The sequence below is a fragment of the Desulfovibrio sp. ZJ369 genome (genome assembly GCF_011039085.1).
GTDB lineage: Bacteria > Desulfobacterota > Desulfovibrionia > Desulfovibrionales > Desulfovibrionaceae > Desulfovibrio.
In genome coordinates this window covers 1-40,420 of sequence record NZ_JAAKEI010000023.1, presented here as the reverse complement: position 1 = coordinate 40,420, position 40,420 = coordinate 1, and the positions used below count along the sequence as shown (strand labels likewise).

Here is a 40,420-nt window from a genome sequence, read left to right as displayed (position 1 = left end):
TTGAAATTATTCAATTTCAAAAGCGGCGCCGCCATCATTTCGCGTCCAGAACGCGGTCTGGACGCTCATTCGGCGCGGGCGTCCGCTCCCGCGGCCGCCAGAGCAATTTCAAAGTGAAATTGCTCTAAAGTTCGCCTGCGCCTGTCTCTGCTGTCGTCATCCGCAAGGCGGCACAGCCGCCAACGGCTGACGCGCGCGGTGGGCACGCTTCTTACAGGGCAGGCTTGCGGCTGCGCACAATGGGCTCGCCCAAATGCATTTCCTGCATGATTTGCGGCACTTCAGCGGCCCTGGCCGTATCACCGCGCAACAGCACGAATACCAGATACAACTTTCCGTCGCGCTGCATACGGGTGCGGAATCCTCTGCCCTCCAGACGCTGACGCAGGGCGTCGACACTGTCCTCATCCTTGAAAGCCGCCACTTGAAAGACATAATCAAACATGGCGGCCGGATTTGCGGCCTGGGGCTGGGGCATTTCTCCGGCAGCGCCGGGGGCGGGAACAGCGGGTTGTACGGTTGCCGGGGGGATTGCGGGCCGGAAAGCAGGAGCTGCCGCCGCGGCCTGGTCAGCCCCGCCGCCCTGAGCAGCTTGCGCCCCGCCCGCTTCCCGCGCGGCAGCCTCGCCTGCTCTGCCACGCAAGGCGAGAGCAAAGCGCAGCTCCTCAGGAGCAAGTATCTGCGGGTCTTTTTCAGGAGTCTCCCGCGCCGCGGCCGCATCACCATCCCGCGAATCTCCGGCCGCTGCGTGGGCGGCGGGTTGCACGGCAGCGGAGCTCTGGCGTGACGAATATGCGCGCCCGCTCATGACTCCTGCCACATAGGCCAGGACAACGGCCGCCAGGACCAAAAAACACAGCGTCAGAAGCGACGAGAAACGCAGGGGCGTGCTGCGTTCCGGGTTCTGGTCTCCCGCGTTGGGCTTTTTTGTGACAAAAGCCATGTCTCTACTCTGCCTCCGATTGCCGTTTCCTGCCGCCGGAAGGGCGGAACTCCTGATTGCCGTAAGCTTTGCGCTGCGAAACATAGCAACAGAGCGCAGAAGCGTAAAGCGCGCAAAAGCCGCGGCTGTTTTGGGGCATGCACGCTGCGCCGGCAAGGGGCGCGGCTTGACAAGCGCCCCCCGGACATTGCTAAAGTGCAAGCCTCAACACTGCAACCGGAGCTCGCCATGAACCTCTTGCAACGCCGTTTCAGGCTGTTTTTGCTCTGCCTGTTTCTCTGTGCTCTGAGTTTGGCGCAAACTCCGGCCGCCGCGGAAGATGCCGCCCTGGCAATCAGCAACCAATCCAGCGGCGATTTGCTCAATATTCGTTTCACATCCAAGAGACGTGTTTTTTTTGTGCGTCTGGACATGCAGCCCGGCGGCCAGGATGAAATCGAAAATCCCGGCGGCACAGCGGATCTGCGTCTGGACACGGGCCTGGCGTTCTGCTCCTTCAAGGCCGTGCCCATCGGGCAGACGCGCCGCCTCACCTTTTGCGGCGATCATGCCGCCTGTCTGATTCTGGACATGCGCAACAAGATCAGCCGCCATTTCAACGGTACGGTGCAAAGTCTGCTGCCGGGACCGGACAGCAGGCCGGTTTGCGCGCTGGATCAGTTTCGTCCGGGCATGAGCATGCGCGAAGTGTGCGGCCTGCTGCCCCCCGACCCGCCGCGCGACGACAACGACGCCGTGCTGGCAGGCCTGGGTTTCGCCGGCCTGACCTGGGCTGCGCGCCTTTCGCCGGGGCAGCCGCCCGCTGCGGGCAAACCATCCGCGCAAGGGCCGGATCTTCTGGATCATCTGGAACTGCGGCGGCCTCTCACTGCCGAAAACCTTGCCGTGCTGCTGCGCAGCCTGTACGCCCAGGGATACAGGCCCTGGCAGGCGGAACTGCCCGGTCTGGATATGAACTTTACCGAAATGACAGCTCTGGATCCGATGAAGCAAAAGGATATTTTGCAAAAGGCCCTTGACTACTTTCTTGCATCCGGCCGTGGCGAAGCCACGATCATGCTGGCGCCCGCCGCCATGCTGCCCGCGCTGGCCAATGCCGACGCGCCGCAAAAGGATGTGCAGTTGTTTACGTTGACGTTGCGGCCGGCTTCCCGCACGCTGATTGTGGACGTGGCCGCGTATGCGGCGGGCGAAGGCGGCCGTTGAAACGGCGGAGCCTTGCAAAGGCAGCCTGCACCCGCGTTACGACGCTTTCTTTGCCGCGCGCATTTCGCGCAGCCAGGCATACCAGCTCTCAAGGCCTGCCCCGCTGCGGCAGGAAAGCTCAAATATGGCCAGATCCTTGTTCAGTCTGGTGGCAAAGGCGCGGGCGCGATCCAGATCAAAGTCCACATGGGGCAGCAGATCAATCTTGTTCAGCACCAACGCTTTGGCCAGATTGAAGAGCAGGGGATATTTTTCAGGTTTGTCGTCGCCTTCGGCCACGCTCAGCAGAGCGACCTTGGCATCCTCGCCGCAGTCGAACTCCACCGGGCATACCAGGTTGCCCACATTTTCAATGAACAGAATATCCAGCCCGGCCAGATCCAGATTGTCCAGGGCCGAGAGAACCATATTGCTGTCCAGATGGCAGCCGCCATCGGTATTGATCTGCACGGCCTGCGCGCCGGTGGCCGCCACCCGGCGGGCGTCGTTGTCCGTCTGCAAATCGCCCTCAATGACCGCCATGCGAAACTCGCCGGCCAGATCGCGCAGGGTGCGCTCCAGAAGAGCCGTCTTGCCCGCGCCGGGAGAGCTGATCAGATTCAGGGCCAGGATGCTGCGTTCACTGAGCCGCCGGCGCACCTGCGCGGCCATTTTTTCATTGGCTTCCAGAACATTGCGGACAACGGGAATCTGCATGCGCTTTCTCCTCACTGTAACGAAAAACAGCCGTCGCAAAGGGGGCTGTTCAACAGGCTTGCGTTTTCTCTCCCGGCAGGCGAGAAGCGAAATACCGGCTGAAAACCGCTTCTCCCGGCAACCTCTGGAGAGATAAAATCTTTTCCCCGCCTTCAGCGGGCTTCCAGATGACTCAGGATCAATTCCTTGCCCTGCTCCACGACATGCCCGAATTGCTCCCCGCAGCCCGGACACGGCTGCAAAAGGGCCTCCTGGCCTTCACCGCCGAAAACCTCGCCGCAGAACGGGCAGCGCAGACGCAGGGGCAGGCGGATCAGTTCAAGGCGCGCGCTTTCATGGGGCGTGCCTTTGATCAGCGCCTCAAAGCACAGCTCCAGAGATTCCGGCACCACGCCGGCGAGCGCGCCGTATTCCACGCGCACCACTTCCAAACGGCTGCAGTTTTTGGCGGCTATTTCTTCCTCCGCCATACGCAGAAGGCTTTGAGCAATGGCCATTTCGTGCATTCCTCACAGTACCCGAAAGGCCCTGCCGCGTAAAGGGTACGGGGCAATCTTGCCATTCGGCGCAAATGATGTACATTTTACCCATGCGTCCACCCAAATATTTAGGCGTGTACTCTTTTGCCTCCGGCAAGGCGGACGGTTCGCGCAAAACGCTTTTCTTCGTCTGGGAGCTTGCGTCGCAGGAGTACGCCGTACAACAGTTGGACACGGCCTTTCAGCCCATGTCCACGCCGGAACGCGTCAGCGCGGCAGACTTTGCCGCCCGCTTCAGGTCCGAGCCCTCCATCCTGGCCATGCCCGTGACCATGCTGGATATTAGCCATCTGACGGATGGGCCTCAACCCCAGATTTCCACGCCCGGCCCGCACGACCCGGACCCGGAAGATGCCCGCGTGCGCGCCCTGGAAGCCGCGCGCAGAGCCAAACAAATCGAGAGCGGCCTGCGCGAGAGCTTTCGCAAGGCTCTCTTGCGCCTGAAACGCCCGCGCGAACGTCAGGCCGCGATTCTCGCCCTGGAGCAGCTTGCGGCTTCCAGAGACAATATTATGCCGACCCACAAGCATATGTTCCGCGATTTCGGGGTCAAACTGCGCAAGAGCTCCCAGCCCGAATTGGCTTTGCTTTTCGGCAAACGCGTGCTTGAACTGGCTCCGGAGGACGACCACGCGCACTTTAATCTGGCCCGCATCCTGTGCGCGTTGAAATTCTATGATGAAGCCGCCGCCCACATCCACATGGCCATGCGACTGGACGCCGATGAAACTCTTTACCCCCGGATGCTGGCCCAGATCAGTAAGGAAAAACAGCTTCGGCCCGACAAGAGCCTCCCCTTGCGGGCTCATTGAACCGCCGAAGCGCAGCCACGCCATTTCGGCAGGAGCCTCACGGCATGAATAAAGTTATTCTCAGTCTTATTCTGGCGGTCTGTGTGCTGGGTATGGCGCTGATCATGCTTAACGAGCGCCTGGGCCGCAAATCCGAACCGGCATCGGCCCCTGTGGTGGAATCCGGCGCGCCCGCCTCTCCTGAGGGCAACGCAGGCCTGCCCACGCTGCCGTCTGAGCAGGCTCACAACGCTCTTACCTCTCCTGCGACTCCGAGCCGGGAGCAAGGCCGCCAGGAACTCGCGCTGCCGCCTCTGCCCGTTGACCCGCAGGGCGGACAGGATGCGCCCATAGTGGAGCGTGACGTCCCCCAGGCTTTGCCGCAGGAAAACACCATGCCCGAACCTCAGGCCGACGCGGCTCGCCGTGCCGAACCGCCTGCTGTTCCGGCCGCGGAAAAGACGCCTGCCGAAACTCCCGCTGCGCAGCAGAAGAAAGCCGACATGCCGGCCCAGGCGGAAAAAGGCAAAACCGGAAAAAGCAGAGCTGAAAAGCCCAAAACGGAAAAGACGGCAAACAACAATGCCCCCGCCGCTGCAAAAGCGGCAGGCGGAGAACGCAGCATCAGCCGTTTTGTGATCTTTGCGCGCGATAAAGGGGCCACTGTGCGCCTTGTGGGTTCCGTGCCCATCCGTTACAAAACCATGGCGCTGACCAATCCGGAAAGGCTTGTGGTGGATCTGGAAGGGCAATGGCAAATCAAGGCCCCGGGCGTGCCTAAAAATGCCTTGGTGAACAATGTGCGCATCGGCAAGATGACGGACAAAACCAGGGTAGTCATTGATTTGTCCGAAAAACCCGCGCGCACCCGCTTTGTGCTCTCCAAGGACAGGAATACCCTGGACGTGCGCGTGGATCAGTAAGGTCCGCCTGCTCCGCGGTCCTGCCAGGGCGGAAGGCTCGGCTTTTTGCCCGGGTAAAGGATCTTGCGCGTGCTCAAGGCTGCCTTTGTTCCCTTGCGTGCAGTACGCGGCATTTTGCCTGCGCCTGAGGCGCTTTCCGGCCAACGCCGCAAACCGTGCGCAAGCTCCCGCCTTCAAGGGATCGCAAGGCCTGTTTTCTTAGCGCATAGTGCTTTTGAAACGCTCGCTCCGGCGCGCAACGGCGCAAGTCAATTTCGCCGCGCCTGTCTCTACTGTCGCCATCCGTAAGGCTCGCAGACTCGCCAGCGGCTGGCGCAAGCAAAGCTTGCTACCGGCTAGCGCCGGCGCGGACGCCAGCTAACTCTGTCGCCAGAGCGTTTAGCTAATTTCATTAGCAGAACGCTCTAACAGGCGTATTGTTGGTGATTGTGGCAAAACAGGCGAAATGATAATTTCAATATATTGAAATTATTATGAAATTTTTCTTGAAAGGCGGAGGGATAGTTTTCTTTCTGAGCGATTATCTTGACAAACGGCCCTTTCCGGGTATTAAAAAATCAAGCGGTTACCAACAATACGCCTGTTGGCAAGAAATTGTATGGCTCAAGCCGGAACCTGCCAAAGGGCAGGTCTATGAGGCTGTGTTTCTCTTTTTCTCGACAACAGATGCAATGAGTGTACTCTATCTAGCAATGAATAATGACAATAAAATATATATTACAAAATCGCGAATGCCTGATGAAGATTTTTTCTTCAGGCAATGTAGAGATATTTTTAAATCTGCATGGATTACCAATAATGGGAATTATGTCCGAAAACTTGAATATTCATTAAGCGCATATCTTGGTATTTCTCATCTCCTTGCCTGCAATAACGGAACGACTGCTCTCATGCTGGCTTTGCAATGCGCAGGACTGGCAGGAAAAAAAGTTGCAGTTACTCCATATACCTATGTGGCTACGCTGTCAGCCCTGCTTTGGATTGGCTGTGAGCCTGTTTTCATAGATATTGATCCTGACAGCCTTTGCCTTTCGCCTGATTTACTTCGTGATCGTCTTAAAAAAGAACCAGATATTGCTGGCGTGCTTCCTGTTCATATTTATGGTCTTGCCTGTGATGTTGAAGCTCTGGAATCCATCTGTAAAGAATATGGTCAAACCATCATTTATGATGCCGCACAGGCATTTGGTTCAAAATATAAGGGAAAAAGCCTTCTGGATTACGGTGGCTACAGCATATGCAGCTTCCATGCGACAAAGATTTTCCATACCGCAGAAGGTGGTTGCGTAGTTTCACACAATGCTGAAGCGCATAATGCGTTGTCGCTTGCCCGTGCCTTTGGCCACATCAACGACAATCACTATAGTCTGGGGATCAACGCCAAGATGAGCGAGCTTCATGCCGCCCTTGGCTTATCCCTTTTGGCCGGAACGGATGAAGAGATAGCGCGGCGCAAAGAACTGCACGCCATGTATGATCAGGCTTTGGACGGCTTGCCCTTGAAGTATCCGTCCATTTGTGAAGGCTTGGAATGGAATAACGTATATTATCCGATTCTGCTACCGGATGAAGAAAGTCGTGTTCGCGTGGAAACGGCCTTGTCCGTACAAAATATTATTCCCCGCCGTTACTTTTACCCGGCGCTGAACACATTGCCATACCTGAAAGAGGAATGGCGGATATCCTGCCCTGTGGCTGAGGATGCGGCGCGGCGGGTACTCTGCCTGCCTGGATACAGCGACCTTTCGAACGAATATATTTATCGTATAGCGGAAAGCATTAAATCTGAACTTCATAGATTGTAGATAATACATACTTGTGCTCTATAGTCTGGATAATAAGGGTAATTGTATGGTAAATATTTATTCCGGGTGTCATGTCCGTATATCGCCGACATAAAAAAGCCTGCCTACGCTGATTCATTTATTTCGTCTCTTGAGCACCGTAGAAAGCATGGTATGGTGGAACTTGCCACCTATCAGGCTGTGAATGACCATTTCAATGGTCGATATTTCATAAGACTGGCTGCCCTTGCCAATGGCGTCTTTGCAGACTTTTTCAAACTAGAGCAGATTACCTTTGACTTTTTATGAAAGTCAAAGGTGGCATTCAGGCGAAAAACGCGGTTTTCGCCTGAATGTACGCCGCGTTGCGGCGGCTGCCGCTTTCGCGTCAGCAGAGCATTTTCAAAGAGAAAATGCTCTAAGTGCGGAAAAAGGAGATGACACACTTCTCAATGAGGCCTGCCAGAAGTTCCCTGATTTTGCCAGGCATTTTTTACAATCATTGAAAATTGTCAGAAAAAATCAGGCTGGAACAAATCAATGAAGCAGCAAACAATGCCTACAATACCTGATGTATGTATCCTCGGATTGGGATATATAGGCTTGCCGACAGCCAGCCTGCTGGCCACAAAAGGGTTTTGTGTGGCCGGAATGGATGCCAATGACAAGCTGATCCAGAGTCTGCGGCATGGAAAATGTCTTATTTATGAACCGGCACTGGATGTTATGGTAAAATCGGCTTTGAAGTCCGGTCATCTCACAGTGGATACAAAGCCCAGAGAAGCAGAGATATTTATTATCTGCGTCCCTACGCCTTTCAAAGACAAGCATAAGCCTGATCTCAGTTATGTAGAATCCGCCGCTGCCTGTATTGCCCCTTTTTTGCGCAGCGGCAATCTTGTTATTCTGGAATCAACAGTCCCCGTCGGCACAACAGAAAGAATGGCGGGATTATTGGCTGACATGAGACCGGATTTACGGATCGGGCAAGATTCTCCCGGCAATTCTGAACCGGTGTATGTGGCCCATTGCCCGGAACGGGTTTTACCTGGCCGCATTCTGCACGAGCTGGTGGAAAATGACCGCATTGTCGGCGGCATTGATCAGGAATCGACCCGTAAGGGAGTGGATTTTTACAAACGCTTTGTCAGCGGTTCGGTACAGGGCACAGACTCGCGCACGGCAGAGATGATCAAGCTGACCGAGAACTCTTTTCGGGATGTCAATATTGCCTTTGCCAATGAACTGTCCATGCTGTGTCAGGAACTTGATCTGAACGTCTGGGAAGTCATTGAGCTTGCCAACCGGCATCCCCGCGTGAACATTTTACAGCCCGGCGCGGGTGTGGGTGGGCACTGCATAGCGGTCGATCCCTGGTTTCTGGTGGATTCCGCGCCGCAAACAGCCCGGTTGCTTCGTCTGGCGCGGGAAGTGAACGACTCCAAGCCGAAGGCGATTATTGCCCGGACGTTGGAAGCTGTTGCGGAACAGAGCAATCCCACAGTGGTCTGCCTTGGCCTGAGCTTCAAGCCGGATATAGACGATCTGCGGGAAAGCCCGGCTCTGGCCATTGCCGAAGCCCTGGCTGAAGCAAACGTGAATCTGCTCATCTGTGAACCTTACATCCAGACTCTCCCCCCATCCCTGGGGAACAGGCCCAATGTCCGGAAGGCGGATCTGGAGGACTGCCTGCAAGACGGGGACATCATTGTGGCTCTGGTCAAACACACGCCATTCCTCAACATTGCTGCGGACAGACTTGTACAAAAAACCGTTATTGACGCCTGCGGCCTTTGGCGAGGCAAACAGGCGGCAAGCATGACGCCAGAGCGGGCAGGAAGTGATCCATGGCAGATAAGGGCACTCCAGATACTCCCCTTCTGAAATTTCTGGAAACATCAATGACCAGGCGGGGATGGCTTGGCCGGATATATGGCGCGCAACATTACTGTTCGGTGCAGGCGCAGCGCTTTCCCATGTGTGGCGATCTCAATGACGAGGTCTGAGGTTACGCCGTGTCTCCGGTTCACAAGGCGGCGTTCCAGCAATGTACACGCAACGTTCCGCTTGAGGCGCGTGACAAATGAACTATTCCTTGCTCCGAGCGCCTGAAACCAGTTGTGGTCCACAAGAGCATTTTTTTGATTGAACATATTCATTTTCAATCACTTCGCTGCCATCATTTCGCGTCCAGGCTTCAGCCGTTGCGACGAAGGAAGCTACGGATGAAGACAGCAACGGGTTACTGTGGCAGCCAGCCAACGCAACCGCTGTCGCTATCCGTGCTCCAGCCGTTGCGACGAAGGAAGCTACGGATGGAGACAGCAATTAGTTACCACAAAAAACATTCAACGAAACCGCTGTCGCCATCCGTAAGGCTCGCAGACTCGCCAACGGCTGGCGCAAGCAAGCAAAGCTTGCTAACGGCTACCGCCGGCTCTGGCGTCCGCGGAGCGGCCGCCAGAGCGGTTGCCGTTTTCAACAGCAAACCGCTCTAGAATAGCGTTGGCAATTAGCGCGTCCTGAGCCTAAACTGGCACAGAAAAGAGGGGGCTCCCCCTTCCTGGTTCAACCCACCCAAATGGAGCTGACGCCCATAGCGGCAGCAGTATGCCGCCAGACCGTGGCCTGTCGCTCCTCTTACCGATCAGGAGGCGCTCTATGGCATACCGTCCACTCTTTGCCGCTGCAAATACTCCATCACCATCCGCTCATAAGCGAAAAAAACGGACAGGACATGCAGCAGGCACACAGCGGCTGGAGGATATTATCCTGTCGCTTTATGTCCCTTATATCCGCATGCGCAAGCGCAGCTGGCAAGTCGATGAGCGCATACTGCGGCAGCATATCCTGCCGATCTTTGCCCGGCATCCGCTGCAGGATATCTCGCGCAATGACGTCGAGGCCTGGCTGGGCTCCCTGGCTGCCAAGGGGCTTGCTCCGGCCACCTGCAACCGCATCCTGAGCGTTTTCAAGAGCGTCTGTTCGCTGGCGGTCATCCGGGGAGTGCTGCCTGTTTCGCCGTGCATGGGCATCGCTCCGTTCCCGATCCGGCAACTGCGGGAGAGATACCTGGCGCGGCATGAGGCACGACGGCTCTTGCAGACCCTGCATCACTCCCCGCGCCTGGAGGCCAAGGCCCTGCAGCTCCTGCTGCTGACCGGCGCACGCAAGAGCGAGATCCTCAAGGCCCGCTGGGAGCATATCCACCTGGAGCAACATCTGCTGACAGTGCCCCTTTCCAAGTCGAACCGCCCACGCCATATTATCCTTTCCGACGAGGCCGTAGCGATTATCCGCCATTTACCACGCCGTCCTGGCTGCCCCTGGCTCTTTCCCGGGCGCACAGCGGGCAGGCCGCTCGCTGACATTTACCTGTTCTGGAACCAGTTGCGCCGACAGCTGCATTTTGCCGATGTGCGTATCCATGACCTGCGCCATACCTTTGCCAGCATCCTGGTCAATGCGGGTCACTCGCTCTATGAGGTACAACGCCTGCTGGGCCACCGTGATCCGCGCACGACCATGCGCTATGCCCACATGGGGCACGATTCCCTGCTGGCAGCCGCGGGCACCATAGGCATACTCCTCGGAAGTACGCCTGCCGTATCACCTTCGCGCCCCAGAAAAAAGTGGCCCCTGGGCACGAACCGCATCCCCGCCAGCCGCGACCTGCTGGAGCCATCTGGACCACCATTTTGCCAGTCTCCCCCACTCCCGCCGCCATCTTTTCTGTCAAGGCGAAAAAAAATTACCGCACTGGAAAAATGTTCCAGGCGGTCACATACGCGGCACTTCACCAAGAAATTATAACACCGCGAAAAATCATGCTATCATCAACAGACGCACTGTCGATAATTGCTTGGAAACAATATACCCTGGATAGCTTTTGGATGCAAGCTATTGGCAGAGTTGACACGTTAGGAGCGATAAAAATTCATCAATTCTGCCATTGACCCTGAACCTGGCAAGCAAAGCCAACCTCATGTCCACCATTTTCTGAGAGCGACTGGCAACACAAGTACGACGATGGAATCCCGCCAGTCAATGCCTTTGCAAAAAGTTATTCCGCTCCACCTGGCAGGTATTGGCTCTTCCCTGGCACAGTGATCGGGAACCTGTCACTTCAACATAGAGCATTTTGCTTTTGAAATTATTCAATTTCAAAAGCGGCGCTGCCATCATTTCGCCTGAAAAGCGTGGTTTTCAGGCTCATTCGGCGCGGGCGTCCGCTCCCGCGGCCGCCAGAGCAATTTCAAAGTGAAATTGCTCTGGCATGCGTATTTATCCGTAAAAATACGTTTTGTTTTCAGTATATTGATTTTTTACTGACTTTCAGCAGGGTTTGGGTACTGCGATCACCACATATCCCCCCGATAAAAACTTTGCTTGTATGGTCAATAACTTTCCATCTTCAAATTTGGTGTTTTTTTACTAATAACATGGTGCATTTCATCAATTTCTTCAAATTTAACTTTTTTTTAACAATTCTTCATTTTCTTTTGCGTACTTATAATAACCATTTTAACCCATCGCAGTATTGTTTGAGTGCTCACACAAATAATTTTACCCGTCATTTGCAGAGAAATGCCAGACAGATAAAATAACAATGCTAATATCTTATCTCGTTCTGATCTTCCCCTTTGGGTCATTTTTGTGAACTGATACCAGCATTCCTTACACTTATCGTGTTGTTTGCCATGAAGAAACCAATTTTTGACACATGCGATTGAACCATACTTTATGCATGTTGGCTCCATATTGCCTCCTTGCCATGCACGGATAACACTTTTTTTATCGCTTCTCGCTCTAAAAGTCATACACTCCAACCGATTTTTTAGAGCGTTTTGCTAATGAAAGTAGCTAAACTCTCTGGCAGGTCGAAGCCATGCCCGCCGCGCGCGTCAGCCGGTGGCGGCTGTGCCGCCTTACGAATGACGACAGCAGAGATAAACGCCTGAGCGAGCGTTTCAAAAGCAATATGCTCCAGGAGCCACCAACAGTGCGTCTGTCGGTAAACCCATGGGGCAACGACTTTCATGAACTCGCCGCAACATCCTACTGCGATTGCCATCACAGGCATGGCCTTTCGTTTTCCTGGCGGCGTGGACGACGAGAACAGCATGTGGCGCATGCTCAGCAGGGGCAAGCGCGGCATCTCTCGTATCCCGGCGGATCGCTGGCCTGTGGAGGAATTGCAGCACCCCAAGCGCAGCGAACCTGGGCGAAGCGTCACGTTCGCCGCAGGGATCCTGTCCGAGGCAGATCAGTTCGATGCCGGTTTTTTTGGTATTTCGCCCCGCGAAGCTGCCTGGCTTGATCCCCAGCAGCGGCTTTTACTGGAAATGGCCTATGAAGCTATGGAGGATGCCGGGCTAAGGTCGTCCGCCCTGGCCGGGAGCCAGTGCGGCGTCTATATCGGCATCTCCGGGATGGAGTACGGCCAGCATGCTCTGGCGGACCTGGCCAGTATGACGGCGCATTCCATGACAGGGAATACCCTCAGCATCGCAGCCAACCGTCTTTCCTATGTTTTTGATCTGCGTGGTCCCTCCATGGCGGTGGATACCGCCTGCTCCTCCTCGCTGGTCGCCCTGCACCAGGCCTGTCAGGCCTTGCGTCATGGCGAGATCCCCATAGCGCTGGCCGGTGGCGTGAGCCTGCTCATGCACCCCTATTCTTTTATTGGTTTCAGCCATGCGTCCATGCTGTCGGCCAGCGGACAGTGCCGTCCTTTTGATGCGGCGGCCGATGGCTATGTGCGCGGTGAGGGGGGCGCTGTTCTTCTGCTCAAGCCTCTCGCACAGGCGCAAAAGGATGGGGACCATATCCATGCGGTCATTCTGGCCAGTGGGGTCAATGCGGATGGCGCCCGCAAATCGGGCCTGACCATCCCCAGTGCCGAGGCACAGGCGGAGTTGATGCGTGACGTCCTTGACCGCAGCGGACTCACTCCGGAACACATTGATTTCATTGAGGCACACGGCACAGGGACGCCCGTGGGGGACCCTGTTGAAGCGGCCTCCATCGGTACTGTCTACGGCACGGGACGGCAGCAGCCCATTCCCGTCAGCTCTGTCAAAGCGAACTTCGGGCATCTGGAACCGGCGTCCGGCATGGCGGGCCTGGTCAAGGCCATCCTTGCCCTGAAGCGGGCCGAGCTGCCTCCGATGCCGCTGGAGTTCACTCCCAACCCGCATATTGACTTCCAGAAACTGCATGTCGTCTGCGCGGCATCGGGCATGCCCCTGCAAGGCAGGGCAGTGCATGCCGCCGCTATCAACTCCTTCGGCTTTGGCGGGGTGAATGCCCACCTCATCGTGCAGAGCATGGAGCGCCCCGTCAGGGAGGACAGACAGGATGCCTCCGCGCTTCCTCCCTTATTCCTGAGTGCGCGCACGGATGAAGCCCTGCGGGATCTTGCGGCGCGCTATGCCGGATACTGGGAGAAGGCGGCCCCGGCCTTTTACGATATGGCCTATACGGCGGCCTTCCACCGGGAACGCTGGGAAAAACGCCTTGCCCTTTCCGTCAGCAGTCCTGAAGAGGTCGCCCCTGCCCTGCGCGCCTTCGCGGAAGGCGGGAATCCTCCGTCCATCGTCACGGAAGGGGTCCCGGACAGCGGGAATGGCATTGTCTTCGTCTATACAGGCAACGGCTCCCAGTGGGCTGGCATGGGGCGCAACCTCTATGCCGAATCCCCTGTGTTCCGTCAGATGCTGGACGAGTTGGACCGGCGTCTGCTGCCGCTGGCAGGTTTTTCGCCTGTCCGCATGCTCCTGCATGGCGAGGAAGGATGTCTGGACGACACGACAATCAGCCAGCCGCTCCTTTTTGCCATACAGTTGGGCATCACCAGTCTGCTGCAGGAACAGGGGATCAGACCCCAGGCCGTCGCAGGGCACAGCGTCGGGGAGATCGCGGCGGCCTGGGCTGCCGGAGCCCTTTCCCTTGAGCAGGCAGTACGGATCATTCATGCGCGCAGCTGTACCCAGGGGAAGACCCGGGGCATGGGGCGCATGGCCGCGGCCGCCGTCTCCGTGCAGGCTGCCGGGAAAATCATGGCGCAATATGGTCTGGAAAACGATCTGGAGATCGCGGGGATCAACGCCCCGGACGACATAACCCTTTCCGGAAGCCCTGAGGCCCTGTCCCGCTTCGGGGAACAGATGCGGCAGCACGGCATTTTCTTCCGCCATCTTGCGCTCGATTATGCCTTCCACAGCCGCCGGATGGAGTCTGTCCGGGACGAACTCGCCCTGAAACTCCAGGCACTCGCGCCGTCCAGGGATACGGATGTCCTTTTTGTCTCCACCGTGACGGGAAGGCCCCGGCCGGGCAGTACCCTCAACCGGGAGTACTGGTGGCAGAACGTCCGCCAGCCGGTCGATTTCGCCGCTGCTGTCCAGGAACTGGGCCGGCGCGGTTTCCGTATCTTTGTGGAGATCGGACCGCATCCCATCCTCCAGCACTATATCCGGGAAAACCTGACGGCCGTTGGCGTCAAGGGACGCATCCTTTCCAGCCTGTCCCGCGATGATGACCATCAGGCCCGTCTCGCGCATCTGGCCGCGCGTCTCCACCTCCTGAGCGAACAGACCGAACTGCAGGCCCTGTTTCCCCGCAAGGCAGATACGGTCAGCCTGCCCCGCTATCCCTGGCAGAAACAGCGCTGTTGGTATCCGCGCACCAGCGAATGTCGCCCTGCCCGGAAACGCCGGCATCCCCTGCTCGGCTGGCCGCTGGACGCGGCCTGCCCCACCTGGGAAAATATCCTCGATCCCGCCAGGGATGGATGGCTGGCAGATCACAAAGTAGGCGGGGCCATTGTCTTCCCTGGCGCCGGATATGTGGAGATCGCTCTTGCCGCGGCACGTTTCGGGCTGGGCAAGGAGCAGATCACGCTCGAATTTCTTGATATCACGACACCCCTTGTGTTTGAGAACGGCCATGCCCAGTGTGTCCGGTGCAGTCTGGATCCTGAAGACGGCTCTATCCGCATATGCAGCCGTCCCCGCCTCGGAACCGGCGACTGGACCCGGCATGCGCGTGCGCGTGCCATCGTCCTGCCTGAAAGTACGCCGGCCGACATAACGCCGCCGGGCGGCACGCCACAGGTCATGAGCCATGAGGCCCTGTATGCCCTGACCGCAAAGCTGGGGCTGGACTATGGCGTCACGTTCCGTGTCGTGGACGAACTGCGCATGACGGAAGGCTGTTTTGAAGCCGACCTCATCCCCTCACGGGAGCATGAGCAGAACTCTGTCCTGCCCCCGGCGGTACTGGATGCCTGCTTCCATTCACTGGCAGGGGTCCATGCGGTCCGGGATGCCGGGGCCGCCCTCGCCTTCCTCCCTATCGGCACAGGCAGCATCACTGTCTGCAGCGCCAGGCCCGTATGCCGGATCATCGGCCGTTCACGCCGGTGCGGCCGCCGTTCCCTGACAGCGGAATTCCTGTTGCTGGACGATGCGGCCCGACCGGTTGCGAGAGTCCGCAACTGCCGTTTCCGTGCCGCGCCGCTGGCCCGTGCGGGGCTGGAGCGCGTGGATGCCTGGACCATACGCCCCTGGCTGTCCCCCCTGGCCACGCGCATCCCCGCCCCCCTGCCGCCCCTGGAAGAACTGTGCGCTGTTGCCGCAAAGGCCCTTGCCGGCTGCGCTCCACAACGCGAGGTCTGGTTCAAACAGATCCTGCCGCTCATGGAAGCCATGACGCTCTCGGCGGCGGCCCACTGCCTGAAGGAACCGCCGGACAACGGACTGCAATCCGCCGCCTGTGAAGGCTGGCTGCGTGACCTCCTTGACCGGGAAGGCCTGCTCCCCAAAACTGATGCGGACGGAGCCGCTGTTCCCGCGCCCGGGGCCGGGCTCCCGACGTTCCCTGAGCTGTGGTCCGAAGCCTTCCGTCTTGCGCCGCAGTTCTTGCCAGCTCTCCTGCCCCTGGGACGTGTCTGCCGACGCCTGGGCGATGTGCTGCGAGGGGAACTGGACGGAAAATCTCTCCTCAAGCACATCCGGGAGGCTGTCGTCACCCGTGAAAGCCGGCATCTGGATCCCGCGGTCCAGGGCACGGATACGGCGATCACCGCCATTATCCGCCATCTGGCCACTCTCTGGCCGGCACACAGGCCCCTGCGCATCCTTGAAGTGGCCGCTGCCCCCGGCGCCCTGCCGGAGACCCTGGACATGCTGCTCCAGAAGGACGCCTTCAGCTATCTGCTGGCCCTGCCGGATGATGCCGCGCTGGCGCAGGCCAAAGGCCGTTATGGCCAGCATCCGGCCATCAGGCTCATTACGACGGACGGCCTGCAAGGGGAGCCCGCTCCCCGGAGTTTCGACATCGTCCTGTTCCGCCATACCCTGCACAGCTTCCCGGATTATGACGCCATGCTGCGCCATATCCGCACCCTGCTGGCTGACGGAGGCCTCCTGCTGGTCGCGGAGCGTTATCCCGACTGGAGCACGGATCTTGTGGAAGGTCTGGATCCTGCCTGGTGGCGCACGGATCCGCACAGCGGCCGGGTTCTCTCTTCGCTGTCAGGTCCACAAGCCTGGCAGGGCATCCTTGAAACTCACGGCTTCGACGCCTGCCGCATCTTCCGGGAGCCCGCGGCAGAGGACCTGGCTGAAGGAGCCTTCCTGCTTCTTGCCGCTGCCCCTGCCCACAGGGATGCGGCGGCGGACACAGAAGAACAACAGCCCGCTGTCTGGCTTCTTCTGACAGATGCCATCTCGGCTCCCCTGGCCGAAAACGTGAGCCGCTATCTTCTGGCACATGGCCAGCAGGCCGTCTGCTCCTGTGATGCGGCAGACATTGCCGCTGCCCCGGCCGATCATGTCGTCTTCATGCTCGGTCATGGCGACAGCACGGACAAGGTGACGGATACCCTCGACCGTCTGCGTCATTGCGCTCACCTCTGCATGCAGCAGGAAGCCTGCCCGCCCAGATTGTGGATCCTGACGCGGGGCGGCTCCCTGGCGGCCGTCCTGCCGGACGATCACACTGCCTGCCCCGCCCAGTGCGCCGTCACCGGCCTCGGCCGCGTCATCATGCAGGAGTACGGCGGCTTGCGCTGCACGCTCGTGGATATCCCCGCGACAGGGACTTGCCCCGATCTGGCCGCACGTCTTGGCAGGGAATTCCTCACCAGCACGGAGAGCGACGAGATCCTGCTGACGCAGCAGGCGCGCTATGTGCTCAGGGTGGACAGCATGCCCCAAAAGGCTGTCCGGGCCGTCACGGAACAACGTTGCCGTCTGGACTTTACCGTGCCGGGCAGACTGAACAACCTCCGCTGGCAGCCGGATACGGTCCGGACTCCTGAAGCGGGACAGGTTGAAGTCCGTGTCATGGCCGTGGGGCTCAACTTTCGTGATGTCATGCTCACCATGGGCCTGCTGACCGATGATGCCGTGGAAAACGGCTTTGCCGGTCCCTGCCTCGGACTTGAATTCTCCGGCATAATCACGCGTGTGGGCGAAGGCGTCCAGGATCTCCGCACCGGCGACCATGTGGCGGGCTTTGCCTCCAACTGCTTTGCAAGCCATGTCACTCCCCCCGCGCATGCCGTGACGCGCATCCCCGATGACTGGCCCTTTGAAACGGCTGCCGCGATCCCGACCGTCTTCTTCACCGCATGGTATGCTCTCAGGCATCTGGCCCGCCTCCAGCCCGGCGAGAGCGTCCTCATTCATGGCGCGGCCGGCGGCGTGGGGATCGCGGCCATCCAGATCGCGCGTTTTCTGGGGGCAACGGTCTTTGCCACGGCGGGAAGCGATGAAAAGCGCGATTTTCTGCGGCTCATGGGCGTTGCGCACATTTTTGACTCCCGCAGCCTTTCCTTCGCCGATGATGTTCTGTCCGCCACGGGCGGGCAGGGCGTGGATGCGGTGCTCAATTCACTGGCCGGTGAGGCCATGCGCAGGAGCATCAGCCTGCTCAAGCCCTTTGGGCGCTTTCTGGAGCTGGGAAAACGTGACTTTGTGGAAAATACCGGCATCGGTTTGCGCCCGTTCAGGGAAAACATCAGTTACTTTGCCATTGATGTTGACCAGCTGCTCACAGCCCGGCCGGAGATCGCGGCCCGGCTCTTCCAGGAAGTCATGCAGCTGCTGCGCTCGAAAGACCTCGTCCCGCCGCCCTGCCGCTCTTTCCCGGCAGATCAGACCATAGCTGCCTTCCGGGCCATGCAGCAGGCACAGCATATCGGCAAGATCGTCGTCGATATGAGCGCCCTGCCGCCGGTCCATGCCGGACAGACCGCCCCGGAAGCCCCGGACAGCGCGCGCACCTGGCTGGTAAGCGGCGGCCTTGGCGGCTTCGGTCTGGCAACGGCGCGGCATCTGGCCAGGCGCGGCATCAGGAATCTGGTGCTGGTGGGACGCCGCGGCATGTCGACGCCGGGTGTGGAAGAACTTCTGGAAGAATTCCGGACCCGGGACGTCAACGTGCGCGCCGAAGCCTGTGACGTGACGGATCCCGCTGCCGTGCGCAGTCTGATCGGGCAGGTGACGGCGACCATGCCGCCCCTGGGAGGCGTCATCCATGCGGCTGCCGTCTTTGATGACAGATGGCTGACGCAGATGGACAGGGCAAGCCTGGACAAGGTGATCTCTCCCAAATTGCGCGGCGCCTGGAACCTGCATGAAGCCACACGCCATCTGCCCCTGACGCATTTCGTGCTGTACTCCTCCATAAGCGTGGCCCTGGGGAACCCCGGCCAGGCCAACTATGTCGCCGCCAATGCCGGCCTTGAAGGGCTGACGCGGCTGCGCCTTGCCCTGGGCCTGCCCGCGCTCTGCATCGCCTGGGGCCCTGTCGGCGATGCAGGCTATCTTGCGCGCCACGACACTGTGAAAAAAAGTCTGACGCAGCATCTCGGAAAGGCTCCGCTCACGACATCCGAAGCCATGAACGCACTGGACAGGGTCTTCGACGAGAGCGGCCTGCACATTCTGGCGAACATTAGCTGGCAGACAGTCATGCGGATGTTCCCGGAAAGCAGTCCCCGCTTTGGCCTGGTGACCCACAGCGAAGATCCGGCCGCGCTTCAGGACACGCCGGATATCCGGCAGCTCCTGGCCGAAAAATCCCCTGCGGACGTCCTGGACATCATACGTCGTCTCAGCATCGACGAAGTGGCGCAGGTTCTGGGCCTTGCCACGGAGCAGGTCGCCACGGACCGCGGGATGCAGTCCATGGGCCTGGACTCCCTCATGGCGGTCGAACTTGCCGCCGGCCTTGAGCAGCGGACCGGCGTCCGCCTGTCTGCCATGATGCTTCAGGATTCCCCCACAGTGGATCAGATCGCGGAACGCATCGTCGCCCGCCTGACCGGAACTGTGGACGAAAATGTCAGTGAAGACGCCCTGCTTGCCGATCTGGCCCGCAGGCACGCCGTCGATCTCAATGAAAATGAAACGGCCACTATCCTGAATGGCGCAGTTGCCGAGGGGACCAAGGCATGAGTTCTTCTTTCACACTCATCGACAGCATCCTGCAACGGAAGGCTCACAAGGCCGGCGATGCCGGACAGGCGCGTCCGCATGGTGCAACGCCCCCTGTGGTTGATCCTGATCTGACCGGCTTTGCCAGCCATCCTGCGCTGGCGAAGTTGCGCATGCTGACCGCTGCGGCCGAACGCCTCGGCATAGGCAATCCTTTTTTCAAGGTACACGAAGGCAGCGGGGGGGCTGTGACCAGGATCGGGGGGAAAGAATACCTGAACTTCTCCCACTACAACTATCTGGGGCTCAACGGCCACCCGCAAGTGAACAGGGCCGCCCTGGAGGCCATCGCCCGCTACGGGACCTCTGTGGGCGCCAGCCGCCTGGTCGCCGGGGAGCGCCCCATCCAGAGGGAACTGGAAAAGCAGCTTGCCGCCGTCTATGACGCGGAGGATTGCATCGTCTTTGTCAGCGGCCATGCCACCAATGTCAGCACCATCAGCACCCTGTTCAGCTCTGGCGATCTCATCCTGCATGACAGCCTGATCCATAACAGCGCGCTGGAGGGCATCCGCTTGTCCGGCGCCACACGCCGGGCCTTCCCCCACAACGATCTGGAAGCTCTTGAGGCGCTTTTGGCGTCCTCCCGTCTTCAGTACAAACGTGTCCTCATCGTGGTCGAAGGTCTGTACAGCATGGACGGGGACATGCCCGATCTGCCCGCCCTGGTGGCGATCAAGCGCCGTCACGGCGCCCTGCTCATGGTGGACGAGGCGCATGCGCTGGGCGTCCTTGGCGCCACAGGCCGCGGCAGCGCGGAACATCACGGTATCGCCGGGGCCGATATCGATATCTGGATGGGGACCTTGAGCAAGACCCTTGCCGGCTGCGGCGGTTATATCGCCGGCTCCCGGGATCTGGTGGACATTCTGAAATCGGCCGCGCCCGGTTTCGTTTACAGCGTCGGCATTGCCCCGCCTCTGGCCGCCGCGGCCCTGACGGCCCTGCGCATCATGCGGGGGGAGCCTGAACGCGTCCGCCGGTTGCAGGATCGCAGCGCCTTTTTTCTGAGTCTGGCCCGCAAAGCCGGTCTTAACGCGGGCACTGCCCAGGGTTACGCCGTCATCCCCGTCATCCTGGGCAGCTCACGCAAGGCCATTGCGTTGTCCAATCAGCTTTTTGCGGAGGGCATCAATGTACAGCCCGTCATCCACCCCGCGGTAGAGGAAAAAGCGGCACGTTTGCGCTTTTTCGTGTCTGCCCTGCACAGTGAACGCGATATCGAACAGGTCTGCCGCTCGCTGGCGCGGATGGTCCACTAAAAGGAACCCACTGATGTCCCCGAAACATCCCATGATCCCCGGACTGATTTGCTGCCTGCTGGCTATCCTGCTCAGCGGCTGCGGGATCATGCCCAACTCCGGCGCCAGCCGCATGCAGGTGCAGCGGGCGGCATCGTCCAAAAATCTTGCCGGGGTCCTGGTAAAAGAGGTTGATGCTGCCCTGGCGCGCAAGCTGAGCGCCGAAAAGCGCTCCAAGGCCTTCGCGGATGTTTTCGGTGATGCCAGGCCCCGGGAATATCTGATCGGCGCGGGTGACAGCATCGTCATCAGCATCTGGGAAACGCCGCCCAGCATCCTGTTCGGCAGCAATGCCCTGGCAGCTTCCCCGGCAGGCACGCTGAGCGCCAGTGCCGAGGCCCTGCCGCCCCAGATGGTCATGGACGACGGCACAGTGAACATTCCTTTTGCCGGGCGCATCAAGGTCGCCGGCCGTTCCGTGCGGGCCGTGGAAAAAGAGATCACAGGCCGCCTGCAAGGCAAGGCCAACAACCCGCAGGTCATGGTGCGCGTGTCCGGCAGCCCCACGTCGCAGATGACCATCATCGGCGATGTGGCCAGGAGCGCCAACATGCCCCTGACTCCCAAGGGAGAGCGCCTGCTGGATGCGCTGGCCAGCGTGGGCGGAGTGACCCAGCCGGTGACCAGGGTCTCCCTGCAGCTGACGCGCGCGGGCGTCTCGGCCACCATGCCGCTGGATACCATCGTCCACGAGCCCAAACAGAACATCCCTCTGCAACCGGGTGACGTTCTCACGGCCCTGTATCAGCCCTGGACCATCTCTGTGCTGGGGGCCACAGGACGCAACCAGGAGCTCCCCTTTGAGGCCCGGGGCATCTCCCTGGCCCAGGCGCTGGCCCGGTCCGGCGGCCTGAACGACAATCGCGCCGATCCCGGCGGGGTTTTCGTTTTCCGCTTTGAAGACGCGTCCCTGGTGGATGCGCCTTCTGCCGCCAACGGCAAGATCCCTGTGGTCTATCAGGTCAATTTCAACGATCCCGGAGCGTTTTTCGTCACGCAAAATTTCCCCATGCAGGACAAGGATGTGCTGTATGTCGCCAACATGCCTTCTGCGGAGCTCGAAAAACTCCTGCGCATGGTGGGCATGGTGCTGACGCCTACCCTCAATCTGGGACGCTATCAGCTACAGGTTTCGGAATAGCATGAACGGCCCTTTCACCAATACCATCACAGTCTGGCAGGCGCTCTTCCTGCGTGAGGCCTTGGATCGCTTTTTCGGCAGCCGGGCGGCCTGGAGCTGGCTCATCATAGAACCGGCCATGCATATCGGCTTCATGAGTGCTGTCTGGGGAATGATGCGCAGAAACAGCATGGGAGGGATTGACGTTTCCATGTGGATCATCCTGGGGATGCTGTCCTTCTTCCTTTTCCGGCGCACAGGAGTGCAAACCCTGCACGCCCTGGACTGCAACAGGGCCTTTTTCGCCTTCCGTCAGGTGCGTCCCTTTGATGTGGCTCTGGTGCGGGCCGGAGTGGAAGCCTTTTCCATGTTCTTCATCTCCCTGTGCATCCTTGGGGCGGCGGCCCTGCTGGGGCTGGATGCCCTGCCGGACGATCCGCTCACGGCGCTGGCGGCTCTGGCCGGTCTGTGGCTGTTCGGCCTGGGCTACGGGCTGGTGACCTCGGTCAGCATGCGGCTTGTCCCGGATTCCGGGCATATTTTCCAGATAGTGATGATGCCCCTGTACCTGATCTCCGGTGTCATTGTGCCAATCATGTATATACCGCTTCCCTATCGCGAGTGGCTGCTCTGGAATCCGCTGCTGCATGGACTGGAACTTGTGCGCATGGGCTTTTTCAGCAACTACCATACGCTGGATGTCAGTTTCGGCTATCTGTACGCCTGGGTCCTGGGCAGTATTGCGCTGGGGCTGCCCCTGTATCGCGGGCTTGAGACCCGACTGGTGACGCAATGATCTCCATTGAAAACGTGCATAAACGCTATACGACGCGACGTGGCGCCGGTGACTGGGTTCTGCGCGGGGTGAATATGATCATCCCCACAGGGCGCAGCGTCGGGCTGGTGGGCGTCAATGGCGCGGGCAAGTCAACATTGCTGCGCATCATCGGCGGCGCCGACTACCCTACCCGGGGTCGGGTGCGCCGTTACTGCCGTGTCTCCTGGCCCATGGCCAACGGCGGCCTGGAAGGCACGCTCACCGGCCGCCAGAATGCCAGGTTCGTCTGTCGCATCCACGGCTTTCAAAAGGAATTGCCTGAACGCATCGCGCGCATTGAGGACTTTGCCGAACTGGGGAAGGCCTTTGACGATCCCATCCAGACCTATTCCTCCGGCATGCGGTCCCGCCTGCAGTTCGCGCTTTCCCTGGCTTTTGATTTCGACGTGTACATCTCTGACGAAGTCACGGCCGCCGGTGACGCGGCCTTTCGCAAAAAAGCCCAGCAGGCCTTTCAAAACCTGGCGCATAAGGCCAGCATCATCATGGTGGCCCACAATGACGCTACCCTGAGAGCCTTCTGTGAATCAGGCATCCTGCTCAAGGACGGCAAGGCGACCTGGTTCGACAAGCTGGATGATGCCCTTCTTGCCTATACAGAAAGTTATGAAGATGACAGATAATGCCAATATAACGTCGCTCCCCCAGGCAGTGGAACAGGAGGGGCAAAGTGCGCTGCGTGTGCATGTGATCTTCCGCTGGCTGGCGCGCTCTATCCTGCTCCTGAGCCTGCTGAGCACATGCTTCTGGCTGTTTTCGTCTGACCGCTATGTGTCGGAAGGCATCGTTATCGTCCAGAATACGGAGCAGATTTCCGCCCCCGGTTTTGACCTGACGACCATGCTGGGCGGTATCGGCAAGGCCAACAGCTCGGACCAGCTGCTGCTGCGCGAGCATCTGCTCTCTGTCGACATGCTCAACAAGCTGGACGCGGCCCTGGATCTGCGCTCCCACTACAGCGACTCGCGCCGGGATTTCGCCTCACGCCTCTGGTTCAGGGACGCCTCCATCGAATGGTTTCATCGGCACTACCTCTCGCGCGTTTCCGTGGGATACGATGACTATGCGGGAGTTCTGCGCATCAGCGCCCAGGCCTATGATGCCGGGACGGCCAAGGCCATTGCCGACATGCTGGTCAACGAGGGCGAGCGCTTCATGAATGAGATGAGCCACGCCCTGGCCAGGACGCAAGTGGCGTTTCTGGAAAAACAGGTAGCGCTGGCGCACGCCCAGGTGTTGCAGGCCAGCAGGGCCCTGCTGGATTTCCAGAACCAGAAGGGCCTTGTTTCTCCCAGGGCCACAGTGGAGAGCATCCACACCATCATCGGCAAGCTGGAAGGACAACGTACCGATCTTCAGACCCAGCTGGCTTCCCTGCCCCGCACTCTGGATCGCAACCATCCGACCCGGAGATCCCTGCAACAATCCCTTGCCGCCGTGGAGCGGCAGATCGCGCAAGAACAGGCCAAGCTGGCCTCCACGAGCGGCAGACCGCTCAACTCGCTCATGGAAGAGGAGCAGTTGCTACAGCTGGATCTGAACTTCAAGCAGGATCTTTACAAGACATCGCTCGTGGCGCTGGAAAAAGGCAGGATGGACGCCGCCCGCGCCCTGAAACAGGTCTCCGTGTTGCAGGTTCCAGTCCTGGCGGAATACGCCTGGCAGCCGCGGCGTATTTATGGCGTGGTCGCGACCCTGTGCATCACGCTGCTTGTGATCGGCATCGTGAATCTTTTGAAAGCCGTCATTCTGGATCATGTGGACTAAAGGAGGATAGTCATGGCCGTACAGGAAACAACGCAAAGCACTGACGCCAAAGACGCCCGCATCAAGGAACTGACGGAAGAAAACGAACTTTTGTTCGAGCAGCTGCATGTGGTCCAGGAAGAGCTGGAAAAATACTATCACAAACTCAAGGACTGCGAGCAGCGCAAAGGCAGCGGCGCGGACGCCGGCGGCTCTGTTGTGGTCATCCCGCCCCAGGCCGGCGAAGCCCTGGCGGAAAACCTGAAATTGCGCGCCCTGGTGGCGCAACAGCAGGCGGCTTTACAGGTGGAAAGCACAAACAGCCTTGCCGCCCGTCTGGGCAGGATGCTCATCACGGGGGTCAGCTCCGCAGGCTCGTTTATCGCCCTGCCGGTCAGGCTGCGCAGAATGTGGAAGGCCCTGGACCAGACCGTGCCCCCGGCCGCGCTGGGGGGCAGGAGCTTCCAGAAGGTGCTGGACGCCCATGCCGCCGGCGGTGCCGAAGCTGTGGAAAAACTGCTGGACTCCGTCTTTCTTTCCCCTGTGATGCGGGCCAATGCCTACACGGCACTGGCCCGGCAAATAATGCTGACCGATGCCCGCCAGGCCGCCGAGCTTGCGCGCCTGGCCTGGGAGACGGACCCGCAGCCCTACCGGCTCAAATGGCTGGCCTTCCGGCTGTATGATGCCGGCGATGCCCTCAACGCCGAAGCCCTGCTGGACATGCTGCCTGCCGGTAGCAGCCTGAGTGATTCGGAAGAGCGACAGGCTGCGCGCCTCCGGCAGGAAGCAGAACGGGAGCGCGCCCGGCAGGCCGGGGAAACGATGAAAGCCTCGCAGAATGAGGCCGGGCAACTGCGGGCGACCATGACAAAGCTCAAACAAGCCGCCGAGGAGAGCAAAAAGCAGCAGGAAGCCGCCACAGCGCAGCTGAACAAAGAGCGTAGCGAACGCAAACAGGAGCTGGCGCAACGGGATAAGCGGATAGCCGAGCTGCAAAAAGCGGCTGACCAGGCCCGGCAGGAGGCAGCCCGGACGCGTGAAGCGCAGGCCGCGCTGCAAGGCCGGATGGATGCGCAAAAAAAGGAATCCGACGCCCTTGCCCTGCGGACAGCCCTGATGCTGAAAAACATGCTGACGCAGTTTGAACCTGATACGGCAGTGCTGTCACGGGTGATGCGTATTGTCATGGGCACAGCGGCCGGCAAGTAGCGCGACCCGACTACCTGCGAGAAAAGGCAATGAAGATTCTGAGCGTATTCGGTACCCGGCCAGAGGCCATCAAGATGGCGCCCGTGGTTCGCGCGCTTGCCCGCGATCCCTCTTTTGACGCCAGGGTCTGCGTCACCGCCCAGCACAGGCAAATGCTGGATCAGGTACTGGATCTGTTCGCCATCCGGCCGGATTTTGACCTTGACCTGATGCGGGCAGATCAGAGCCTTGAGGGGCTGACGGAAAAGGTGCTGCACGGCATGGCGAGCGTCCTGGCACTCTGGCGGCCGGATATGGTGCTGGTGCACGGAGATACCACCACTACCCTGGGCACGGCTCTGGCCGCCTATTATGCGCGCCTGCCCGTAGGTCATGTGGAAGCCGGACTGCGCACAGGAAACAAATACGCCCCCTGGCCGGAGGAAATGAACCGTCGCCTCACAGGGGCACTGGCGGATGTGCATTTTGCCCCTACGCCACAGGCGCGCGAAAACCTGCTGCATGAAGGCATCAGGCCGGAACGCGTCCACGTTACGGGCAATACGGTGATCGATGCGCTTCTATCCATGGAGCGACGCCTTCAACAGAGTGATGCGCTGCGGACACAAATGGAAGAACGCTTCTTTTTCCTTGATAGAGACAAAGCACTGGTGCTGGTCACCGGACACCGGCGGGAAAATTTCGGCGACGGCATCGAGTCCATTTGCCAAGCAATAGCGGCCATCGCGCGCCGGGAGGATGTGCAACTTGTCTACCCCGTGCACTGCAATCCCCATGTGCAGGAGCCGGTACGGCGGCTACTGGCGCACCTGCCCCATGTCTTTTTGCTGGAGCCGCTGGATTACCCGGCCTTTGTCTATCTGCTCATGCGCTGCGCGCTGGTGCTGACCGACTCCGGCGGCATACAGGAAGAAGCCCCGACGCTGGGCAAACCTGTGCTGGTCATGCGCGACACCACGGAACGCCCCGAAGCCGTCGCGGCCGGCACAGCCCTGCTGGTGGGCCCGGACAGGGGGCATATTCTGCACGAGGTCAACCGGCTGCTGGACGACCATACGGCCTACGCCCGTATGGCCGCCGCGCAAAACCCCTATGGTGACGGCAAGGCCGCCCAGCGCATAACCAGCATTTTAAAAACGGTACACTGATCATGCAATGTTCAACGATTTCTCTTATCGGCCCTGGCTATATCGGCCTGCCTGCCGCAATTGTGGGCAGCCTGACGCGCACGGCTTCGGATATGGCTGTCGCCCTCGATCGGCTTTTTGTGGAAGGGGAAATACACATCACCAGCGTGCGCGCCGCCGAACTCTGCAAACTGGCGGAAAACAGCTTTCGGGATGTGAATATCGCCTATGTCAACGAACTTTCCATGATTTGCGACAAACTGGATATTGACGTGCAGGAGCTGATTCGCCTTGCCAACTATCACCCCCGCGTGAACATCCTGCAACCGGGCTGCGGCGTGGGCGGACACTGCATTCCTGTGGCCCCGTGGTTCATCGTGGACAGCGCGCCGGAGGAAGCGCGACGTATCAGAACAGCGCGCGAAGTTAATGACAGCAAGCCGCTGTGGGTGGTGGAAAGAATCAAACAGACTATTGATGAATATCTTAAAGAGCATCCGGAAAAATGTATTGAGGATGTGCTCGTGGGAATCGTTGGTGGACTCGGCTACAAATCAGGGACATATTATTTGCATAATAGTCCTATATAACAATTATAAAGGAGTTGAAAAAATTCATATAAAGTAAATATCACATCCAATACAAAGCATCAAATCACACAAAAAAATATTTATACCATAATCTAGAAATTGGGTGAATACGATGAATAATGAAATATATAAGCAAAAAGCAACTAACCAACAACAAACTACTTCAATGTCGGATACCAGTCGTGATTCCTCTCTCGTTCGACAGGCCTATAGTTATTTTAAAAATAGAAATTATAATCAATCGCTATCTATATATAATAATCTATCAAAAACATTAGGCGCTCAGTATTTTAATGCAAACATGGTTATTTGCAAAAAAAAATTAGGGGAATATTTAAATACAAAAAATTTGATAGATATTACTATAATTATTCCAGCTTATAACGCTGACAAATATATCAAAAGAGCTATTGATAGCGTCATTAATCAAACTATATCTAATATTGAAATTATCATATTTGATGATTGCTCGACAGATAATACTGTAAATATCATCAGAGAATACCAACTTAACAATACCGATATTAAACTCTTACAAAGTAAGAAAAAAGTTGGACAAGGCATAGGCAGAAATGAAGCATTACAATATGCAAGTGGAAAGTTTATTACTTTTTTGGATGCAGACGACTATTATATAGATAATTTTTATCTTGAATCATTATTAAAAGTTGCAATTAAAGAAAAAGCAGATATTGTAGTAACACCATACGCAAGGGTCAAAAATGGGGTATTTCGCTATGATTCATTAGAAGAAAACATCTTAAATGGGAGTCAAGCTGCGCAAAAATTTTTATCACGTCAGTTTGGCACTCATGGACCTGGAGGTAAGCTCTTTCACAGGAATATTTCCATAGATAATAAATTTGTGAAATATGGTTATAGTCAAGACGTTTTGTACATGTTTACAACTCTGCTAAGTGCCCAGCGAGTATATATAACTAAACACTATGGCTATGCCTATGTGCAAGATAATCCTTCGAGTTGGCGACCAGATCATCTGACTGACTTACATTTTTTTTCTTCACTTCGATTATTATCTGAAATATGGGCAGAATGCCTACAACTTACTAGAGGAGGTCAACATTTTTCCATTGCTGACTTTAACCGGCTATGGTGTAAAGATCACGGACCCCGAATAGCTTCCTATCTATTACAACATAGTGATGATCCATGGACACGTACTCTAACTTCAGCATTTGATGGTATTCGTGCTTTTTTACTCCAACTACTTAATCCAAATAGAACATACAAAGTATTTTATAGTTCACCATACTACTTTATTAATAATAAATCAAAAGTCACAGAAGAAGCTCTTCATTATGCACGCAAAAAATCTGATATTATATGTCATGCGCTAGATGAATGCTTCCATCAGCAATGTAAAAATGAAAGTAGAGAACTAATTGTTATATATATTTCTCATTTATCTTCTGGTGGGTTAGAACGTGTTGCTGCCCAGTTGGGAATGGTACTTTCATCAAAATATGACATTATATATATTTTAGACAACCCAAAACGTGTAGAGTTTTCTCATCCAGGAAAAATCTTAAAAGCCGATTTATTTGATGATGCTGTACGAACATGCCTAGATAGAGCTTCATTTATTTTTGATTTCAAATATAAATCAATTAATGGTGAATATCCAATTTGCCTATACTGTATAGACAGATATTCATATAAATATATTGTCACAGTTCACAATACAAAAACTTGTAATGCTTATATTGAAAAAATTAGAGACTACCTTGGTAAAAAAACATTCAAATCATTATACGGTATTATTTGTGTGTCGAGTGCCGTCAAATCTGAACTTACGAAGCTATATGGAGCTGATGGAAGAATTGAAGTAATTCATAATCCAGTTAACCTCAGAGAAATAGATACTACAGCAGAATGTAATGACATGATAAATCCCTTTATATTATTTGCGGGGCGACTAAATGCTAGCCAGCATAAAGGAATTGATATACTATTGCGGGCATGGTTAGATTTTCAGAATAAATATAACTATCGACTTGCATTGGCAGGAGCTGGAGAGCTCGAACCTTCTATGAAAAATCTTCTAAATTCATATGAATTTGATCCACAAGTAGATATCCTAGGATTTCGAAATGATATTTATGCACTAATGAAAAAAGCTTTATTTGTAGTAGCTCCATCTCGATGGGAGGGGTTTAGTATGACTCTTATAGAAAGTTTAGCCTGTGGTACGCCGGTATTATCAACAAAATCCGGTGGAGCTAGTGAAATTTTACGTAATGGAGTTAATGGATATTTTATTAATATCAATGATGTAAAAGATACAATAAAAGGTCTTCAGTATATGTTTAAACATGCAGATGAGATGAAAGAGAACTGTCGATCATCAATCATAAGTCTTGATTTAGGAATATACAAATCGAAAATATTACACTTTCTTAATAAATATGAAAAAAATTACGAATAGCAGGACAATTTTACTTTTCGGCGCGAAAAAGAATACCTGCATGAGTATAGATACTAAAAATACTATATAAGAAGAGTCATGCCTACACTTCTCTTCTTCCCCGTCAACGGATCGGGCATGGGCCATCTGACGCGTTGTCTGGCCTATGCCCGCCGTTTGCGGGAGAGGGCGGACTGTGTCTTTTTTTCCCTGTCGTCAGCTATGGAAGTGGTGGAAGAGATGGGTTTTGCAGGGGACTATTTTGTTTCGCCCCTTTGGTCTGTCAATGCCACATACGACTGGAACTGCGAGCTGGCCGCGCGTTTCGGCATGATGCTGGAGCGCACCCGGCCGGATGTGGTGGTCTTTGACGGCACATGGCCCTTTCAGGGCTTTCTGGCGGCCTGTCGGGCCTATGGACATCCGCTCAGGCTGGTCTGGTCAAACCGGGGTTTGCTGAAAAAAGACGCCAAAACCGTCCCGGTGGACAAAAGTCTCTTTGACCTGCTGATCCGGCCCGGCGAACTGGGCGGCACGCCCGGAGAGAAACGCACGCCGGAGGGCGTCCGCCAGCTGCATGTGCCTCCGGTGCTGCTGCTGGATAATGACGACATTCTGCCGCGGACGGCGGCCCGGGAACAGCTGGGTCTGCGGCTGGAAGGACGTTATGCCCTGTTCTCCCTCGGACCGGGCAACCTCAAGGACGTGAGCGGGCCGGGCCTGCGCCTTGTGCGGGAAGTTCAGGATGCCGGTTTTACCGTGGTCTGGGCCTGTGCGCCCATTTCCGTGCGGGATGTGGAACTGCCCGCCACGGTGCAGCCGCTGGCCGTCTGTCCGTTGGCGCGCTATCTGCGGGCGTTTGATATTTTTGTGGGGGCAGCGGGCTACAATACCTGCTGCGAAGTGGCGCAGGCGCAAATCCCCAGCCTGATCGTCCCCAACACCTTGCTGGCGGATGATCAGACGGCGCGGGCGCGCATGCTGGCGGCACATGCGCCGGTGGTGGTCAGCCCGTGCGAGACGGACGCGGATGCCCAAGCGGCGGTCCGGCAACTGCTGGCGCGCGCGGAACAGAGAGATAAGGCTTCCTGCGCTCTTGCCCTCAACGGGGCCGATCTTGCCGCCGAAGCTATCTGGCAACTGGCGCAGCAGTGAGGCGGCCATGACACTGCCGCAGGCAACAGAAGAACTGCGCCGCCGTCTGCGGCAGTGGGCAGTCGCCCCGGAATGGGCCCTGCTGGTGCGCTATGAGCTGCTGCCGCAAAAGCCCGCGCCAGAGCTTCGCAAACGCTGTTTGCAAAAGCTGGGGCGTCTTTTGCGGGTCCTGGGCCTGAGCCGCGCCCGCTATCAAAAGCAGGTCTGGCAGGCAGGCCTCACGCATGCGCCGACCTCCGGGAACAAAATTCTGCTCATTTGGTCGGATGTGCCGGATAAAGTCGCCTCCCGCGCGGCCTGCCGCGGCCTGCAAGGTCTGCTGGCCGCACGCCCGGCATATACGCCCGTGCTGGTGACGCCGCTGGCGGATTTCGCCTTCTATTCCCGTTTGGGCTGGCTGGTGGAATACCTGCCGGAGATTTCCGGTACGGGCCCGGAGTATGCCGGGCGGAAACGGCGCTATCTTGCCTGGCGCTACCGTGACGCTGTGGCCGTCCCGCTGTCGGCCGGTTTGTGCGCTGCGGAAGACTTTGCGCGGCTTGTCCCGTCATAACGGGTTGATCTTGCCTTGATGTATAAGCTAAAAATACAATCAAAAAAAGGGGGGGGGCAGGAATGCATATCTATGATAGATTTTCAAAGATAAATACATATAACTATGATTCTTTTTACAATATCATGCAATCCCAAAGGGCAAAAGTCATACGCAACGAATTAAAACAGCACTATGTATCTTTGAGCCTGGATGTTTTTGAAAAAACAGCCGATATCCCCAGTAATTGCTCTATACTGATAGAAGACTGGCAATTTGACATTTTTTTTAATTTTATCAATACGAAAAAATTATATATCGTCTTATCCGGGTCACGAAATATTGGAGATCCGCTTCCACTGTTCAAACGCTGGAGTTGGAATTCTGCTTTTGATGGCAGTGTACTATATATTTCAGACCCAATGTTTTATAAATTTAAAGACTGCACATTGGGATGGTATTATGGATCGTATGAGTTCAATATTTATAAATATATTAAGAAAATTGTAGAAATAATACATAATAAATATAACTTTCAGCATATTATTTTTTATGGGTCAAGCGGAGGAGGATTTGCTGCTCTCCAGGCTGCCACATACCATAGTAATTCTTTTGCAATCGCAATCAATCCGCAAATATATATAAATCGTTATGATTATGCTGATAAATTCAAACAACATACGGGGATAGATTTAAATTTGCCTGACAAATACAACAGAAACAGATTAGATATATTGCTAAAAAAAAGCTCATCAAAATTTTTTATACTTCAAAATGCCTCAGATAAACATCACTGTACAGATCACTTATTTCCCTTATTAAAAGAATACCATCTCAAGCCAAGATATGGTTTACAGAACAGTAATAACTTATACCTATGGATGTATCATGCATTTGGAGGGCATAACTCTCAAGAGGATATGGATATTCTGCAATTTATACTCATCATATCAAACATAATTTTAGAGAATAATGTATTTTCTGATACGGAATGTAAGCTTGCTATTGCTGTAAATGAACTCTGGTCACAACTGCATTGGTTTAAATATGTCATAAATACATTTCAAAAGTGAAACACTATGGATAAATCTACGCATAACAAATACGCTCTCATCACAGTCGATACAGAAGCCCTGCCCAACCGGGCGGAAACGGACCATGTGCGCCGTCTGATCTGGGGCGAACATGCCAACGGTACGGCCGGTATGCGTGAGATGTGCGCCGTGGGCAACGAGTTCGGCGTCAAGCATGTCTTTTTTGTGGACATGTGCGGGGCGTATGCGCGTCGGGATGAAGTGGAGGACGTGGTGCGCTGGCTTGATCATGACGGCCAGGATGTGGAAATGCACGCGCATCCTGAGTATCTGCCGGAAGACTTCTGGCCCGCGTTCCAGTTCAACTATCGTCCGCGCTTCATGAACCAGTATGCGGACGACAAGGATGACTTTGTCATAGACTATTTCGGCGGCATGCTTGCCGGTATCCTCGGCAGGCCCCTGCGGGCGTTCCGCGCCGGTTCCTTCCGCTGGAACGCCGGGACCCTCCGCGCGCTGGCAAAGCACAAGATCCCCCTGTCCTTCAACAACTCCATGTGCGCGGTCTCCAATGCGCAATGTCCGCACAGTCTGCCCACCAATGCCCCCTTCCGCTGGGAAAACGGCGTGATAGAAATCCCCATGTCGGAAAAATACATCCTGCCCCGCCTGCAAAAGAACTGGTGGGCAAGGCTCCAGTATCCGCAGTCGAAATTCTTCCGCTACCGGCCGTGGTGGGCGTCTTTTCTGCCGGGCAGCGTCAGCCGGCGGACGCCGTTCATGGTCTTTCTGCTGCACTCCTGGTCACTGATGTACTGGGACGAGAACGGCCACGGCGTCTACAAGGATGACGCGCGTATCGAAGGCTATCGCAGTTTTTTGAAGCGCCTGACAAAGGACTGTGACGTCATCACCACGGCGGAACTGCTGGATCTGATCCATAGCGGCAAAATTGCCCTCACGCATACCGAGTCCATGGCCAAAGCCGAACTCCCGGCAGGCAACAAGGCCTGATATCATGCAAAACCCCTTCTCATGGCTGCACAGTTGCCTGACAGAGCGCTTGCTCCAGCTGCTGCTGCACAGGGCAAAGCCAAGGCGTCCTGTGACAGCTGTGCCCGGGCGCATCCTCTATGTGGCGGCCAGTTGTCTGCCCTATCATGTGAGCGGCTACACGTCGCGCACCCAGGAACTTTTGCGTGCCCTGAAAAACAGTGGCGCGGATCTGCGGGTCGCCACCCGTACAGGCTATCCCTGGGACAGACGCGACAGTCTCTGCCTGCCCGAAGGGGAATGCACCCTGCTGGACGGGGTGACATACGTCCATGCCCCCGCCCCGCGCAACAACCGCTTCACGGCCATCTATACGGCGCAGGCGGCCACCGTCCTGGAGCGTTATGCCCGGCAGGAGGGCGTGGCCCGCATCCATGCCGCATCCAACCATGTCAACGCCCTGCCCGCCCTTCTGGCCGCCCGGCGTCTGGGTATCCCCTTCCAGTACGAAATGCGCGGCCTGTGGGAGCTGACCCGTATTGCCCGGCAACCGGCTTTTGCGCAGTCGCACAACTTCAGGCTCGGCCTCGCGCTGGAAGGCTTTGTGGCGGCCCATGCCGACAGGGTTTTTGTCATTTCCGCCCAGCTCGGCCGCTATGCCCGGCAACATTGGGGCATTCCCGAAGACCGCCTGCATCTGCTGCCCAACTGCGTGGATGCCGGGCGCATCCATCCCGCGCATCTGCCCGCACAGCCGCTCATCATCGGCTATGCCGGTTCGCTTATCAACTATGAGGGGCTGGATACCCTGCTCCATGCCCTGCGACAGCTGCGGCAGTCCGGCATGGCGGCGCGTCTGGAGATCGCGGGACACGGGGAAGCCCGCGAAGAGCTGCAACGCCTAGCAACGGAACTTGGCCTTGAGGACGCCGTGCGTTTTTGCGGCAGGCTCTCGCCGGAAGAGGCCCGCGCCCGCCTGGCCCGTTGCAGTCTGATCTGCATCCCGCGCAAGCCGTTCACTGTCTGCGAAATCGTCCCGCCGCTCAAGCTGGCGGAAGCCCTGGCTCTGGAAAAACCTGTTGTCGTGCCGGATCTGCCGGTCTTTCGTGACGAGGCCGGATCTGCCGGCTGGTTCTTCCGCTCCGGGGACGCGGCCCATCTGGCCCAGGTGCTGGCCGCCGCATTGGCGGATCCCGCCCGCTGCGCAGCTATGGCGCATATGGGAAGGGAGCGGATCGTCTCATGCCGCCAGTGGCAACACTTTGTCCCGTCCATCCTCGGAGAAGAGACATGCTTGGCGCGTTGATCCGTACCATAGGGCATTTTGTCTATCAGCCCCCTGCCGTCCCGCAGGACACCCCCCGCACAGGTCCCTTCGGCCGCCTCAAAATCGCGCTTGTGACGGATTTCTTTACGGCCGTCAGCCTGTCTGCCGATGCCCGTGTCCGCTGCATGACACCGCGGAACTACAGGGATATCCTCCGCAACTGGCGTCCTGACCTTGTCTTCGTGGAGTCCGCCTTTCATGGCGTCGGGGGGGAATGGCGCTACATGCTCGCCAAACAGCCCCGCTCTATCAACTGGTACAGGCCCGGCGCCATCTTCGCCCTGGTCAGGTATGCCCGTGATCGGGGGATCCCCACGCTCTTCTGGAACAAGGATGACGGCGCTTTTTTTGATGCCTTTATCGATGTGGCGCGCAATTTTCAGTATGTCTTTACAACCGACAGCAGATGTTTGCCACGCTACCGGCAGGAAGTTCCCGCCGATACGACGGTCGGCCTCCTGTCCATGCCCTATCAACCGGCATTCCACCATTTCACAGGCTTTTCCTTTGTCAGGAACGAAGCCTGTTTCGTCGGCAGCTATTACCGGCACATCCTCAATGAAAGGCGTCAGTTCCTGGGCATGATCTTCGAGGCATGCAAAAGCATCACTCTGCCCTTGCATGTGTATGACAGAAACAGCAACAGGCTGTCCCATTTTCTTGAGTTCCGCTTTCCCGCCGATGCCGGTCTGCATCTGCATCCGCAAGTGCCCTATACGGAAACAGGAGCGGTGTACAAGCGCTACGCGATCTCGCTCAATGTCAATTCCATCACGGATTCCGAGACCATGTACTCACGACGCCTGCTGGAGATCCTTGCCTGCGGCGGCATCCTTGTCACCAACAGCAGCCCGGTCGTGGAGCGATCTTTTCGGGATTTTTGCCATATCGTCCACGATGCCCCCCAGGCACGGGAGCTTCTTGCCCGCCTGGCCGCGGGCCCTGCCCATGAAGACAAAGAACGGGCAGCGGCTGGCGCGGCCTACGTCCGCAGCCGCCATACCTGGCAGCACAGACTTGAACAGCTGGCAGACACAGTCAACTTTTAAAATTTTTCAGGTACAGACATGTTTTTTCTGATCGTGCAGGCAGTCCTCGCTCTTCTGGCAGTCCTGTTCCTCCTCCATGCGCTTCTTGAGGCCCGCTCCGTGCGCAATGCCGGCAAGGATCAGGCAGTGCGCTTTATCACCATGTTTTCCTCCTCCGCTCCAGACACCACAGAGTGGCCTATGGTCAGCGTGCTTTTGCCTGTCTACAACGAGAAACGGATCGTCCATAAGATCATCGACGCCGCCTGCGCCCTGCAATACCCCCGGGAACGTCTGGATATCCTGCTGCTGGACGACTCCACAGACGAGACCTGCGCGCTGGCTGACCGTCATCTCGCCCGGTACAAAGCGCAGGGCGTCCCCGTCAGACATGCCCGGCGGAGGAAGCGTATCGGCTACAAGGCCGGTAACCTTGCCTTCGGCCTGACATTGGCCAGGGGAGATTTCATCGCCATTTTCGATGCCGACTGCCTGCCGCCTGCCGACTTTCTGCTCAAAGTCATGCCCTGTTTTGAGGATGACAAGGTGGGCTTTCTGCAGACAGGCATCGAACATGTCAACCGGGATGCGAGCTTCCTGACGCGTTTTCAGGCCATGGAAGCCGGCCACAAGGAAGATGTGACGTCCGGCCTTTCCCGGGAGGGCCTCATGGCCTCGCTGACCGGGTCGTCCTGTGTCTGGCGCAGGAGCTGTATCGACGCCATTGGAGGCATCAGCACCGCCACCATTACGGAAGATGTGGATATGGGCTACTCGGCCCAACTGAAAAACTGGAAATATATCTGGCTGGGCGATGTGACCTCCAGGGCCGAATTCCCGGAGTCCATGGCAGCGTTCCGCGTACAGCGGCAGCGCTGGGCCCGGGGCCTGATCCAGAATGCCGCAAGGCATATCCGGCGCATGTTCGCGACGCCCATGCCCCTGCTGGCACGGCTGTACGCGTGCTCGCTCATGTTTTCCGCGCTGCTCCTGGCCGCATTCTTTTGCATTCTGCTGCTGTGTCTGCCGGTGGGCCTGCTGTTCGAGCCTGGTCCGTTCTTTCACATCTGCTGCAGTCTCTTCCTGGGGGCGGCCCTTGTCTGGGCCTGGTATAATACTGCCAGAGGCAGCCAGGGGGCATCCTTGATCCGGCGTCTTGGCAGCGCCTTCGGCTATGTCATTATGCACTTCCCCCTTTCCCTTTACTACTTCAGTGCCGCCGTCCAGGTAGCCGCGGGGATCGACGGCTCGTTCCACCGGACCCCCAAGGGCTGCGGCCGCCAAAAGATACGTCACCCCGCCATCAACAGACGGCTCGTCTGGCTGGAAGTATTTTCTTTGTGCTATGCGCTTGCCTCGTTCAGTGCCGGACTGTGGCATGAAAACTACTGGATCTCCCTCTACAGCGGTCTTGCCTTCTCCGGCTTTTCCCTCACGCTCTTCTTTTCATGGAGTGACCAGCGGAAGCGCTTTCAGCCCGGAAGCGTGCTCATCACCGGGGCGACCGGGGCACTGGGCACGGCGCTGGCCCTGGAGTATGCGTCTCCCGGCATGGGGCTTGTGCTGCTCGGACGGCGACAGGATGCTCTGGAAGACCTTGCCGCGCGCTGCCGGGCCAGGGGGAGCGATGTCCAGACCTGTTGCATGGATCTGCGCAAGACCGACGACGTGCGGCAGTGGATGGCCGCCTGCTGTACGGAGCAGACCCCGGATCTCATCATCGCCAATGCGGGCCTGAACGCCAATATCGGCCCCCGTGGCGAGGGAGAACCTTTTGAGGATGTCCGAAGCCTGGTAGAAGTCAACCTGCTCTCTGTCATGGCCCTGGTGGACAGCGCCCTGCCTGCCTTCCGCAAAAAAGGCGGCGGCCAGCTGGCCATCGTAAGCTCCCTTGCCGCCTACTATGGTCTGCCCGCAACGCCCACCTATTGCGCTACCAAGGCTGGCCTGAAAGCCTATGGCAACTCCCTGCGCGGCTGGCTCCGTTCTGAGAACATCCACGTCAATGTCATTCTGCCGGGATATGTGGCCTCACCCATGTGTTCCGCCATGCCGGGTCCCAAACCCTTCCTCTGGCAACCGAAACGCGCTGCCCGGCATATCAGGCGTGGTCTGGCCCGCGATCGCGCGCGAATCTCTTTTCCCTTCCCACTCAACATCGGGATATGGGGGCTTGCCCTCCTGCCTGCCTGCCTGGCCATGCCCCTGGCGAGGATCCTTGGTTATGATCGTTGATCGTGCCTTCCTGCAGGTGTGGGCGACAGGCCTTGCGGGACTTCTTCTTTCTGTTGCAATAGAGCGATTTTTACATCCCAGGCCCCGGCTCTTTCGTCCTGTCAAGGCATGGTTGCTGCATATCTGCCTGTGGAGTCTCTGCTATGCGATTTTTGTCATACTTCTTGGCCGGCCCTGGTGCGCCTTTGTCGCGGTATCGGCCATCCTGATAACGCTGACAATCGTCAGTAACGCCAAATACAAAAATCTGCGAGAACCTTTTATCGCTCAGGACTATGACTATTTTCTTGATGCATTGCGCTTTCCCCGACTTTTTCTGCCCTTTCTCGGGCTAAAAAAGTTCTGTCTGGCGGCCTTGTTTTTCGCTCTGGCGCTGTTGGGCTTCTGGAGTGAAGAACCTCCCGCATCCCGTTTTTCTCTTCAGAGCCAGCTCGGCGGGGCCCTTCTCCTGCTGCTGAGTGCAGCGACTCTGCTCTGGCGTCAGCGCAATCAGATTTCACTTGTGGCCTTTGACCCAAAAGAGAATCTACAGGCCCTGGGGCTCCTGCCATCGCTTTGGCTCTATGCCCTGGCCTCGCGCACATTGCCGCACGCACGATCGCCCTTTACCGCCGCGACCGCGGCGGCGACGCGTCCGCTTCCTCACCTGATCGCCATACAGAGCGAATCCTTTTTCGACGCCCGCAACCTGTTTGCGGGAATCCGGTCTGACGTCTTGCAGAATTTTGACGCCTTACGCATGGAAGCTGTCTGTCAGGGGCCCCTGGATGTACCTGCCTGGGGCGCCAACACCATACGCACGGAATTTTCCTTTCTGACCGGGATTGCCCCACAATCTCTGGGCGTCCACCGCTTCAATCCCTACCGGGCCGTACTGCGCGGATGGCCAGTGGACGCTCTGCCTCTGTTCTTAAAAAGCCTGGGATACCGTACTATCTGTATCCATCCCTATTGGGGGAATTTTTATGGGCGGACATGTGTTCTGCCACGTCTGGGCTTTGACGCCTTTCTTGATATCGGAACATTTCAGAAAGCATTACGGACAAGCGCCTACATCAGTGACATAGAAGTAGCCAGGAAGCTGCTTGCTCTCCTGAAAGAATCTGCAGATCCTCTTTTCATATTTGCGATTACTATGGAAAATCATGGCCCATTGCAACTTGATCATATACCAGACATGGAAATTGAAAAACTTTATTCAACCCTCCCCGATAAAATATATAGAGAGCTCGACACATATCTTTATCATCTCAAAAATGTAGACACGATGTTATCCATGCTGCATACGACATTGAATAAATTATCGCTCCCTGTTTCCCTCTGTTTTTACGGAGATCACGTTCCTATCATGCCAGATGTATATAAAGATCTCCGTGATCCAGACGACGTACCATATATATTATGGAAAAACCAATGCGCTCACGATATTACACAACAAGCATCTTACGATTCAACGATACTGAGCACTGCACAATATCTTTCTGTTCATGATCTTGCACTAACGTGGTTACTAAAAAACAATATATTTATTCACTATTAACTGTGGATTTTTTGGGCCGCAAGTCTCCCTGGTACGCTGGAACCATTCTTTTTTAACTAACTCTGGATATCAATAAGCCCAGATGAATGTTATTATGATGATTTCTCTGGCAGATAGCCAGCTTATGGAACTGCTGGCCGCTCATTTTTCACAGCAAGTGACAATGAGCCGAATTTTCTATTCCCGCGAAGACAGTAAGGATACTGTGGGCGCATCCCTGCGACGCATGAGAATTACCCCCAATACAGGAAAATGATATGGCGACTCTTGGGAAACGTATTCGCGCTGTTCGTGGCAGCCGCTCTCAAAACGTTTTTGCTCATTTTTTGGGTATCAGCAAAGGGGCCCTGGTCAGCTACGAACATGACAAAAGCTCGCCCAATGCAAAAATTCTGATGACGATCTGCGTATTGGAGCGTATTGAAATCAAATGGCTCCTTACGGGAGAAGGCGCCAGATATCAGGGGGATGTGGAAGAAAGAGTCGACGACGTTCCTCCCCGTGACAGTGATGGACCGCCCATCCAGTTATCGGGATGCCCACACTGCATGTGGATGGAAAAGCTGATTGACAAAATGGAAGAAGACAGACGGCATCTTTTGCTTGAAAACAAAAAACTGCTTATGGATAATGCTGTCCTGCACAACAAGGTGCATCCAAACGGATTTTGACAGAAATCCTCTCTCTATAAGCAGTATCTTAGAGCAGATTACCTTTGACTTTTTATGAAAGTCAAAGGTGGCATTCAGGCGAAAAACGCGGTTTTCGCCTGAATGTACGCCGCGTTGCGGCGGCTGCCGCTTTCGCGTCAGCAGAGCATTTTCAA

At 56.7% G+C, this 40,420-nt stretch carries 31 protein-coding genes; 27 read left to right on the top strand and 4 right to left on the bottom strand.

Features of this window, described 5'->3' with window-relative positions:
• Nucleotides 1–211: 211 nt before the first annotated feature.
• Complete coding sequence (locus G7Y51_RS08795) at nt 212–943, bottom strand: SPOR domain-containing protein (RefSeq protein ID WP_165176599.1); 732 nt, start codon at nt 941–943, stop codon at nt 212–214.
• Between the two features lie 228 nt (nt 944–1,171).
• Here G7Y51_RS08795 and G7Y51_RS08790 point away from each other — a divergent pair, with 228 nt between their 5' ends.
• A complete protein-coding gene (locus G7Y51_RS08790) occupies nt 1,172–2,149 on the top strand; it encodes a peptidoglycan glycosyltransferase (RefSeq protein WP_241160186.1) in 978 nt (325 codons plus the stop codon).
• Nucleotides 2,150–2,185: 36 nt separating this feature from the next.
• Here G7Y51_RS08790 and hypB read toward each other — a convergent pair whose 3' ends face one another.
• A complete protein-coding gene (gene hypB / locus G7Y51_RS08785) occupies nt 2,186–2,845 on the bottom strand; it encodes a hydrogenase nickel incorporation protein HypB (RefSeq protein WP_165176597.1) in 660 nt (219 codons plus the stop codon).
• A gap of 152 nt (nt 2,846–2,997) precedes the next feature.
• Nucleotides 2,998–3,342, bottom strand: coding sequence for a hydrogenase maturation nickel metallochaperone HypA (locus G7Y51_RS08780; protein ID WP_241160185.1), 345 nt, complete (start codon nt 3,340–3,342; stop codon nt 2,998–3,000).
• A gap of 92 nt (nt 3,343–3,434) precedes the next feature.
• Between G7Y51_RS08780 and G7Y51_RS08775 the strand changes: the two genes are divergently transcribed.
• From G7Y51_RS08775 to G7Y51_RS08750, 6 genes are all read left to right on the top strand, one after another.
• On the top strand, nt 3,435–4,196 hold the full coding sequence (locus G7Y51_RS08775) for a tetratricopeptide repeat protein (RefSeq protein ID WP_165176593.1): 762 nt from the start codon (nt 3,435–3,437) through the stop codon (nt 4,194–4,196).
• A gap of 44 nt (nt 4,197–4,240) precedes the next feature.
• Entirely contained in the window at nt 4,241–5,098 is an 858-nt protein-coding gene (locus tag G7Y51_RS08770; protein ID WP_165176591.1) for an AMIN domain-containing protein, read from the top strand.
• A 473-nt stretch (nt 5,099–5,571) separates the two neighbouring features.
• Entirely contained in the window at nt 5,572–6,903 is a 1,332-nt protein-coding gene (locus tag G7Y51_RS08765; RefSeq protein ID WP_241160184.1) for a DegT/DnrJ/EryC1/StrS family aminotransferase, read from the top strand.
• Nucleotides 6,904–7,177: 274 nt separating this feature from the next.
• On the top strand, nt 7,178–7,426 hold the full coding sequence (locus G7Y51_RS08760; protein WP_165176589.1) for a hypothetical protein: 249 nt from the start codon (nt 7,178–7,180) through the stop codon (nt 7,424–7,426).
• On the top strand, nt 7,423–8,766 hold the full coding sequence (wecC, locus tag G7Y51_RS08755) for a UDP-N-acetyl-D-mannosamine dehydrogenase (RefSeq protein ID WP_346773696.1): 1,344 nt from the start codon (nt 7,423–7,425) through the stop codon (nt 8,764–8,766). Before G7Y51_RS08760 ends, wecC begins: the two co-directional genes overlap by 4 nt.
• Nucleotides 8,767–9,681: 915 nt before the next feature.
• Nucleotides 9,682–10,695 (top strand): site-specific integrase, encoded by a 1,014-nt coding sequence (locus tag G7Y51_RS08750; RefSeq protein WP_241160183.1) that lies wholly within the window; start codon nt 9,682–9,684, stop codon nt 10,693–10,695.
• Between the two features lie 1,024 nt (nt 10,696–11,719).
• Here G7Y51_RS08750 and G7Y51_RS08745 read toward each other — a convergent pair.
• The gene (locus G7Y51_RS08745) at nt 11,720–11,923 is read right to left on the bottom strand and encodes a hypothetical protein (protein ID WP_165176585.1); all 204 of its coding nucleotides are present in this window, start codon (nt 11,921–11,923) and stop codon (nt 11,720–11,722) included.
• Between G7Y51_RS08745 and G7Y51_RS08740 the strand changes: the two genes are divergently transcribed.
• From G7Y51_RS08740 to G7Y51_RS08645, 20 genes are all read left to right on the top strand, one after another.
• Nucleotides 11,922–19,352 carry a type I polyketide synthase gene (locus tag G7Y51_RS08740; RefSeq protein WP_277424687.1) on the top strand — a complete coding sequence of 2,477 codons (7,431 nt, stop codon included), beginning with the start codon at nt 11,922–11,924 and terminating at the stop codon, nt 19,350–19,352. The two genes, G7Y51_RS08745 and G7Y51_RS08740, sit on opposite strands and share 2 nt — an antisense overlap.
• Complete coding sequence (locus G7Y51_RS08735) at nt 19,349–20,653, top strand: aminotransferase class I/II-fold pyridoxal phosphate-dependent enzyme (protein WP_165176581.1); 1,305 nt, start codon at nt 19,349–19,351, stop codon at nt 20,651–20,653. The genes G7Y51_RS08740 and G7Y51_RS08735 overlap by 4 nt, the downstream gene beginning before the upstream one ends.
• Nucleotides 20,654–20,666: 13 nt before the next feature.
• Nucleotides 20,667–21,833 carry a polysaccharide biosynthesis/export family protein gene (locus G7Y51_RS08730; protein ID WP_206214289.1) on the top strand — a complete coding sequence of 389 codons (1,167 nt, stop codon included), beginning with the start codon at nt 20,667–20,669 and terminating at the stop codon, nt 21,831–21,833.
• Between the two features lies 1 nt (nt 21,834).
• Nucleotides 21,835–22,608, top strand: coding sequence for an ABC transporter permease (locus G7Y51_RS08725; protein WP_165176579.1), 774 nt, complete (start codon nt 21,835–21,837; stop codon nt 22,606–22,608).
• Entirely contained in the window at nt 22,605–23,273 is a 669-nt protein-coding gene (locus G7Y51_RS08720) for an ABC transporter ATP-binding protein (RefSeq protein WP_165176577.1), read from the top strand. Before G7Y51_RS08725 ends, G7Y51_RS08720 begins: the two co-directional genes overlap by 4 nt.
• Nucleotides 23,257–24,417 (top strand): hypothetical protein, encoded by a 1,161-nt coding sequence (locus G7Y51_RS08715; protein ID WP_206214288.1) that lies wholly within the window; start codon nt 23,257–23,259, stop codon nt 24,415–24,417. The genes G7Y51_RS08720 and G7Y51_RS08715 overlap by 17 nt, the downstream gene beginning before the upstream one ends.
• Nucleotides 24,418–24,429: 12 nt before the next feature.
• Nucleotides 24,430–25,608 (top strand): hypothetical protein, encoded by a 1,179-nt coding sequence (locus G7Y51_RS08710; RefSeq protein WP_165176575.1) that lies wholly within the window; start codon nt 24,430–24,432, stop codon nt 25,606–25,608.
• 29 nt (nt 25,609–25,637) lie between these two features.
• Entirely contained in the window at nt 25,638–26,756 is a 1,119-nt protein-coding gene (wecB, locus tag G7Y51_RS08705; RefSeq protein WP_165176573.1) for a UDP-N-acetylglucosamine 2-epimerase (non-hydrolyzing), read from the top strand.
• Between the two features lie 2 nt (nt 26,757–26,758).
• Nucleotides 26,759–27,325, top strand: coding sequence for a hypothetical protein (locus G7Y51_RS13935; protein ID WP_165176571.1), 567 nt, complete (start codon nt 26,759–26,761; stop codon nt 27,323–27,325).
• Nucleotides 27,326–27,437: 112 nt separating this feature from the next.
• Nucleotides 27,438–29,771 (top strand): glycosyltransferase, encoded by a 2,334-nt coding sequence (locus G7Y51_RS08695; RefSeq protein ID WP_165176569.1) that lies wholly within the window; start codon nt 27,438–27,440, stop codon nt 29,769–29,771.
• 78 nt (nt 29,772–29,849) lie between these two features.
• Nucleotides 29,850–30,905, top strand: coding sequence for a UDP-N-acetylglucosamine--N-acetylmuramyl-(pentapeptide) pyrophosphoryl-undecaprenol N-acetylglucosamine transferase (locus G7Y51_RS08690; protein ID WP_165176567.1), 1,056 nt, complete (start codon nt 29,850–29,852; stop codon nt 30,903–30,905).
• Between the two features lie 7 nt (nt 30,906–30,912).
• Nucleotides 30,913–31,458, top strand: a complete 546-nt coding sequence (locus G7Y51_RS08685) for a hypothetical protein (protein ID WP_165176565.1) — start codon at nt 30,913–30,915, stop codon at nt 31,456–31,458.
• 62 nt (nt 31,459–31,520) lie between these two features.
• On the top strand, nt 31,521–32,510 hold the full coding sequence (locus tag G7Y51_RS08680; RefSeq protein WP_165176563.1) for a hypothetical protein: 990 nt from the start codon (nt 31,521–31,523) through the stop codon (nt 32,508–32,510).
• Nucleotides 32,511–32,516: 6 nt separating this feature from the next.
• Complete coding sequence (locus G7Y51_RS08675) at nt 32,517–33,485, top strand: polysaccharide deacetylase (RefSeq protein ID WP_165176561.1); 969 nt, start codon at nt 32,517–32,519, stop codon at nt 33,483–33,485.
• Between the two features lie 91 nt (nt 33,486–33,576).
• Nucleotides 33,577–34,770: a glycosyltransferase gene (locus G7Y51_RS08670; protein ID WP_206214287.1), complete on the top strand. Its 1,194-nt coding sequence runs from the start codon at nt 33,577–33,579 to the stop codon at nt 34,768–34,770.
• Nucleotides 34,755–35,840 (top strand): glycosyltransferase, encoded by a 1,086-nt coding sequence (locus G7Y51_RS08665; RefSeq protein ID WP_165176557.1) that lies wholly within the window; start codon nt 34,755–34,757, stop codon nt 35,838–35,840. The genes G7Y51_RS08670 and G7Y51_RS08665 overlap by 16 nt, the downstream gene beginning before the upstream one ends.
• Before the next feature lie 18 nt (nt 35,841–35,858).
• Entirely contained in the window at nt 35,859–38,054 is a 2,196-nt protein-coding gene (locus tag G7Y51_RS08660) for an SDR family NAD(P)-dependent oxidoreductase (RefSeq protein WP_165176555.1), read from the top strand.
• Complete coding sequence (locus tag G7Y51_RS08655) at nt 38,044–39,594, top strand: LTA synthase family protein (RefSeq protein ID WP_165176553.1); 1,551 nt, start codon at nt 38,044–38,046, stop codon at nt 39,592–39,594. The genes G7Y51_RS08660 and G7Y51_RS08655 overlap by 11 nt, the downstream gene beginning before the upstream one ends.
• A gap of 94 nt (nt 39,595–39,688) precedes the next feature.
• Nucleotides 39,689–39,850: a hypothetical protein gene (locus tag G7Y51_RS08650; RefSeq protein ID WP_165176551.1), complete on the top strand. Its 162-nt coding sequence runs from the start codon at nt 39,689–39,691 to the stop codon at nt 39,848–39,850.
• 1 nt (nt 39,851) lies between these two features.
• Complete coding sequence (locus G7Y51_RS08645) at nt 39,852–40,265, top strand: helix-turn-helix transcriptional regulator (RefSeq protein WP_165176549.1); 414 nt, start codon at nt 39,852–39,854, stop codon at nt 40,263–40,265.
• The last annotated feature ends 155 nt before the right edge of the window (nt 40,266–40,420 follow it).

Bases quoted from the DNA above. Each gene is read 5' to 3' on its own strand.
- G7Y51_RS08780 (WP_241160185.1), bottom strand. From the start codon at position 3,342: ATGGCCATTGCTCAAAGCCTTCTGCGTATGGCGGAGGAAGAAATAGCC.
- G7Y51_RS08645 (WP_165176549.1), top strand. From the start codon at position 39,852: ATGGCGACTCTTGGGAAACGTATTCGCGCTGTTCGTGGCAGCCGCTCT.
- G7Y51_RS08735 (WP_165176581.1), top strand. From the start codon at position 19,349: ATGAGTTCTTCTTTCACACTCATCGACAGCATCCTGCAACGGAAGGCT.
- G7Y51_RS08790 (WP_241160186.1), top strand. From the start codon at position 1,172: ATGAACCTCTTGCAACGCCGTTTCAGGCTGTTTTTGCTCTGCCTGTTT.
- G7Y51_RS08770 (WP_165176591.1), top strand. From the start codon at position 4,241: ATGAATAAAGTTATTCTCAGTCTTATTCTGGCGGTCTGTGTGCTGGGT.
- G7Y51_RS08680 (WP_165176563.1), top strand. From the start codon at position 31,521: ATGCATATCTATGATAGATTTTCAAAGATAAATACATATAACTATGAT.
- G7Y51_RS08730 (WP_206214289.1), top strand. From the start codon at position 20,667: ATGTCCCCGAAACATCCCATGATCCCCGGACTGATTTGCTGCCTGCTG.
- G7Y51_RS08720 (WP_165176577.1), top strand. From the start codon at position 22,605: ATGATCTCCATTGAAAACGTGCATAAACGCTATACGACGCGACGTGGC.
- G7Y51_RS08650 (WP_165176551.1), top strand. From the start codon at position 39,689: ATGATGATTTCTCTGGCAGATAGCCAGCTTATGGAACTGCTGGCCGCT.
- G7Y51_RS08685 (WP_165176565.1), top strand. From the start codon at position 30,913: ATGACACTGCCGCAGGCAACAGAAGAACTGCGCCGCCGTCTGCGGCAG.
- G7Y51_RS08690 (WP_165176567.1), top strand. From the start codon at position 29,850: ATGCCTACACTTCTCTTCTTCCCCGTCAACGGATCGGGCATGGGCCAT.
- G7Y51_RS08725 (WP_165176579.1), top strand. From the start codon at position 21,835: ATGAACGGCCCTTTCACCAATACCATCACAGTCTGGCAGGCGCTCTTC.
- G7Y51_RS08775 (WP_165176593.1), top strand. From the start codon at position 3,435: ATGCGTCCACCCAAATATTTAGGCGTGTACTCTTTTGCCTCCGGCAAG.
- G7Y51_RS08765 (WP_241160184.1), top strand. From the start codon at position 5,572: ATGAAATTTTTCTTGAAAGGCGGAGGGATAGTTTTCTTTCTGAGCGAT.
- G7Y51_RS08715 (WP_206214288.1), top strand. From the start codon at position 23,257: ATGAAGATGACAGATAATGCCAATATAACGTCGCTCCCCCAGGCAGTG.
- G7Y51_RS08750 (WP_241160183.1), top strand. From the start codon at position 9,682: ATGCGCAAGCGCAGCTGGCAAGTCGATGAGCGCATACTGCGGCAGCAT.
- G7Y51_RS13935 (WP_165176571.1), top strand. From the start codon at position 26,759: ATGCAATGTTCAACGATTTCTCTTATCGGCCCTGGCTATATCGGCCTG.
- G7Y51_RS08710 (WP_165176575.1), top strand. From the start codon at position 24,430: ATGGCCGTACAGGAAACAACGCAAAGCACTGACGCCAAAGACGCCCGC.
- G7Y51_RS08745 (WP_165176585.1), bottom strand. From the start codon at position 11,923: ATGAAAGTCGTTGCCCCATGGGTTTACCGACAGACGCACTGTTGGTGG.
- G7Y51_RS08675 (WP_165176561.1), top strand. From the start codon at position 32,517: ATGGATAAATCTACGCATAACAAATACGCTCTCATCACAGTCGATACA.
- G7Y51_RS08655 (WP_165176553.1), top strand. From the start codon at position 38,044: ATGATCGTTGATCGTGCCTTCCTGCAGGTGTGGGCGACAGGCCTTGCG.
- G7Y51_RS08740 (WP_277424687.1), top strand. From the start codon at position 11,922: ATGAACTCGCCGCAACATCCTACTGCGATTGCCATCACAGGCATGGCC.
- wecC (WP_346773696.1), top strand. From the start codon at position 7,423: ATGAAGCAGCAAACAATGCCTACAATACCTGATGTATGTATCCTCGGA.
- G7Y51_RS08795 (WP_165176599.1), bottom strand. From the start codon at position 943: ATGGCTTTTGTCACAAAAAAGCCCAACGCGGGAGACCAGAACCCGGAA.
- wecB (WP_165176573.1), top strand. From the start codon at position 25,638: ATGAAGATTCTGAGCGTATTCGGTACCCGGCCAGAGGCCATCAAGATG.
- G7Y51_RS08660 (WP_165176555.1), top strand. From the start codon at position 35,859: ATGTTTTTTCTGATCGTGCAGGCAGTCCTCGCTCTTCTGGCAGTCCTG.
- G7Y51_RS08665 (WP_165176557.1), top strand. From the start codon at position 34,755: ATGCTTGGCGCGTTGATCCGTACCATAGGGCATTTTGTCTATCAGCCC.
- G7Y51_RS08695 (WP_165176569.1), top strand. From the start codon at position 27,438: ATGAATAATGAAATATATAAGCAAAAAGCAACTAACCAACAACAAACT.
- hypB (WP_165176597.1), bottom strand. From the start codon at position 2,845: ATGCAGATTCCCGTTGTCCGCAATGTTCTGGAAGCCAATGAAAAAATG.